59 protein-coding genes and 2 tRNA genes (2 of these 61 only partly in view) are annotated in these 56270 nt (G+C 62.9%); 19 read left to right on the forward strand and 42 right to left on the reverse strand.

Annotated elements, in window-relative coordinates:
- From nuoL to LOZ77_RS06240, 18 genes are all read right to left on the reverse strand, one after another.
- Window positions 1-1872: the 5' portion of an NADH-quinone oxidoreductase subunit L gene (nuoL, locus tag LOZ77_RS06160; protein WP_230281302.1), read on the reverse strand. Its footprint begins 129 nt before the window's first position; 1872 of the gene's 2001 nt are visible here — the first part of the coding sequence; the start codon lies at window positions 1870-1872; the stop codon falls past the left edge of the window.
- 10 nt (window positions 1873-1882) lie between these two features.
- On the reverse strand, window positions 1883-2188 hold the full coding sequence (gene nuoK / locus LOZ77_RS06165) for an NADH-quinone oxidoreductase subunit NuoK (RefSeq protein ID WP_230281303.1): 306 nt from the start codon (window positions 2186-2188) through the stop codon (window positions 1883-1885).
- A gap of 11 nt (window positions 2189-2199) precedes the next feature.
- Entirely contained in the window at window positions 2200-2817 is a 618-nt protein-coding gene (locus LOZ77_RS06170; RefSeq protein WP_230281304.1) for an NADH-quinone oxidoreductase subunit J, read from the reverse strand.
- 27 nt (window positions 2818-2844) lie between these two features.
- The gene (gene nuoI / locus LOZ77_RS06175; RefSeq protein ID WP_230281305.1) at window positions 2845-3330 is read right to left on the reverse strand and encodes an NADH-quinone oxidoreductase subunit NuoI; all 486 of its coding nucleotides are present in this window, start codon (window positions 3328-3330) and stop codon (window positions 2845-2847) included.
- Window positions 3327-4370, reverse strand: coding sequence for an NADH-quinone oxidoreductase subunit NuoH (gene nuoH / locus LOZ77_RS06180; protein ID WP_230281306.1), 1044 nt, complete (start codon window positions 4368-4370; stop codon window positions 3327-3329). The genes nuoI and nuoH overlap by 4 nt, the downstream gene beginning before the upstream one ends.
- Window positions 4367-6373 carry an NADH-quinone oxidoreductase subunit NuoG gene (nuoG, locus tag LOZ77_RS06185; protein ID WP_230281307.1) on the reverse strand — a complete coding sequence of 669 codons (2007 nt, stop codon included), beginning with the start codon at window positions 6371-6373 and terminating at the stop codon, window positions 4367-4369. The genes nuoH and nuoG overlap by 4 nt, the downstream gene beginning before the upstream one ends.
- Window positions 6373-7662 carry an NADH-quinone oxidoreductase subunit NuoF gene (nuoF, locus tag LOZ77_RS06190; RefSeq protein ID WP_230281308.1) on the reverse strand — a complete coding sequence of 430 codons (1290 nt, stop codon included), beginning with the start codon at window positions 7660-7662 and terminating at the stop codon, window positions 6373-6375. The genes nuoG and nuoF overlap by 1 nt, the downstream gene beginning before the upstream one ends.
- Window positions 7663-7665: 3 nt before the next feature.
- On the reverse strand, window positions 7666-7800 hold the full coding sequence (locus tag LOZ77_RS17825) for a hypothetical protein (RefSeq protein ID WP_255671210.1): 135 nt from the start codon (window positions 7798-7800) through the stop codon (window positions 7666-7668).
- Entirely contained in the window at window positions 7800-7967 is a 168-nt protein-coding gene (locus tag LOZ77_RS06195; RefSeq protein ID WP_230281309.1) for a hypothetical protein, read from the reverse strand. The genes LOZ77_RS17825 and LOZ77_RS06195 overlap by 1 nt, the downstream gene beginning before the upstream one ends.
- The gene (locus LOZ77_RS06200; protein ID WP_230281310.1) at window positions 7967-8635 is read right to left on the reverse strand and encodes an NAD(P)H-dependent oxidoreductase subunit E; all 669 of its coding nucleotides are present in this window, start codon (window positions 8633-8635) and stop codon (window positions 7967-7969) included. The genes LOZ77_RS06195 and LOZ77_RS06200 overlap by 1 nt, the downstream gene beginning before the upstream one ends.
- Window positions 8635-8970, reverse strand: coding sequence for a nuclear transport factor 2 family protein (locus tag LOZ77_RS06205; RefSeq protein ID WP_230281786.1), 336 nt, complete (start codon window positions 8968-8970; stop codon window positions 8635-8637). Before LOZ77_RS06205 ends, LOZ77_RS06200 begins: the two co-directional genes overlap by 1 nt.
- A gap of 10 nt (window positions 8971-8980) precedes the next feature.
- Entirely contained in the window at window positions 8981-9193 is a 213-nt protein-coding gene (locus LOZ77_RS06210; RefSeq protein WP_230281311.1) for a hypothetical protein, read from the reverse strand.
- Window positions 9190-10401 (reverse strand): NADH-quinone oxidoreductase subunit D, encoded by a 1212-nt coding sequence (locus tag LOZ77_RS06215; RefSeq protein ID WP_230281312.1) that lies wholly within the window; start codon window positions 10399-10401, stop codon window positions 9190-9192. The genes LOZ77_RS06210 and LOZ77_RS06215 overlap by 4 nt, the downstream gene beginning before the upstream one ends.
- Window positions 10398-11279 (reverse strand): NADH-quinone oxidoreductase subunit C, encoded by an 882-nt coding sequence (locus LOZ77_RS06220; protein ID WP_230281313.1) that lies wholly within the window; start codon window positions 11277-11279, stop codon window positions 10398-10400. Before LOZ77_RS06220 ends, LOZ77_RS06215 begins: the two co-directional genes overlap by 4 nt.
- Complete coding sequence (locus LOZ77_RS06225; RefSeq protein WP_230281314.1) at window positions 11279-11830, reverse strand: NADH-quinone oxidoreductase subunit B family protein; 552 nt, start codon at window positions 11828-11830, stop codon at window positions 11279-11281. Before LOZ77_RS06225 ends, LOZ77_RS06220 begins: the two co-directional genes overlap by 1 nt.
- Window positions 11821-12195, reverse strand: a complete 375-nt coding sequence (locus LOZ77_RS06230; RefSeq protein ID WP_230281315.1) for an NADH-quinone oxidoreductase subunit A — start codon at window positions 12193-12195, stop codon at window positions 11821-11823. Before LOZ77_RS06230 ends, LOZ77_RS06225 begins: the two co-directional genes overlap by 10 nt.
- Before the next feature lie 128 nt (window positions 12196-12323).
- Complete coding sequence (locus LOZ77_RS06235; protein ID WP_230281316.1) at window positions 12324-13211, reverse strand: A24 family peptidase; 888 nt, start codon at window positions 13209-13211, stop codon at window positions 12324-12326.
- Window positions 13190-13771 carry an SH3 domain-containing protein gene (locus LOZ77_RS06240; protein WP_370638050.1) on the reverse strand — a complete coding sequence of 194 codons (582 nt, stop codon included), beginning with the start codon at window positions 13769-13771 and terminating at the stop codon, window positions 13190-13192. The genes LOZ77_RS06235 and LOZ77_RS06240 overlap by 22 nt, the downstream gene beginning before the upstream one ends.
- Before the next feature lie 29 nt (window positions 13772-13800).
- Between LOZ77_RS06240 and LOZ77_RS06245 the strand changes: the two genes are divergently transcribed.
- Window positions 13801-14850 carry a 2-hydroxyacid dehydrogenase gene (locus tag LOZ77_RS06245; RefSeq protein WP_370638051.1) on the forward strand — a complete coding sequence of 350 codons (1050 nt, stop codon included), beginning with the start codon at window positions 13801-13803 and terminating at the stop codon, window positions 14848-14850.
- Between the two features lie 4 nt (window positions 14851-14854).
- Here LOZ77_RS06245 and LOZ77_RS06250 read toward each other — a convergent pair whose 3' ends face one another.
- The 7 genes from LOZ77_RS06250 to LOZ77_RS06280 form a co-directional block, all read right to left on the reverse strand.
- Complete coding sequence (locus LOZ77_RS06250; RefSeq protein WP_230281317.1) at window positions 14855-15259, reverse strand: GFA family protein; 405 nt, start codon at window positions 15257-15259, stop codon at window positions 14855-14857.
- Window positions 15260-15294: 35 nt separating this feature from the next.
- Window positions 15295-16701 (reverse strand): nitronate monooxygenase family protein, encoded by a 1407-nt coding sequence (locus LOZ77_RS06255; RefSeq protein WP_230281318.1) that lies wholly within the window; start codon window positions 16699-16701, stop codon window positions 15295-15297.
- Window positions 16698-17459 (reverse strand): class I SAM-dependent methyltransferase, encoded by a 762-nt coding sequence (locus LOZ77_RS06260; RefSeq protein ID WP_230281319.1) that lies wholly within the window; start codon window positions 17457-17459, stop codon window positions 16698-16700. The genes LOZ77_RS06255 and LOZ77_RS06260 overlap by 4 nt, the downstream gene beginning before the upstream one ends.
- A gap of 26 nt (window positions 17460-17485) precedes the next feature.
- Window positions 17486-18613 carry a peptide chain release factor 2 gene (gene prfB, locus LOZ77_RS06265; RefSeq protein WP_230281320.1) on the reverse strand — a complete coding sequence of 376 codons (1128 nt, stop codon included), beginning with the start codon at window positions 18611-18613 and terminating at the stop codon, window positions 17486-17488.
- 155 nt (window positions 18614-18768) lie between these two features.
- Entirely contained in the window at window positions 18769-19320 is a 552-nt protein-coding gene (locus LOZ77_RS06270) for a peroxiredoxin (protein WP_230281321.1), read from the reverse strand.
- 28 nt (window positions 19321-19348) lie between these two features.
- A complete protein-coding gene (locus tag LOZ77_RS06275; protein WP_230281322.1) occupies window positions 19349-21865 on the reverse strand; it encodes a penicillin-binding protein 1A in 2517 nt (838 codons plus the stop codon).
- Window positions 21866-21954: 89 nt separating this feature from the next.
- A complete protein-coding gene (locus LOZ77_RS06280) occupies window positions 21955-22857 on the reverse strand; it encodes an N-acetylmuramoyl-L-alanine amidase (protein WP_230281323.1) in 903 nt (300 codons plus the stop codon).
- Window positions 22858-23535: 678 nt separating this feature from the next.
- On the opposite strand from LOZ77_RS06280, the gene LOZ77_RS06285 reads away from it, so the two are divergent.
- Window positions 23536-26322 carry a ribonuclease E/G gene (locus LOZ77_RS06285; protein WP_230281324.1) on the forward strand — a complete coding sequence of 929 codons (2787 nt, stop codon included), beginning with the start codon at window positions 23536-23538 and terminating at the stop codon, window positions 26320-26322.
- 63 nt (window positions 26323-26385) lie between these two features.
- Here the strand turns inward: LOZ77_RS06285 and LOZ77_RS06290 are convergent, their stop codons facing one another.
- Window positions 26386-27114: an SDR family NAD(P)-dependent oxidoreductase gene (locus tag LOZ77_RS06290; RefSeq protein ID WP_230281325.1), complete on the reverse strand. Its 729-nt coding sequence runs from the start codon at window positions 27112-27114 to the stop codon at window positions 26386-26388.
- Window positions 27111-27893: a nucleotidyltransferase family protein gene (locus tag LOZ77_RS06295; protein ID WP_230281326.1), complete on the reverse strand. Its 783-nt coding sequence runs from the start codon at window positions 27891-27893 to the stop codon at window positions 27111-27113. The genes LOZ77_RS06290 and LOZ77_RS06295 overlap by 4 nt, the downstream gene beginning before the upstream one ends.
- A 79-nt stretch (window positions 27894-27972) precedes the next feature.
- On the opposite strand from LOZ77_RS06295, the gene LOZ77_RS06300 reads away from it, so the two are divergent.
- Together LOZ77_RS06300 and LOZ77_RS06305 are read left to right on the forward strand one after the other, a co-directional pair.
- Window positions 27973-29145 carry a CDP-alcohol phosphatidyltransferase family protein gene (locus tag LOZ77_RS06300; RefSeq protein WP_230281327.1) on the forward strand — a complete coding sequence of 391 codons (1173 nt, stop codon included), beginning with the start codon at window positions 27973-27975 and terminating at the stop codon, window positions 29143-29145.
- Between the two features lie 13 nt (window positions 29146-29158).
- A complete protein-coding gene (locus LOZ77_RS06305) occupies window positions 29159-29587 on the forward strand; it encodes an HIT family protein (RefSeq protein WP_230281328.1) in 429 nt (142 codons plus the stop codon).
- Window positions 29588-29641: 54 nt separating this feature from the next.
- Here the strand turns inward: LOZ77_RS06305 and LOZ77_RS06310 are convergent, their stop codons facing one another.
- Entirely contained in the window at window positions 29642-30391 is a 750-nt protein-coding gene (locus tag LOZ77_RS06310) for a sugar phosphate nucleotidyltransferase (RefSeq protein WP_230281329.1), read from the reverse strand.
- Between the two features lie 112 nt (window positions 30392-30503).
- Between LOZ77_RS06310 and LOZ77_RS06315 the strand changes: the two genes are divergently transcribed.
- From LOZ77_RS06315 to LOZ77_RS06335, 5 genes are all read left to right on the forward strand, one after another.
- Entirely contained in the window at window positions 30504-31871 is a 1368-nt protein-coding gene (locus LOZ77_RS06315) for a lipopolysaccharide biosynthesis protein (protein ID WP_230281330.1), read from the forward strand.
- Window positions 31872-32017: 146 nt separating this feature from the next.
- The gene (locus LOZ77_RS06320) at window positions 32018-32803 is read left to right on the forward strand and encodes a succinate dehydrogenase iron-sulfur subunit (protein WP_230281331.1); all 786 of its coding nucleotides are present in this window, start codon (window positions 32018-32020) and stop codon (window positions 32801-32803) included.
- Between the two features lie 5 nt (window positions 32804-32808).
- The gene (locus tag LOZ77_RS06325; protein WP_230281332.1) at window positions 32809-33252 is read left to right on the forward strand and encodes a PaaI family thioesterase; all 444 of its coding nucleotides are present in this window, start codon (window positions 32809-32811) and stop codon (window positions 33250-33252) included.
- Between the two features lie 4 nt (window positions 33253-33256).
- The gene (zapE, locus tag LOZ77_RS06330; protein WP_230281333.1) at window positions 33257-34372 is read left to right on the forward strand and encodes a cell division protein ZapE; all 1116 of its coding nucleotides are present in this window, start codon (window positions 33257-33259) and stop codon (window positions 34370-34372) included.
- A gap of 137 nt (window positions 34373-34509) precedes the next feature.
- A complete protein-coding gene (locus LOZ77_RS06335) occupies window positions 34510-35208 on the forward strand; it encodes a pirin family protein (RefSeq protein WP_230281334.1) in 699 nt (232 codons plus the stop codon).
- Here LOZ77_RS06335 and LOZ77_RS06340 read toward each other — a convergent pair.
- Window positions 35205-36428 (reverse strand): pyridoxal-dependent decarboxylase, exosortase A system-associated, encoded by a 1224-nt coding sequence (locus LOZ77_RS06340; RefSeq protein ID WP_230281335.1) that lies wholly within the window; start codon window positions 36426-36428, stop codon window positions 35205-35207. The two genes, LOZ77_RS06335 and LOZ77_RS06340, sit on opposite strands and share 4 nt — an antisense overlap.
- A complete protein-coding gene (locus tag LOZ77_RS06345) occupies window positions 36425-37963 on the reverse strand; it encodes an acyl-CoA ligase (AMP-forming), exosortase A system-associated (RefSeq protein ID WP_230281336.1) in 1539 nt (512 codons plus the stop codon). The genes LOZ77_RS06340 and LOZ77_RS06345 overlap by 4 nt, the downstream gene beginning before the upstream one ends.
- A 77-nt stretch (window positions 37964-38040) precedes the next feature.
- Between LOZ77_RS06345 and LOZ77_RS06350 the strand changes: the two genes are divergently transcribed.
- Window positions 38041-38322 carry an acyl carrier protein gene (locus LOZ77_RS06350; RefSeq protein ID WP_230281337.1) on the forward strand — a complete coding sequence of 94 codons (282 nt, stop codon included), beginning with the start codon at window positions 38041-38043 and terminating at the stop codon, window positions 38320-38322.
- Between the two features lie 6 nt (window positions 38323-38328).
- On the opposite strand, the gene trxB is transcribed toward LOZ77_RS06350, so the two are convergent.
- From trxB to thiE, 5 genes are all read right to left on the reverse strand, one after another.
- On the reverse strand, window positions 38329-39294 hold the full coding sequence (trxB, locus tag LOZ77_RS06355; protein ID WP_230281338.1) for a thioredoxin-disulfide reductase: 966 nt from the start codon (window positions 39292-39294) through the stop codon (window positions 38329-38331).
- Between the two features lie 93 nt (window positions 39295-39387).
- Entirely contained in the window at window positions 39388-39840 is a 453-nt protein-coding gene (locus LOZ77_RS06360) for a cupin domain-containing protein (protein ID WP_230281339.1), read from the reverse strand.
- A 1-nt stretch (window position 39841) separates the two neighbouring features.
- Window positions 39842-40561, reverse strand: a complete 720-nt coding sequence (locus LOZ77_RS06365) for a M23 family metallopeptidase (RefSeq protein WP_230281340.1) — start codon at window positions 40559-40561, stop codon at window positions 39842-39844.
- Window positions 40558-41799: a L,D-transpeptidase family protein gene (locus LOZ77_RS06370; protein ID WP_230281341.1), complete on the reverse strand. Its 1242-nt coding sequence runs from the start codon at window positions 41797-41799 to the stop codon at window positions 40558-40560. The genes LOZ77_RS06365 and LOZ77_RS06370 overlap by 4 nt, the downstream gene beginning before the upstream one ends.
- Window positions 41800-41877: 78 nt before the next feature.
- Complete coding sequence (thiE, locus tag LOZ77_RS06375) at window positions 41878-42519, reverse strand: thiamine phosphate synthase (protein WP_230281342.1); 642 nt, start codon at window positions 42517-42519, stop codon at window positions 41878-41880.
- Between the two features lie 41 nt (window positions 42520-42560).
- Here thiE and LOZ77_RS06380 point away from each other — a divergent pair, with 41 nt between their 5' ends.
- Entirely contained in the window at window positions 42561-42959 is a 399-nt protein-coding gene (locus LOZ77_RS06380; protein WP_230281343.1) for a hypothetical protein, read from the forward strand.
- A 74-nt stretch (window positions 42960-43033) separates the two neighbouring features.
- On the opposite strand, the gene LOZ77_RS06385 is transcribed toward LOZ77_RS06380, so the two are convergent.
- The 5 genes from LOZ77_RS06385 to tkt are packed head-to-tail and all read right to left on the reverse strand — an operon-like array spanning window position 43034 to window position 48727.
- A complete protein-coding gene (locus LOZ77_RS06385; protein ID WP_230281344.1) occupies window positions 43034-43906 on the reverse strand; it encodes a fructose bisphosphate aldolase in 873 nt (290 codons plus the stop codon).
- A gap of 57 nt (window positions 43907-43963) precedes the next feature.
- Window positions 43964-45163, reverse strand: coding sequence for a phosphoglycerate kinase (gene pgk / locus LOZ77_RS06390; RefSeq protein ID WP_230281345.1), 1200 nt, complete (start codon window positions 45161-45163; stop codon window positions 43964-43966).
- The gene (locus LOZ77_RS06395) at window positions 45160-45630 is read right to left on the reverse strand and encodes an MOSC domain-containing protein (protein ID WP_230281346.1); all 471 of its coding nucleotides are present in this window, start codon (window positions 45628-45630) and stop codon (window positions 45160-45162) included. The genes pgk and LOZ77_RS06395 overlap by 4 nt, the downstream gene beginning before the upstream one ends.
- A gap of 21 nt (window positions 45631-45651) precedes the next feature.
- Window positions 45652-46659: a type I glyceraldehyde-3-phosphate dehydrogenase gene (gene gap / locus LOZ77_RS06400; RefSeq protein WP_230281347.1), complete on the reverse strand. Its 1008-nt coding sequence runs from the start codon at window positions 46657-46659 to the stop codon at window positions 45652-45654.
- A 43-nt stretch (window positions 46660-46702) separates the two neighbouring features.
- Window positions 46703-48727 (reverse strand): transketolase, encoded by a 2025-nt coding sequence (gene tkt, locus LOZ77_RS06405; protein WP_230281348.1) that lies wholly within the window; start codon window positions 48725-48727, stop codon window positions 46703-46705.
- 303 nt (window positions 48728-49030) lie between these two features.
- Between tkt and LOZ77_RS06410 the strand changes: the two genes are divergently transcribed.
- The 4 genes from LOZ77_RS06410 (at window position 49031) to LOZ77_RS06425 (ending at window position 50671) form a co-directional block, all read left to right on the forward strand.
- Entirely contained in the window at window positions 49031-49318 is a 288-nt protein-coding gene (locus tag LOZ77_RS06410) for a hypothetical protein (RefSeq protein WP_230281349.1), read from the forward strand.
- Between the two features lie 12 nt (window positions 49319-49330).
- A complete protein-coding gene (locus tag LOZ77_RS06415; protein WP_230281350.1) occupies window positions 49331-49663 on the forward strand; it encodes a cell division protein ZapA in 333 nt (110 codons plus the stop codon).
- Window positions 49664-49856: 193 nt separating this feature from the next.
- Window positions 49857-50453: a 5-formyltetrahydrofolate cyclo-ligase gene (locus LOZ77_RS06420; RefSeq protein WP_230281351.1), complete on the forward strand. Its 597-nt coding sequence runs from the start codon at window positions 49857-49859 to the stop codon at window positions 50451-50453.
- Window positions 50450-50671 (forward strand): DUF2842 domain-containing protein, encoded by a 222-nt coding sequence (locus tag LOZ77_RS06425; RefSeq protein ID WP_230281352.1) that lies wholly within the window; start codon window positions 50450-50452, stop codon window positions 50669-50671. The genes LOZ77_RS06420 and LOZ77_RS06425 overlap by 4 nt, the downstream gene beginning before the upstream one ends.
- Window positions 50672-50765: 94 nt before the next feature.
- On the opposite strand, the gene LOZ77_RS06430 is transcribed toward LOZ77_RS06425, so the two are convergent.
- Window positions 50766-50842 (reverse strand) — tRNA-Asp (locus LOZ77_RS06430).
- A 136-nt stretch (window positions 50843-50978) separates the two neighbouring features.
- Complete coding sequence (gene thyA / locus LOZ77_RS06435; RefSeq protein ID WP_255671216.1) at window positions 50979-51971, reverse strand: thymidylate synthase; 993 nt, start codon at window positions 51969-51971, stop codon at window positions 50979-50981.
- A gap of 177 nt (window positions 51972-52148) precedes the next feature.
- On the opposite strand from thyA, the gene LOZ77_RS06440 reads away from it, so the two are divergent.
- The 4 genes from LOZ77_RS06440 to LOZ77_RS06455 all read left to right on the forward strand — a co-directional run.
- Window positions 52149-52225 (forward strand) — tRNA-Pro (locus LOZ77_RS06440).
- Between the two features lie 410 nt (window positions 52226-52635).
- A complete protein-coding gene (locus LOZ77_RS17925; protein ID WP_370638069.1) occupies window positions 52636-53193 on the forward strand; it encodes a DUF6875 domain-containing protein in 558 nt (185 codons plus the stop codon).
- Window positions 53194-53197: 4 nt separating this feature from the next.
- Window positions 53198-55834: an amino acid adenylation domain-containing protein gene (locus LOZ77_RS06450; RefSeq protein ID WP_230281354.1), complete on the forward strand. Its 2637-nt coding sequence runs from the start codon at window positions 53198-53200 to the stop codon at window positions 55832-55834.
- A 164-nt stretch (window positions 55835-55998) separates the two neighbouring features.
- On the forward strand, window positions 55999-56270 hold the 5' end (the start) of the coding sequence (locus LOZ77_RS06455; protein ID WP_230281355.1) for a M3 family metallopeptidase. Its footprint extends 1900 nt past the window's final position; the window shows 272 of its 2172 coding nt (coding positions 1-272); it begins with the start codon at window positions 55999-56001; the stop codon falls past the right edge of the window.

Genomic DNA, 56270 nt, shown 5'->3' on the forward strand with positions numbered 1-56270 from the left:
CAGCGCCGCGCCGTTGGGCCCGAAGCGGTCGATGATGCCGACATCGCCGATCTTCCAGAACTTGCGCCCCAGCCAGAAAGCCGGCTTCACGAAGATCGCATTATACAGCTCGTCGAAATACCATTTGTTCTTGAGGAACTGGTACAGGAAGCCGAACTGCGCCACGAAGCGCGCCGGTGCCGAGGTGTCGCGGATGTAATTGTTCCACGCGATCGCAAGGCCGATCAGCATCACGATGCCCGGTGCGACCTTAACCCAGGTCGGCACATTGTGCATCGCATGGACCAGATGCTCGTTATAGAACAGCGACCCGCCCCAGAATGCCTCGCTGTCGAGGAAGCTGTGGGTGAAGACAAAGCCTGCGAACACGGCACCGACCGACAGCACGATCAGCGGTATCAACATGACGAGCGGGCTCTCATGCGGGTGATAGCCGCCGGTGGTGTCCGCACCTGCCTGTTCGGGCGTCTTGTGAACGCTGTGCTGGATATGCTCGCTCTCGATCCAGCGGGGCTTGCCCCAGAAGGTGAGGAACATGAGGCGCCAGCTGTAGAAGCTGGTCAGCAGCGCGGCGAAAATGCCAAGGAAGAAGGCCACCTGCGACAGTTCGGTCCCCTTGGCAAAGGCCGATTCAAGGATCGCATCCTTGGAATGGAAGCCCGCGAAACCGGCATGCGCGAACCACAGGCCCACGCCCGTAATCGCAAGCGTACCCGCCATCATCGCCCAGAAGGTGATCGGGATCTGCTTACGCAGGCCGCCGTAATAACGCATATCTTGTTCGTGGTGCATCGCATGGATGACCGAGCCCGCGCCAAGGAACAGCAACGCCTTGAAGAAAGCGTGGGTGAACAGGTGGAACATCGCCGCATTGTAAGCACCAACGCCCGCCGCGAAGAACATATAGCCCAGCTGCGAACAGGTCGAATAGGCGATCACCCGCTTGATGTCAGTCTGTGTCGTGCCGACGGTCGCCGCGAAGAAGCAGGTGAGCGCGCCAATGGCGATCACGAAACCGGCCGCAACCGGGGCAACCTCGAACATCGGGGACAAGCGGCAGACCATGAACACGCCCGCCGTCACCATCGTCGCCGCATGGATCAGCGCCGACACGGGGGTCGGGCCTTCCATCGCGTCAGGCAGCCAGGTGTGCAGGCCGAGTTGTGCCGACTTGCCCATCGCACCGACGAACAGCAGCAGGCACAATATGTCCATCGTATAGAGACGCATCCCAAGGAAGGTAATCGTCGATCCCTGCATGCCCGGTGCCGCTGCCAGAATTTCGGAGATCGACGTCGTGTTGAACACGAGGAAGGTGCCGAAAATACCCAGCATAAAGCCAAGGTCGCCGACGCGGTTCACCACGAAAGCCTTGATCGCGGCGGCATTGGCGCTGGGCTTTTTGAACCAGAACCCGATCAGCAGATAGGACGCAAGGCCCACCCCTTCCCAACCGAAGAACATCTGGACGAGGTTATCGGCCGTCACCAGCATCAGCATGGCGAAAGTGAACAGCGACAGATAGGCGAAGAAGCGCGGCTGGTCCGGATCTTCCTCCATGTACCCCCACGAATAGAGGTGCACGAGGGCCGAGACGCTGGTGATCACCACCAGCATCACCGCCGTCAGCGTATCGACGCGCAGCGCCCAGTCGAAACTCATTGAACCGGACTGAACCCATTTCAGCACCGGCGCGACATAGGCTTCGGCACTGCCGGTGATGAACGGGATAAAGATCGACCATGCGAGCGCACAGGATAGAAACAGCGCGCCGGTGGTGATCACCTTGGCCGGAAACGCCCCGATGGAGCGGTTGCCGAAACCGGCGATGATCGCCGCCAGCAGCGGCGCAAAGACGAGAATCTGGATCATCGCGGGCGGCCTATCCCTTCATCCGGTGGATATCGTCCACCGCGATCGTTCCGCGGCCACGGAAATAGATCACGAGGATTGCAAGACCAATCGCCGCCTCACCCGCCGCAACAGTCAGAACGAACATGGCGAATATCTGGCCGGTCAGATCGCCCAGAAAGGCGCTGAAGGCGACAAGGTTCAAATTCACCGCCAGCAGGATCAGTTCGATCGCCATCAGGATGACAATCACGTTCTTGCGGTTGAGGAAGATGCCCAGCACGCCCAGCACGAACAAAATCGAGCTGACGACGACGTAATGTTCGATTCCGATCACGGCGCCCTCCGTTAAAGTTTCACGCCCGCGCCCACGTCGGGACGGGTCTTGACGATGGCCTCTTCCGGACGGCGCTTCACCTGCCTGGAGATATTCTGGCCGCGCACGTCGGGGCGATGGCGCAGCGTCAGCACGATTGCGCCGACCATGGCGACCAGCAGGATCACGCCCGCAGCCTCGAACAGGAAGAGATATTTGGAATAGAGCAGCGCCCCGATCGAGGCGATATTGCTGTGGTCCATCAACGGGGCATTGGCCCCATCGGGCGTGCCCAGCACGATGCCGCCCGCGCGGTAAGCGCCAAGGCCCAGCACCAGTTCGGCCAGCAGCACGACAGTCAGCACCATGCCCAGCGGAAAATTCTTCACGAAGCCAGCGCGCAATTCGGCGAAATCGATGTCGAGCATCATTACGACGAACAGGAACAGCACGGCGACCGCGCCGACATAGACGATGACAAGCAGCATCGCGATGAACTCTGCCCCCACCAGCACCATCAACGCCGCCGCGTTAAAGAAGGCAAGGATCAGCCAAAGCACGGAATGCACGGGGTTCCTCGCCATGATGACGAAGCAGGCCGATGCAATCACGAGGGCCGCGAAGAGGTAGAAGGTGATGGTCTGGATCATGGGTTTTGATGTCCCGCGAGCGCGCCCCTAGCGATACGGCGCGTCGGCTTCAAGGTTCGCGGCAATCGCACGCTCCCACTTGTCCCCGTTCGCCAGCAGTTTTGCCTTGTCGTAAAGCAGTTCTTCACGCGTTTCGGTGGCATATTCGAAATTCGGCCCTTCGACGATCGCGTCGACCGGACATGCTTCCTGACAGAAACCGCAATAGATGCATTTCGTCATGTCGATGTCGTAACGCGTGGTCCGGCGGCTGCCGTCGTCACGCGGTTCGGCCTCAATCGTGATCGCCTGGGCAGGGCAGATCGCCTCGCACAATTTGCACGCGATGCAGCGCTCCTCGCCGTTCGGATAGCGGCGCAGCGCGTGTTCTCCGCGGAAACGGGGCGACAGCGGGTTCTTTTCGAACGGATAGTTGATCGTCGCCTTGGGCTTGAAGAAATACTTCAGCGTGAGGGCGTGCGCCTTCACGAACTCCCACAGGGTGAACGATTTTATGAGATGAGCGACGCTCATGAATACCTCGTGATCATAAGCCAGCCCGAAACGAGCACGACGAACAGCAGGCTCATCGGCAGGAAAATTTTCCAGCCAAGACGCATCAGCTGGTCATAGCGGAAGCGGGGCACGGTGGCCTTTACCCAGCTGAAGATGAAGAAAAAGAACAGGATCTTCAGCAGGAACCAGACGATGCCGGGCACATAATACAGCGGCGCCCAGTCGATCGGCGGCAGCCAGCCACCGAAGAACAGGATCGCGTTCAACGCACACATCAGCAGCACGTTCGCATATTCGCCCAGCCAGAACAGCGCGAAGCTCATCGACGAATATTCGGTCTGGTAACCGGCGACGAGTTCGGATTCCGCCTCTGTCAGGTCGAACGGCGCGCGCGCGGTTTCGGCCATGCCCGAGATCAGGAACAGCACCCACATCGGGAACAGCAGAATGTGGAAGAAGAACCCGTTGACGATCCCAAAGCCAAAGCCGCGCTGCGCCTCGATCATCTCCGACAGATTATTCGTGTTTGCGAACAGGATCACGCAGATAAGGATGAAGCCGATCGAGACTTCGTAAGAGATCATCTGCGCAGCGGCACGCATCGCACTGAAAAACGGATATTTCGAGTTCGACGCCCAGCCCGCGATCACCACGCCGTAAACCCCCAGCGAGCTGATCGCGAGGATATAGAGCAGGCCGATATTGATATCCGCCAGCACCACGCCGGGGCCGAACGGCACGACCGCCCAAGCCATCAGCGCAACGGTGAAAGTGATGATCGGCGCGATCAGGAACAGACCCTTGTTCGCGGCCGAGGGGATAATGGTTTCCTGCAGGAACACCTTCAGACCGTCTGCGAAACTCTGCAACAGGCCGAAAGGGCCAACCACATTGGGGCCTCGGCGCAGCGCCATGGCGGCCCAGATCTTGCGGTCGGCATAGATGATCATCGCCACGCCGAGCATAAGCGGCAGGGCGATCAGCAACACGCCGATGACCGTGGCAATAAACCACGCCCATTCGTACTGCATGCCGAGGGATACGAAAAAGTCGGTCATTCCGCGGCCTCCGCAATGTCCTCGCCATGGAACAGTTCTGCCGAGCAGCGCTGCATCGTCGGGCTGGCGCGCAGGATCGGATTGGTGAGATAGGGATCGGTAATCGGATAGGCCGCGATCACGCCCGAAGCGTCACCACCCCCCGCCGGAAGCGTACCGCCGGTTACTGCCAGTCCTTCATTCGCGAGCGCCGGCGTATCCGCGTACATCGCCTCGCGCAGCTGGTCGAAATTGTTGAATCCGACTTCGACACCCAGCGCATCCGCCATGGCGCGCAAGATCGTCCAGTCCTCGCGCGCGTCACCCGGAGCGAACACGGCCTTCTCCGACCGCTGGACGCGGCCTTCGATATTGACGTAGGTGCCCGCCCTCTCGGTAAATGCGGCGGCGGGCAGGATGATGTCCGCCGCATGCGCGCCCTTGTCACCATGGTGGCCGATATAGACCTTCAGGGCATCGCCGAACGGCGCGTAATCCATCTCGTCCGCACCCAGCGACAGCAGCAGCTTGGGCTTGGCCGCGACGATATCAGCCATCCCGCCCTTCTGCGCGAGGCCGAGCAGCAACCCGCCCATGCGCGAGGGCGAGAAATGGAGCGCGTTGAACCCGTTCCAGCCGTCTTTCACGACATTGAATTCCGCCGCCAGCGCCAGCGCCTTGCCCAGCGCACCGCGACCCAGCGCCGCACCGCCGACGATGATCGCAGGCCGCTCGGCCCCCTTCATCGCCTCGACCACTTCGGCAGGCAGCGCGTTCAGCACCGCCAGATCATTGCCAAGGAAGCGCGTCTTGTACGTGGTGTCATATTCGGGGCCGACGTGGAAAATCGCCGCGCCCTTCTTCACCGCCTTGCGCAGCCGGACGTTCAGCAGCGGCGCCTCGTGTCGGATCTGGCTGCCGATGATCAGCACCGCATCGGCATTCTCGATACCGGCGAGCGTGGTGTTGAAATTCACCGCAGTCAGGCTCGACGTGTCATAGACCAGGCCGGTCTGGCGCCCTTCGATCAGGGTCGAACCGCAAGCCTTCAGCAGTGCCTTGGCCGCGAACATGGTCTCGCAATCAACCAGATCGCCATAAACGGCGGCAATGTCCTTGCCGGCCTTGGCGACCTTGATCTTTTTAAACGCCTCGTCCCAGCTCGCTTCTTCAAGCTTGCCCCGCTTGCGGATCCAGACCTTGTCGAGGCGGCGACGCGTCAGCCCGTCGACCGCATAGCGCGATTTGTCGGCGATCCACTCCTCGTTCACATCGTCGTTGATGCGCGGCAGGATGCGCAGCACTTCGCGGCCGCGGCTGTCGATGCGGATATTCGCGCCGACCGCGTCCATCACGTCGATGCCCAGCGTTTTCTTCAGCTCCCACGGACGCGCTTCGAACGCATAGGGGCGGCTGGTGAGTGCGCCGACGGGGCACAAATCGATCACATTGGCCGAAAGCTCGTGCTTGGCGGCCTGCTCCAGATAGGTGGTAATCTGCATGTTCTCACCACGGAACAGTGCGCCGATCTCATCCACGCCCGCGATTTCCTCGCTAAAGCGGACGCAGCGCGTGCAGTGGATGCAGCGGGTCATCACCGTCTTGATCAGCGGACCCATATATTTCTCGGTCACCGCGCGCTTGTTCTCGTCATAACGCGTCGCGCCGCGGCCATAGGCGACCGACTGGTCCTGCAGATCGCATTCGCCGCCCTGATCGCAGATCGGGCAATCGAGCGGGTGGTTGATGAGGAGAAACTCCATCACACCTTCGCGCGCCTTTTTGACCATCTCGCTGTCGGTGCGGATTTCCTGCCCGTCGGCAGCCGGAAGCGCGCACGAAGCCTGCGGCTTGGGCGGTCCGGGCTTCACCTCGACAAGGCACATTCGGCAATTGCCCGCAATCGACAGCCGCTCGTGATAGCAGAAGCGCGGAATTTCCTTGCCCGCAAGCTCTGCCGCCTGCAGCACGGTTGCGCCTGCCGGGACCTCGATTTCCTGTCCGTCTACGGTTACCTTGGGCATTATTCAGCGGCCTCTGCCATGTTACCTGCCGCCACGATCCGGCGTTCAAGCTCGGGACGGAAATGCTTGATCAGGCCCTGGATCGGCCATGCCGCCGCATCGCCAAGGGCGCAGATCGTGTGGCCTTCGACCTGTTTGGTGACCTGGAACAGCATGTCGATTTCCTCGACCGCCGCCTCGCCGGTGCGCAGGCGTTCCATCACGCGCCACATCCAGCCGGTGCCTTCGCGGCAAGGCGTGCACTGGCCGCAGCTTTCATGCTTGTAGAAATAGCTGAGACGGCTGATCGCCCTTACGATGTCGGTCGACTTGTCCATCACGATGACCGCGGCAGTGCCAAGGCCCGAGCCCTGTTCCTTGCAGCCATCGAAATCCATCGGCATGTCGAAACACTGGTTCGCAGGCACCAGCGGCACCGACGAACCGCCGGGGATCACCGCGAGCAGATTGTCCCAACCGCAGCGAATGCCGCCGCAATGCTTTTCGATCAGTTCGCGGAAGGGGATGCCCATTTCTTCTTCCACAACGCAGGGGCGTTCGACATGCCCGCTGATCTGGAAGAGCTTGGTGCCCTTGTTATTCTCACGCCCGAAGCTGGAGAACCATGCCGCGCCGCGTCGCATGATCGTGGGCGCGACCGCGATGGATTCGACATTATTGACCGTGGTCGGGCAGCCATAAAGTCCCGCGCCTGCCGGAAACGGCGGCTTCAGGCGGGGCTGGCCCTTCTTGCCTTCAAGGCTTTCGATCATCGCGGTTTCTTCGCCGCAGATATAGGCGCCCGCGCCGCGATGGACGAAGACGTCGAAATCATAACCCGAACCGCTTGCGTTCTTGCCGATCAGGCCCGCGTCATAGGCCTCCTGCACGGCAGCGAACAGCACTTCGGCCTCGCGGATATATTCGCCGCGGATATAGATATAGGCAGCGCGCGCGCGCATCGCGAAACCGGCGACCAGCGCCCCTTCGATCAGCTTGTGCGGATCGTGACGGATAATCTCGCGGTCCTTGCACGAACCGGGTTCGGATTCGTCGGCATTGATGACCAGAAAGCTGGGACGACCGTCGGGGCTTTCCTTGGGCATGAACGACCATTTCAGACCGGTCGGGAAACCCGCGCCGCCGCGACCGCGCAGGCCCGATGCCTTGATCTCGTCGATGATCGCATCCTGCCCTTTGGCAAGGATGTCCTTGGTATTGTCCCAGTCGCCGCGCTTTTGCGCAGCGGACAGGTTCCACGGCTGATAGCCGTAGACGTTCGTGAAGATGCGGTCTTTATCAGCCAGCATCGGTCAAACTCCGAATACGAAAATAGCGGCGGCGATCAAGATCGCGACCAGCGCGACCGTCTTGACGACGCCCTTGAGGACTTTCCACGCGATAATCACACCAAGCAGGGCGACCGCGATCGGGATCAAGCTTTCCATCACTGGCCATCCTGCTTGCCGTTCTTGTACGAAAGTGCGAGGAATACAGCGCCCAGCGCGACAAAGCTGGCGCCCATGGCGGTGTTCTGCGTAGCGAAGAAAATCGCCGCCGCGAACATAAAGCCAGCGCTTGCGAAACGGTAATTGCGTTGCTGAAGCGAGGCCATCACCATTCACCCCGGTAATCGTGGTTTTCGTCCACCATCGCGGTCAGCGTGGTCGGGCCGCCGACGGGTTCGACGGTGTGACGGGCCGGATCCTGCGTGCCTTCCTTGGGCGTTTCGCCCTTGGCCAGCGCGTCGAGCACGGCGTCGAAACGCTCGGCCGTCAGATCCTCGTAATTGCCGTCATTGATCTGGACCATGGGGGCGCTGGCGCAATTGCCCATGCACTCCACCTCGGTCAGCGTCCACATGCCGTCGTCGGTCGTGTGCCCCTTTTTCATGCCGCGCGCCTTGCAGCGGTCCATGATGTCGTCGCTGCCGCGCAGCCAGCACGGGGTGGTGCCGCACACCTGCACGTGGAATTTGCCCACGGGAACAAGGTTGTACATGGTGTAAAAGCTGGCCACCTCGACCACGCGGATCACCGGCATGTCGAGATAGGTCGCCACATATTCCATCACCGGAATCGGCAGCCAACCCTGCGTGCCGGTTTCCTCGCCCACTTGCCGCTGCGCGTAATCGAGCAGCGCCATGACGGCCGATTTCTGACGACCCTCGGGATAGCGGGCAATCGCCGCCCTGGCTTTCGCGTCCCATTCGGGATTGAACGCAAAACCGCCCCAGCGGGCGCGCAATTCAGGCGTATCGGGTTCGAGGTAACGGTCGGCCATTAGCGGATGAACTCCACCCGAGAGCATTTGTCGCCCTCGAAACTATAGACGGCAAGCACGTCGAAGGGCTGCGCATCGGCGCTGCGCCACACGCGTTCGTGCAGGGTGACGAAAGTGCCGAACTGCTTTGCATCGATCACTTCGGCGCGGTTTTCGGGAAATTCGGCGAACATCGCTTTCAGACCGGCGCGCGTTCCTTCACGCCCATCGCGCACGACAGCGCCGCGATAACCCGCTTCGCAGGCATCCTCGGTCATCAGGGCGACATAGGCGTCGGCATCCTGCGCATTGTAATGCGCGATCATCTGCCGTGCGGTTTCCAGATTGTCGGTCATAGTCTCGGTCTCAGCCACGCGGACCTCCGCGGCGGCGTTTCCAGTTTCGGTATTGCGACTGCCCGAAGGCAAAGAATTCATAGCCCGCGACGCAGGCGATCAGTTCGGGCAGCCAGTAATTGGTATTGAACCCCAGCAGCAATGCACCGAAGAACACCGCGATCAGGGCAAGCCCCGTTCCCGATGCCAGCACGCTCATCTGCTCGGAATGCGACAGGTTCAACGGTCGCACTCCCCGAACACCACGTCGATCGCCCCCAGAATGGCGGTCGCGTCGGGCAGCATGTGACCCTTGCACATCATGTCCATCGCCTGAAGATGGCTGAACGCGGTCGGGCGGATCTTGCAGCGATAGGGCTTGTTGCTGCCGTCGCTGACCAGATAGACGCCGAATTCGCCCTTGGGGCTTTCGGTCGCCACGTAAACCTCGCCCGCAGGGACATGGAACCCCTCGGTATACAGCTTGAAGTGGTGGATCAGCGCTTCCATCGACTGCTTCATCTCGCCGCGTTTGGGGGGCGAAACCTTGCGGTCGTCGGATGCGATCGGCCCTTCGGGCATTTCGGCGAGACATTGCTTGATGATCCGCGCCGACTGATAGACCTCTTCGACGCGGACCATGAAGCGATCGTAGCAATCGCCATTGGTGCCGACGGGAATTTCGAAATCCATCCTGTCGTAAACATCATAGGGCTGCGACTTGCGCAGGTCCCAGGCAATGCCGCTGCCGCGGATCAGCGGGCCGGAAAAGCCCCACTTCACCGCATCGTCCTTGCTGACGATGGCGATGTCGACATTGCGCTGCTTGAAGATGCGATTGTCCATCACCAGGCTCATCGCGTCGCCGAACAGTTCGGGCAGACGCTTGTCCACCCAGTCGCCGATATCGGTGAGCAGCTTCAGCGGCACGTCCTGATGCACGCCGCCGGGACGGAACCATGCGCTGTGCATGCGCGCACCCGAAGCCCGCTCGAAGAAATTGAGGCAATCCTCGCGCAGTTCGAACACCCACAGGTTCGGCGTCATCGCGCCCACGTCCATAACGTGCGACCCGATGTTGAGCATGTGGTTGCAGATGCGCGTCAGTTCCGCGAACAACACGCGCAGATATTGCGCGCGCTGCGGAACCTCGACATTCAGCAGCTTTTCGATGGCGAGCACATAGCTGTATTCCTGCGCCAGCGGCGAGCAGTAATCCAGCCGGTCGAAATAGGGCAACGCCTGCAGATAGGTCTTGTATTCGATCAGCTTTTCGGTGCCGCGGTGCAGCAGGCCGACATGCGGATCGATACGCTCGATAATCTCGCCGTCAAGCTCCATCACCATGCGCAGCACGCCATGCGCTGCCGGGTGCTGGGGCCCGAAGTTGATCGTGTAATTGGTGATGACCTCGTCGCCGGTTGTGGGCGACTGTTCGAGTTGCAGGCTCATGCGTCCTTACCCTTCTCGCCGCCCTCATCCGCGTCCGGATCGTTCTTGTCGACTTCGGTCGCGCCTTCGGTGTCGGCGGTCTTGCCCTCGCGCCGTGGCTGGCCTTCGCGGCTTTCGGTCGGCTCCGGAGCGTCGGAAGCCTTGCCTGCGTCGCCTTCGGGCGCCTTTTCTGCCGCCTTGGCGTCGGTTTTGGCGCCCGCACCGGTATCCTTGGGACTGTCGGTAGTCTTGGGCTTGTCCACCGGCGGCGGTGCGGGTGTTTCGGCGGCCTTTTCATCGCCGGGCAGCACGTAGTCAGCGCCTTCCCACGGACTCATGAAATCGAAGCTGCGGAAATCCTGCGTCAGTTCCACGGGCTGATAGACGACGCGCTTTTCATCTTCGGAGTAGCGCAGTTCGACATGGCCCGTCAGCGGGAAATCCTTGCGGAACGGATGCCCTTCGAAGCCATAATCGGTCAGGATGCGGCGCAGGTCGGTATTGCCGGCGAACAGCACGCCGAACATGTCGAAAACCTCGCGCTCCAACCATCCGGCGACAGGCCAGATATCGGTCACGGTCGGCACCGGCTTTGCCTCGTCGGTACAGGTCTTGACGATGATGCGATGGTTCCTGGTAAGCGACAGGAGGCAATAGCACACCTCGAACCGCTCGGCCCGCGAGGGATAGTCGACGCCCGCGATTTCCATCAGTTGCTGGTAATCATGCGCATCGCGCAACAGGCGCAGCGCGGCATTCAGCTGCGCACGCTCGACCGTCAGCAGAATTTCGCCATGCTCTTCATGCGCCTCGACCAGCATCGGGCCGAGAGCCGATGCCAGCGCATCCTTCACGCCGTCATTGGGCGCAAATCGGGGAGCGGAATGAATGACAGCCATCAGCGTTTCACCGTGCCTTCGCGGCGGATCTTTCGCTGCAATTGCATCACGCCATACAGCAGCGCCTCTGCCGTGGGAGGGCAACCGGGGACATAGATATCAACCGGCACGATCCGGTCGCAACCGCGCACCACCGAATAGCTGTAATGGTAATAGCCGCCGCCATTCGCGCACGAACCCATGCTGATGACATATTTGGGATCGGACATCTGGTCGTACACCTTGCGCAGTGCCGGTGCCATCTTATTGCACAGCGTGCCCGCGACGATCATCACGTCGGACTGGCGCGGCGATGCACGCGGGGCGGCGCCGAAACGCTCCATGTCATAGCGCGGCATGTTCACGTGGATCATTTCCACGGCGCAGCAGGCCAGACCGAACGTCATCCACCACAGCGAACCGGTACGCGCCCACTGGAACAGTTCTTCCGTGCTGGTCAGCAGGAAGCCCTTGTCGTTCACTTCGGTCGACAGGGCGTTGAAATAGTCGGCGTCGGGCTGGCGCACTTCGCCAGCTTGCGCGGCGGCGGGAAGAGTTTGATCTACTCCCATTCCAGCGCTCCCTTCTTCCATGCATAGGCAAAGCCGATGATCAGTTCGAACAGGAATACCATCATGGTGATCCAGCCCGGCCATCCGGTCAGATCGAGGCTGACGGCCCATGGGAACAGGAACGCGGCCTCAAGATCGAAAATGATGAACAGGATCGCCACCAGATAGAACCGCACGTCGAACTGGCTGCGCGGATCCTCGAACGCGGGAAAGCCGCATTCATACTCCGACAGCTTTTCCGCGTCGGGGTTGTGCGAACCCGTCAGGCGCGACACGCCCATCGGCAGGAATACGAAGAGGGCGGAGAGCCCCAGCGCGATCACCAGGAATATGAAGATCGGCAGATATTGTGACAGGTCGACCAAAAGGCCCTCTCTGGCTGTATGCCGCGATAACGGACTTCAAGTTTGCGGATAACATCGCACCCGCGAAATGCGCCCTAGGCAACGGCGCGCCGCTGCGCAAGGGGGCTGAACGCCCCTAAATGCAGGGCTTAGGGGGTAAGCAGCGAAAAACCTGCGAAACTGACCGCGATGGTTGCCAGTGAAAGCAGTGTGCCCAGCGGCAGGGCAAGGCCAGAGTCGCTCTCGTTCCCGGCGGAATCGCCAGGATCGGACGACTTGCCGTGCATCAAGTTCGCCGCGGCAATTGCGATCCCCAATCCGGCCGCCAGCAACACAATAAAACAAACGCCCAGCGGCCCTGCCCACAGGCCGATCGCGCCCATCAGGGGTGGATCGGCGCTGCCCATCCCGTCCCTGCCGCGTATGGCCCGAAACAGCAGCGCGGGTGCAGCCAGCAGCACAAAGCCAAGCCCGCCGCCCGCAAGCTGACGCAACAGCAGGGGAAGCCATTGCTGCCCGTCCAATGCCGCCACAGCCGGTATCATCAGCGCACTGAACGCCAGTATCGCGATCCCCACCGGCGGCAAATGGAACGAGCACCAGTCCGACAAGCCCAGCACCAGCAATTGCCACCCCAGAATGGCGGCCAAAATGGCAGTCAGCGGATCGGGCATGAACAGCCACGCGGCAATGCCGATGGTCGCCCCCGCCACTTCGGCCAATGGCTGCAAGGGATCGATCGGCGCGCGGCAAGTGCGGCAACGCCCCGCCAGCATCAGGAATGACAGCATCGGTACAAGATCGGCGATTCCCAACACGCGCCCGCACGAATCGCAACGGGAACGCCCCGTCACCACGCTGTCGCCGCGCGCGATGCGCAGTGCAGCGGCACCGGCAAAGCTGCCGATCACGGCACCGGTCACGCCCAGCAGAGTCGGAAGAAAAAATGCCATCATCGTATCGGCCGAACCGAACAGCGCCGCCGCCCTTGCCTCGATCAGCGGATAATGATCGATCAGGGTTCCCCGTCGCCCCACAGCCGGTCCTGCCGGACCCAGCCTTCCTGCATCGGACCTTCGCGTTCACCGACGGCGAATCGGCACCACCCTTGGTCGCATTCGCCCAGCCAGCCGGTGACGCCGGGTTCCAGTTGCCACAACAGCTTGGCATCGTCGGCAGGTAAGGCACGCATCATGACATTGTCGTCGCCGGTCACGATGGCGCTGCGTTCGCGGCTGAGGAAGCGCGAAACCACCCAGCCCCGCGTGCCATCGGGGTCTTCCACCAGTCGCCAGCCCGAAAGGCGGCGCACCACTTTAACTGGCAGACCCTTGCGCTGGTAAACCCACAGGATCTTGTAACTGCCCCCCGGCCCCACGCGCATATTCGCCTTGTCGGTAGTGAGCGAGGCCCAATAGGGCACCTCGTCCGTATCCTGCGCGGCAGCGGGCAAAGCCGGCGCGATACTGGCGCATAACAGGCTGGCAAGAAGGATCCGGCGAAGCGTCATTCCCTTCGCATAGCCCCGCCCGCCGGTCGCGCCAAGATGGCGGATGCAGCCACCCACACCGGCGATCGTGCGAAGCCTGTTGACCACGCCGCCCGTCGCAGCGTAGCGCCGCAACCATGGCCCAATCCGATCCCGAGGCAGCCCGACCGATGTCCGAACCCGCACATGCGACCGCCCGCCGGATCGACGGCAAGCCCCGCGTCGTCGTTACCCGCAGGCTGATGCCCGCGATCGAGGCGCGGATGGCCGAATTGTTCGATACCGCGCTCAATCCCGACGATCACGCCTTCACGCGGGAGGAACTGGCGACGGCGATGGCCGGTTGCGACGTGCTGGTCCCGACCGTGACCGACGATATCGATGCCGCGCTGATCGAAGGGGCAGGCGACAGGCTGCGCATGATCGCCAATTTCGGCGCGGGAACGGACCATATCGCACTGGGCGCGGCACGCGCGCGGCGGATCGTGGTGACCAATACGCCCGGCGTGTTCACCGACGACACCGCCGATCTGACCATGGCGCTGCTGATCGGCGTCATCCGTCGCATGCGCGAAGGTACGCGGATTGTGCGGCACGGCGAATGGACGGGGTGGAGCCCCACCGGCATGCTCGGCCGGTCTCTGGGCGGCAAAACACTGGGCATTATCGGCATGGGTCGCATCGGCCAGGCCGTCGCCCATCGCGCCCGCGCGTTCGGTCTGCGCATCGCCTATCACAACCGCCGCCGCCTGCCCGAATCGGTCGAACGTATGCTGGGCGCGGAATATGCAGGCGATGTCGACAGCCTGCTTGGCAAAAGCGATATCGTCACCCTGCATTGCCCGACCAGCGCCGCCACGCATCATCTGATCGACGCGCGCCGGATCGCGCTGATGAAGGATGGCGCGGTGATCGTGAACACCGGACGCGGCGATCTGATCGATCAGGAAGCCATGATCGCCGCGCTGGAAAACGGCCATCTGTGGGGTGCCGGCCTCGATGTCTATCCGGACGAGCCGATGGTCGATCCGCGGCTGATCGCGCACCCCTATGTGATCACCCAGCCCCATATCGGCAGCGCCACCGAAGAGGGACGGACCGCGGCGGGCATGAAGATCCTCGCCAATATTCAAAGCTGGGTTGATGGCCACAGCCCGCCCGACCGCGTGATCGAGGGTTACGCCTGAGCGATCAGTCCGCGGTGTAGCGCAAGATGCCCGAACGACGGGTCGCGCCCGTATCCTTGGGGTGGGCCTGCCCGTTCAGCACTTCGACTTCGGGAAAATCGAACGGGCTCATCCCTTCGAGGCAGGCGACATTCACGCCATATTGCGTGGGGTTCGAACGGCGCTGGTGATGCGTGTAAATGCCGCAATTCCCGCAGAAATAATGATTCGCCGCGCCGGTGTTGAATTGATAAAGGCGCAGCGCATCCTCTCCGGCCAGCAGGGTGAAGCGGTCCAGCGGCGCGCTGACCGCGACGGCCCCGCGCATCCGGCAGAGCGAACAGTCGCACCGGCGGGCAGAGGCCAGATCGACCTCCGCCTCGAAGCGGACGCTACCGCAGTGACAGGCCCCCTTTTTCAGTTCTCCCATCGTCTGCGGCTTCCTTTTTCCGGTGGTCGGGCCGGTCAGTCGCCCGTCAGAATGCGCTCGACCAGTTCCTTCACGCTCGGCGTATAGCCGTTGGAATAGAACGGGTCCTGCTTGAAACGGTACGCGGCGTGCCCTGCGAAAGCGAGATTCTCGTCCGTCGGTCCGCCATGGGCGATGTCCTGCAACGTCTTTTGAATGCAGAAGCTGCGCGGATCGGCAAGCCGGCCCGTGGTGTAATCGTCATGGTCCTTCCACGACGAAAATCCGCAATGCGACAGGCAGCCCATGCAGTCGGCCTGATCCTTGCGGATAATCTCCCGCTCTTCGGGCGAGACGAAAACGACCGTGTCGTCCGGCGTCTTCAATGCGGTCGTGTGGCCGGCACCGGCCCATGTGCGGGCGCGTTCGCGGTCATGCGGCGTGACCCAGAAATTCTTGCCCTTCACGCCTACGTCCAGCTGGACGGTATGATCGCCCGCCTCGACCCGCGAATAGGGGATCTGACGTTCGCTACGCTCTTCCAGATTGCGCAAGAACGGATTGCGCACCGCACTGGAATAGAAACCGGTGGGCGAAAACTTGTGCAGCAGCACATCGCCGGGCTCCAGCGTGCGGAGCATGTCCTTCCAGCCCTGCGGGATCGGGCTTTCCTGCGTCAGCAGGGGGCGCGTTCCGAACTGAAAGGCGATCTTGCCCAGTTCGGGATTGTCGATCCAGTCGTTCCATTCGCGCAGGAACCAGACCCCGCCCGCCATCACGATCGCGGTATCTTCCGACACGCCTTCCTTGCGCATGGTTTCACGCAGAGCCTTGACGCGGGGATAGGGATCTTCGGGCTTTTTCGGGTCTTCGGCATTCGACAGCCCGTTATGCCCGCCCGCCAGCCACGGATCTTCATAGACCACCGCCGCCATCAGTTCGGGCACCTTCGAATAGCTGCGCTTCCACAAGGCGCGGAACGCACGGGCCGACGAAACGATAGGCAGGTAATGCACCCCGAAACGCTGCGCGATTTCGGCCAGCTTGTACGGCATGCCCGCGCCGCAGGTGACGCCGGTGACAAGGCCCCTGGTCCGCTCCAGCGTCCCTTCCAGCACTGCCTGCGCGCCGCCCATTTCCCACAGCACGTTGATATTGATCGCGCCCTTGCCGCCCGAAATCTCGTGCGCGCGCCGGACCTGCTCTACCGCGCCGTCGATCGCGTAATCGATCAGCTGCTGGTGACGTTCCTTGCGGGTCATCTGTTCATAGACCTGCGGGACAATCTTGCCCTCGGCGTCATAGCTGTCGGCGTTGACCGCACTGACCGTGCCGATGCCGCCCGCGGCTGCCCACGCACCCGAACTGGCGTGATTGGTCGCCGAAACGCCCTTGCCCCCTTCGATCAACGGCCAGACCTCGCGTCCGCCATAGTTGATCGGCTTCAGTCCCTTAAAGCTCATGTCTCAACAATCCTGTCAGGGCGGCTTGCGGTGCCATCGGCGCCGCCGTCCGCCGTTCCTGCGGCAACAACTTCCTGCTCGCAGGGTTCAATATCGGCCGGATCCGGCCTTGGGCCTGCCGCCTCGAAACGGGCATAATAGCCTGCCAGTTCGGGGCGGCGAATAAAAGCGGCCAGCTTGAAGCCGACCGACTCGAATTCGCAGAAAAGCAGCTTGGGGGGAATACCGTGATTGTCGGTCGCGCGGTCGACATCCACGACAATCACCTGCCCGCCCTGCCGCAAGGCGGGACGCAGCCGCCATAGAAACGCATAGGGTTCGCTGACCTGGTTATAGACATGCACCAGGAACACACGGTCGAAACTGCCTTCGGGCAAACCCGGATCGTCGGGCGTTCCCAGCTTGATCGACACATTGTCGAGCCGCTCGCGCTCAACCCGTGAGCCGAGGCGCTGCAACACTTCTGCGTCGATGTCCTGTGCCAGAACGCGCCCGTCCTTGCCGACACGCTCGGCAAGGCGGGTTGTGTAATAGCCCTCGCCCGCGCCGATATCAGCCACGGTCATGCCTTCGCCGATATTGGCAAGATCCATGACGGTAACCGCTTCCTTGCGATCGTCGCGGGTCCGTTCGGGCATCTGGCTGGCCGAAACGGTGGACACCGGGCGGTCCGCCTCGGGAAAATCGCGCGCGCTTTCGGGGCGACCGTCATCCTTCTCGGTGATATTGCATCCCGACAGGACAAGCGCAGCCGCCATTGCCGCAAGCAGGGACGCGCGATGGATCAATCGTCGTCCTCCACATCCACCTTCTCGCCCGTCACGCGCTGCGACAGGGCAGCGGTGATGAACGGATCGAGCGCGCCGTCGAGCACGTCGGAAGGATTGGTCGAAACATGACCTGTGCGCAAATCCTTTACCTGCTGGTACGGTTGCAGCACATAGGAACGGATCTGGTGGCCCCAGCCGATTTCGGTCTTGGCCTGATATTCGCCGCTGGCCGCAGCCTCGCGCTCGGCCAGTTCCTTTTCGTACAGCCGCGCCTTGAGCATGTTCATCGCGGTGGCGCGGTTCTTGTGCTGCGAACGGTCGTTCTGGCTGGCCACCACGATGCCGGTCGGCTGGTGGGTAATGCGAACGGCGGAATCGGTCGTATTGACGTGCTGCCCGCCCGCACCCGATGCGCGATAGGTGTCGATCTTCAGGTCGGCGGGATTGATTTCGATCTCGATATCGTCGTCGATGAAGGGATAAACCCATACCGAACTGAACGAAGTGTGCCGCCGCGCGCTGGAATCGTAAGGGCTGATGCGGACCAGCCGATGCACGCCGCTTTCGGTCTTGGCATAGCCATAGGCATTTTCGCCGCGGATCAGCAGGGTCGCGCTTTTGATGCCCGCCTGTTCGCCCGCGTGGTAATCGACCACCTCGACCTTAAAGCCGCGCCGTTCGGCCCAGCGCACATACATGCGCTGCAACATTTCGGCCCAGTCCTGGCTTTCGGTGCCGCCTGCGCCTGCGTGAACTTCCAGATAGGTGTCATAGCCATCGGCCTCGCCCGACAGCAGCGCGCCCACCTTGTCGCGGTCGGCGCGTTCGGCCAGCGCGTTCAGGCTGTTCAGCCCGTCCTTGACCACGCTGTCGTCACCCTCGGCCTCACCCATTTCGATGAACTCGACCGCGTCCGACATTTCGGCGCCAATCTCGTTCACCGCCTTGACCGCATCGCCCAGCTGCTTTTGCTCACGCGTGATCGCCTGCGCCTGCTTGGGGTCGTTCCACAGGTTCGGGTCTTCCACCCGCGCACTCAGCTCGTCCAGACGGCGCAGCGCCTGTTCCCAGTCCAGCGACTGGCGGATCAGCGCGAGCGATGCCTCGATACGGTCGACAAGGGCCTGCCCTTCGGCACGCATGAAATTTCTCCTTAAAGGGCCACCTGCCCTGCGGACTCGGGTCCGCTTAGCGAAGGGTCCGGATTTGTGAAAGTGCGCAATGCGTTTGTGCGCAGCGATGGCGCACCATGGCCCGCCGCAAGGGCGATGGGCCGGTCAGTCTGAAACCGGCCTCGTCAGCGGTCCAGCGCGCGGACCGCCTCCAGCGTGCGCGAGACATGTTCGCGCCAATCGGAATCGGAATGCACCATGGCGATCCGCCCGTCGGGCGCGATGACATAGGATGTCCGGTCGCTCATCAACCCGCTGACGTTCTTCATATCGAGCGCGACATCATAGGCGCGGATCGTGGCGGGCGTTGCCTGCGCAACAGGAAATGCGTTGCGGCATTCCTCGGTCGAAAATTTCTTCAGCGTTTCGATATCGTCGGCCGACATGCCCACGACCTGCGCGCCTGCCGCCTTGAAATCGGGCATCGCCTCGGCAAAGGCGCGGGCCTCCAGCGTGCAGCCGTGGGTGAACGCCTTGGGAAAGAAATAAAGCACGACCGGCCCGCTTTTCAGCGCCCTGGCCAGATCGAAAGAGAATGCTTTTCCTGCCATCGCACCCGTCGTCATCACCGGCGGCGCTTCGGCGCCCTTGGGCAGAGACGCGGCAACGGGCCCCGCGGCAAGGGCAGTTACGGCAAGGGCGCCTGCCAGAAGGCTCGATCGGATGCGCATGTTCATGACTTCCCCCTTAATCCAGCCGAACAGATCAGTAAATGCCGCCCTGATCTTCGAGGAAAGTATCGTCGATGCCGACCGTGTCATTGCTGATCGCGGCGCGGCTTTCGGCACGTGCCGCGCGGATCGCCGCCAGTGCCGCCATGCGCTTTTCTTCCAGCGTCTGCCGGTCGAGCGAACGACGCGGTTCGGTATCGGGCTTGAACGCTTCCCAAATGGTCGCGGGCGTATATTCGGTCAGCGATGGCCAGCCTTCGAACACGCGCTTGCCGCTGCGGCGGTCGATGCGGACCATGCGAATGCCGTCGGGCGCCTGAACCGGCGTGGTCGGCCAGCGCGCCTTGGTATCCTGAATGAGCTGCTTGACGATGGGCGCGGCGGTATTGCCGCCCTGCACCCAGCCGCCCAGATTGCGCGGCGTATCGAATCCAAGATAAACGCCTGCGACCAGATCGGCCGATCCGCCCATGAACCATGCGTTGGTCGGGCCCGATGTCGTGCCCGTCTTGCCGAACAGCGGCAGGCCCAGATCGCGCAGCCGCGTCGCCGTGCCGCGCTGGACCACGCCTTCCAGCATATGGACCACCTGATAGGCGGTGCCCGCATCCATCACCTGCTTGCCCCCTTCGGCAAGGCGCGGCATGGATTTGCCGTCCCATTCGTCCTGATTGCAGCGGGCGCAGCGGCGCTTGTCGGCGCGCCAGATCACCTTGCCATTCTTGTCCTGCACGTAATCGATGACCGAAGCCTGATACTGCCGCCCGTGATTGGCGAGCGCGCTATAGGCGTTCACCATTTGCAGCACCGTCGTATCGCCCGCGCCCAGCGCAAAAGCGAGATAGGGGTCATAACTTCCGATGCCGACACGCTCGAACGTGCCGATCACATTGTTCATGCCCGAATCATTGGCGATATGGACGGTCATCAGATTGCGCGACTGCTCCAGCCCCCAGCGCATCGTCTGTTCGCCCGCGCCGCGGGTGCCGCCGAAATTGCGGAAACATTTCTCGCCCAGCCGCGCACCCTGATAGACGCAGAACGGCCCGTCGGTGACCAGCGTCGCGGGCGTCATCCCCTGATCGAGGCCGGTCGCATAGACGAAGGGCTTGATCGTCGAACCCGGCTGCCGTTCCGCCTGCGTGGCGCGGTTGAAGCTGCCAAGCCGCGAATCGAATCCGCCCTGCATGGCGAGCACGCGGCCCGTCTGCGGGTTCTGCACGACCAGACCGCCCGACACCTCGGGAATGGTGCGCACGCGCCAGCCGCTGCCGTCGGGCGACGCGACAATCACATCGCCCGCCTTCAACGCATCGGGCAGATTGCCCAGCGGGAAGGTTTCGCCGTCGCTGAAACCGATCCGCGCGTCAGAGCCGCTGCGTTCGGTGACCACGCCCACGCGCCAGTCCTGATAATCGACCGCAAGGTTCGATACGATCAGCTGCGTCTGCCAGTTCTGGTCCATGTCGATCTTTGCGATCGGGCCGGTCCAGCCACGCGTTCCGTGATAGCGCATCAGTCCCGCGCGCAGCGCCTTGCGCGCGGCATGCTGCATTTCCATGTCGAGCGAGGTGCGCACCCATAGCCCGCCGGCGTACACCGAATTCGGCCCGTCTTCGGCCTTTTCGCCATAGGCGTCGAGCAGGCGGCGGCGCACTTCCTCGATGAAATAGCCGCCCGCCGGATCATAGCCCTCGCGGCGACGCTCCACGAGGCCGAGCGGCATCGCCTTGGCCGCATCCGCCTCTGCCCGCGATGCCCAGCCATTGTCGACCATCTGGTCCAGCACGTAATTGCGCCGTTCGATCGCCATGTCGCGGTAACGCGCACGGCCATAGCGTTCGGGCGCCTTGGGCAGGATCGCCAGAAACGCCGTCTCGTGCAGGTCCAGCTCGTTCACATCCTTGTCGAAATAGGCACGCGCGGCTGCCTGTACGCCAAAGCTTTGCCGGCCAAGCGGAATTTCGTTGAGATACAGCTCGAGGATCTGCTCCTTGGTCAGCACGCCTTCGATGCGCTGGGCCAGGATCATTTCCTTCAGCTTGCGGGTGACCGAATATTCGTCGCCCACAAGGATATTCTTGGCCACCTGCTGCGTGATCGTCGACCCGCCCTTGGCGCGTTCGCCCGACCCCAGCTTGGACACATAATCGACGACCGCACCGGCCAGACCGCCGACATCGACGCCGCCATGGCTCCAGAATGTCTTGTCCTCGGCCGACAGGAACGCATCCTGCAATTGCTTGGGAAAATCGACATAGCGCAATTGCACGCGCCGTTCGCGGGCATAGCTGTTCACGATCTCGCCATCCGCGCCGCGCACCATGGTCGGCAACGCGGGTTGATAGGTAAGCAGGCGATCGGCCGACGGCAGCCCCGTGCCCAGCCATGCATAGCCGCCCACGAACAGCAGCAAGCCTGCCGCAACCAGCACCGCCAGCACCTTGAACAGGCGGCTTTCGCGCCACCGGCGCGTAAAACCGGCCCAAAACGCGGCAAATGCGGCGCCAGTGCGTCCGGTTATGGTCTGGAATTGCTCGGTCAGGCTCATGATCGGGGCGGCACTAGCATGGGGTTCGCGCAAGAGAAAAGACGAAAGGGCATGACGATACGATGAATAGGGCGATGCATGGGGATAAGCTAACGCCCTGGCGCCAGTAATCCGGCAGTGATCGCGTCGGCCAGCGCCGTCACGATGGCGGCACGCCCTTCCTCGCTGCTGACCCGGGCGGCATCGTCGGGATTGCTGATATAGCCTGCCTCGAACAACAGCGATGGCATGCGCGCGGACCGCAGCACTACCAGATTGGCGCCGCGCCGGAACTTCCCGTGAACCGGCATCGCGGCCCTCACCCGCATTTCCAGCCGGTCCGCGATGCGGGCCGAGGCAAGGTTCGTCTCGCGCCGCGCCAGTTCGGCCAGCACCGCCTCGACATCGCCCAGCCCGGCATCGTCCGCGGTTCCGTCGCCGTCCGTCTCATTGAAATCGCGCGCCAATGCCAACGCCTCGGCATCGCTGGCACGGGCGGACAGCACATAGATATTGGCCCCCTGCGCTTCCTCGACCGGAGCGCTATCGGCGTGGATCGACAGGAACAGGTCAGGCTCCAGCGATTCCGCCAGTTCCACCCGCGCTTCCAGCGGCAGGAAACGGTCGTCCTCTCGCGTCAGGGCAACGCGCACCGCGCCAAGCTCCAGCAACCTTTCGCGCAGGGCGAGCGCGATGGGCAGGATCACGTCCTTTTCGCGAATGCCGCTGGGGCCGGTCGCGCCCGGGTCGAACCCGCCATGACCCGCATCGATCACGACCAGCGGCGCTTCATCGCCCGCGCGTCCCGCGCTGATGCGCGGCAAGGCCGCCGTGCGCGATTCGGGCAATGCCATCGACAGCACCGCCTCCCCCCGTCCGTCCGCCGGGAAAATCACCGCCAGAACCAGCCCCAGAACGCCGCCCGAAAGCAGCGACCCCGCCGCCAACAGCGCCGCGCGCGCCTTCCGGCCCGCCGTTGTGGCTTCCTCCAATTGCAGAACCGGCTGTTCCATGGATCAACCGCTTGCCCGTCCGGTCCGCGCCGGACAAGCCCGCCATATGGAATATCGCCCCTGTTTTGCCCGGTTTCCGACTGCGGATACGCCGGTGAACCGGCGCGCCAACCGGATCGCGTGCGCGAACGATCTAACTGTACGATGGCTTTTTATTGCCGAACCGCCGGACCGGTGCTAGCGTGCCTTTCGTCGGGTGGATCGGATATCCGGCGCATCGCAAGTCGGCCACCATGGCCGACGGTTCCTGATGGGAACCGACGAGCGCCAGTGTCCCGTCCTCTATCTTCCGACATTTGGCGCGATACCGCCGGAGCGAGCAGACTGCCGATCGATCGGCCTGCCCCATCGCATCCCGCGTAGCGCGCATCCCGGATCAAACCGGGACCGGATTGGAATTGGTGGATATGGCCAGGAAGACAATGAATGCGGCGACCACCCTGCCTTGCAGGGCCGCTCGCACCGTCGTCTTTGCTTCACACGCGCCTGACCGTTTCGCTTCAATATTTTCGCCGCCGGTATCGCGCAGCCATGCGCGCCCTGCCGGCTATTCGCTTTTCGCGCCGGACAACGGAATCAAAACCGCACGATCCGCGCGCGCCTTACTGAAATGTCGCGCCCGATTGCCCCACCGTCCCTTGCGGCCGGCGGGCGGTTCGCGCGTCTGGAGAATCATAAATGACCACGCGCATGCTCATCGATGCGCGCCACCCGGAAGAAACGCGGGTGGCGGTGCTAAAAGGCAACCGGATTGAAGAATTCGACTTTGAGTCGGCAGAACACAAGCAGATCAAGGGTAATATCTATCTGGCAAAGGTGACGAGGGTCGAACCCTCGTTGCAGGCTGCGTTCGTCGATTTCGGCGGCAACCGGCACGGCTTCCTTGCCTTTAACGAAATTCACCCCGACTATTACCAGATCCCCAAGGAAGACCGCGACGCCCTGCTCGCGGCCGAGGCCGAGCACGCCGAGGAAGAGGCCCGCCTGCGCGCCGAGGACGAGGACGCCGACGACAGCTCCGAGGACGGTGACGAGGGCAGCGACGCGCTGGCCGAGGAACTGGCCGGCGACGATGGCGTCGAAGACGTAAGCGACGAAGAATCGGACGAAGTCGCCACGATCGAGGATGGCGCGGTTTCGGGCGACGACGATTCGGATGACGACGACAACGGCGAAGAAAGCGCCGAAGACGGGAGTGGCGGCGAAGAAGGCAACAGCCGCTCGCGCGGTCGTGGCCGCGGTCGCGGACGCCGGCAGGGCAAGGGTGGCGGCACCCGCTCCAAGGCTGCCGACGAAGCGCGCGCCAAGCGTCTTGCGCTGCGCCGCAAGTACAAGATCCAGGACGTCATCCAGCGCCGTCAGGTATTGCTGGTGCAGGTCGTCAAGGAAGAGCGCGGGAACAAGGGCGCAGCCCTTACCACCTATCTTTCGCTGGCGGGCCGCTATTGCGTGCTGATGCCCAATTCCAGTCATGGCGGCGGCATCTCGCGCAAGATCAGCAGCGCGGCCGACCGCAAGCGTCTGAAGCAGATCGTGGCCGAGATGAGCCTGCCCAAATCGATGGGCTGCATCGTGCGAACCGCAGGGCTTCAGCGCACCAAGACCGAGATCAAGCGCGACTTCGACTATCTGGCACGCCTGTGGGACGAGATCCGCGAAAACACGATGAAGTCCAGCGCTCCGGCGCTGATCCATTCGGACAGCGATCTGATCAAGCGCGCGATCCGCGACATTTATAACCGCGAGATCGAGGAAGTCGTGGTCGAGGGGCCGGAAGGCTATAAATCGGCCAAGGAATTCATGAAATTGCTGATGCCCAGCCATGCACGGCGGGTAAAGCAATATGCCGACCCCGTGCCGCTGTTCCAGCGCTATGGAGCCGAGGATCAGCTTTCGGCCATGTACGACCCTGTCGTCCAGCTGAAATCGGGCGGCTATCTGGTGATCAACCCGACAGAGGCGCTGGTGTCGATCGACATCAACTCTGGCCGTTCCACCAAGGAACACGGGATCGAGGCGACCGCGCTTCACACCAATATGGAAGCGGCCAGGGAAATCGCCCGCCAGTTGCGCCTGCGCGACATGGCAGGTCTGGTCGTGATCGACTTTATCGACATGGAGCACAACAGCTCTATCCGTAAGGTCGAGAAGTGCATGAAAGAGGCGCTGAAGAACGACCGCGCCCGTATTCAGGTCGGCCGCATCTCGGGCTTTGGCCTGATGGAGATGAGCCGCCAGCGCCTGCGCACCGGCGTTCTGGAAGCGACCACGCGCACCTGTCCGCATTGCGACGGTTCGGGGCTTGTCCGCACGGCATCGAGCGCAGGCCTGTCGGCGCTGCGTCTGATCGAGGACGAGGCTGCCAAGGGCAAGGGGTCGATCATCACCCTGCACGCCAGCACCGAAGCGGCGGTCTATTTGCTGAACGCCAAGCGCGCCGATCTGCAAGAGATCGAGGATCGCTATGCCGTCAGCGTCGAAGTCCTGCCCGAGGGTGAGGACGAAGGCGCGAAGATGCGCGTCGGATCGTCGGGCCCGCGCCCGACCGGCGTGCCCAAGTTCGAAGTCATCGTCGACGAGGAAGACGATTACCTGCCCGAAGACGACGACGATCAGGACGAGACCGAGAACCGCGACAACCGTTCGGGCGAGGACGAGGACGGTCAGACCCGCCGCAAGCGTCGCCGCCGTCGTGGCGGTCGCCGCAAGCGTGGCCGCGGCCGCGAGGATGGCGAGCAGAACGGCGAACAGCAGTCCGACGGCGACGACGATGCATCCGACGATGCCGAAGGCGAAGAGCAGGACGCGAATGAAGATCAGGGCAGCGACCATGGCGCGACGGGCGAGGACGAAGCCGCGCCCAAGAAACGCCGCCGCCGCCGCCGTAAATCGAGCCGCGACACCGAAAACGGTGAAAGCGAAAGCGACGCTACGATCGAAAGCGTGGAGCCTGAGGCTGCACCCGACGCGGTAGAGGCACCGGCAGAGATCGAAGCGCCGGCAGATGTCGAAGCACCGGCAGAAGCGGAAGCAGCCGTGGAAGAGCCGGTGGCCGAAGAAAAGCCCAAGCGCCGCCGCGCACCACGCCGCAAGAAGGCGGATGCAGAAGCTGAAGCCAGTGCCGCGCCCGCAGAATCGGCTCCGGCAGAAGCCGAAACGGAAGCCCCGGAAGAAGCCAAGACCGAAGAAAAGCCGAAGAAGCCCCGCGCCCGCCGGAAGAAGAAGGTTGAGGAAGAAGCCCCCGCAGCAGCGGGCGCCGAATCCGCCCAAGGTGAGCCTTCTGAGCCTGCACCCTCGGCGGCACCCGAACCGGCGGCCGAGGAAGCACCTGTTGCGGCCAATGATGCGGCACAGCAGGCCGAACCGGCCGGTGAAGCGCCCGCCAACGACGGCGGCGACGATGCCGACGAAGGCTCGGGCGGTGCGCCGCGCAGGGGTTGGTGGCAACGGACCTTTGGCAACTGATCAAGCGAAAGGCCGCCCCCCGCCGGGGCGGCCTTTTTCGGGGCAGCTAGCTATAGCGGATGGCTAGTACGGAACCGGCTGACCGTCCCATGCGAAAAAGCCGCCGCTGTCTTTTGCGTCCAGACCGTCGATCACATCGATCAGGCATTGTGCCGAATGATCGGCGCTGAACAGCTTTCCATCGGGCACATTGCCGCTGAAAGGCGCGGAGAGCGCGGTTTCGACCGTGCCGGGATGCAATGACACCGCCAGCGCTCCCTTGTTGCGCCGCCACAACTCTATCGCGAAATTGCGCATGATCTGGTTCAACGCTGCCTTTGATGCACGATAGGAATGCCAGCCGCCCAGCCGGTTGTCGGAAATCGACCCCACCCGGGCCGAGATCGCCGCGAATACGGGCCGCCCTTCTGCCCTTAGCAATTCGATGAAATGCTTGCCGATCAGCGCGGGACCGATGGCGTTGATCCGGAACACGTCCGCCATGGCCGCCGCGTCGATGGCGCGCCAGCTCTTTTCCGGAGCAATATCCGGCTCTCGGTGCAACAGCCCGGTGGCGACGATGACCAGATCGAGCGGCCCTTCGGCCCCGATCGACGCAGCGGCAACGGCCATGCTGTCCTCGTCACCAAGGTCGATCGTCACGGCCACGCATTTAGTCCCCGCCGCAATCTTGCCCACATCGCGCGCGGCGGCGTAAACGGTCGCCACATCGCTGCGCGCCGCCAGAATGCGCACCAGCGCCGCGCCAATCCCACCCGAGGCGCCGACGACAAGGCAGCGCTTGCCGTTCATACACTTGCAACCCTGCGCGCCAGCAATTGCCGCGCCAGCACCAGATCGTCCGCCTTGTCGACATCGACCGCCGCCTCGCCATCGCGCGCGGCGACGACCTCCGCCGCTATGCCGTTGCGCTTGCCAAGGCGGCGAACCCCGTCAGCCAGGGTCAGCCTGCCCAAGCCATAGCTGACCAATGTGCCCAGCCCCAACCGGCCGACGATACGCCATGGCCGCTTGCGGTCTGCCTCCACCGAACTCCACAGCTGCAGCGCCCTGGCCGCCCCCGCGCCGTTCAGCAGGAACAGATTGCAGCCAGACCAGTCGCCATCGGCAAATCGCAGCCATGTCCGCTTTGTATCGGGGACCGCCTTTTCCACCTCGCCCCGTTCGGCCAGCAGGATGGCCACATCACAATGCGCAGGCGCATCATGGGTGAAATCGCGCACCCATTCGGGCCGCAGCAGCGCATGATCGGACGTCGTGACCAGCAAGGGCGCGCCCGACAATTCGAAGACGCGCGCGACGCTGCCGCTGGGGCCTGTGGCGGGCGGCACGACGATCATGCCCAGCCCTTGGGCCAGTGCCACCACGCCGTCATCCGACGCGGAGACATATATCCGGTCATACCCCGCCTGCACCAACGCAGCGTGCACCCGTTCCAGCATGGTGTGCCCGTCAATACGGATCAGCGCCTTGTGGCTCACGCCTTGCGACAGGGCCAGCAGATCGGGTTCGGGTCGCGAACCGGCAAGGATCAGGGCGCTGGCCGCAGGAGCTTGGGTGCTTTCTTCCATGCCCCCGCCTTAGACGCTGGCGCCGCGCCGCTGCAATCTCCGTTGCGCAGCGGCGCTGCCGGAATTAGGGGAACGGAGGATGACAGAGAACACGACCGCCGTCGCCGCCGCGCCAATCGCGATTGAAAGCGTCGGAGAGAACCCGACCCCGATCTGGGGCCTGACCAATCGCGAACGCACGCGGCGCATTGCCGTCGCCAGCGGGCTTGCTCCCGATATGCAGAGCCCCGGTGCGCCGAACCCGGTCGCATCAAGCGGGACAAGGGTGATCGTGCATGATGCCTTTGCATGGGACCCTGCATGGCTGCGCCATATTGCCGCCAATCCGGGACTGGTGCTGACCATGGGTCACGTTCCGGCCATTGCCCATGCGCGCAATGACGAAGAAGCCGAGGCGATCCGCAAGTCGATCCGCGAGGACAAGCCGCTTGTGCCCGGCAATCTGACCGTGCTCGCCTATGAAAACGGCCCCACGATCGAGAACAAGCAATTGCGCAAGCGCGAGACTCCCTTCGTGATGGCGCTGTTCCCCGACACGGTGCGCAAGATCGAACGGGCCAGCTATTTCGGTGCCTATAAGGGCGTAACCGATATCCTCACCAAATATCTCTGGCCCGAATGGGCACTGGTGATCACGCGCATCTGCGCCAAATTCGGCATTACGCCCAATATGGTGACCGCGGTGGGCGCAATCCTGTGTGTCTATGCCACGTTCCTGTTTGCGTGGGGCCAATACTGGGCCGGCATGGCGGTCGGGCTGGGCTTCATGGTGCTCGACACCGTGGACGGCAAGCTGGCGCGCTGCACCATTACCTCAAGCTGGTGGGGCAATATTTTCGACCACGGCATCGATCTGGTCCACCCGCCTTTCTGGTGGTGGTTCTGGGCCACGGGACTGGTGCATTGGGGCCTCGAACTGTCGCCGCAGGCTTTCAACTCCGTGATGATCGCGATCATCGGCGGCTATGTGCTGCAGCGCGTGATCGAGGGTATATTCATGCGCCGCAACGGGCAGATGCATATCCATGTCTGGCGTCGTTTCGATTCGCGGTTCCGCCTGATCACGGCGCGGCGCAATCCCAATATGGTGATCCTGCTGGTATCGATGATCTTTGGCCGTCCAGATTTCGGCATTGTCGCCGTGGCGTGGTGGACAGTGATTTCCTGCGCGATCCACGCCGTGCGCCTGTTGCAGGCAGAAGTCGTACGCACGCGCGACGGCGGGCTGACAAGCTGGCTGTCCGAGGGCTGAGGAGGACATCGCTGTGAACGAGACAATGCGCAAGTTCGGCTATCCCGCGACTCTGGTAGCGGAATTCGACCATTGGGCAGTGCTGCTCCGCCCTGCCCAGCCGACTCTGGGCAGTCTGGTGCTTGCCGTGAAATCCGATGCCACCGCCCTGTCGGACCTGCCTGCGGAGGCCCATGCCGAAATGCACCAGGCCAGCCGCGCGATCGAACGGGCGCTGGCCGCTTTTACCGGCTATGCCAAAATCAACTATCTGATGCTGATGATGGTTGACCCGCATGTCCATTCGCACGTCATCCCCCGATACAAGGGTACGCGCACCTTCGGCGGGCTGGAATTCACGGATGCCGGCTGGCCAAGGCTGCCCGATCTGGGCAGCGCGGTGGCGCTGGACGATGCGCAGATTGCGGCCATCGTCTCAGCGCTGAAACCGCATTTCACCTAAAGCCGGACCAAATCAGGCGGGCTGTTCGACCCCCGCTGGATCGACCCGCCGGTTTTACCAGCGGCGGGTCAGCTCGGTCGCGTTTTCGATATCGGTCAGGAAATCGACTTCGGCCCATTCCGAACCCGTAATGGTGCAAGTGCCGACCTGACCGGTTCCGGCGATCATGTCGATCACCTTCAGATACCAGTGTTCCACCCCGTCCCGCTCGCGCATTTTCTGGCGCACGGATTCGCGGAACAATTCGACGCCATCGCCGCGAAAGGCAAGGAAGCCGATCGATTCGCAATTGGTCTCTTCCGCAGTCAGCGTCTTGCCGATGTGGACCAGCCTGCCGTTCGGCTCGCGCAGCACTTTCATGTCGTCGCTGTCATAGGCGGGCTTTTCATCGACGGTGACGGCAATCGGCCAATCCCCGTCGGGCCCTTGCGCGCCCTGCTGCACCTTTTTCACGATCTCTTCGGATACCAGCGTATCGCCGTTCAGGATCATGAAGTCGTCCTTCATCAAATGGCGGACGATCCAGCACGAACCCAGATTGTCGGCTACCTTGAAAAACGGGTTGAAATGGCATTTGATCTCGACCCGCAGATCGTTGATCTGCGACAGCGCATATTCCACCTCGTCCGTTTTGAAGCCGGTGACAACATCGATTTTCTTGACGCCGCCGCGGGCCAGCATCTCGATCTGCCATTCAATCAGGGTGCGCCCCGAAAAATCGATAAGGCATTTGGGGCGTTCGGCGGTCAGCGGCAGCAGGCGCGAACCCTGTCCGGCGCTGAGCAATATGGCATGTTCGATCATGGCCAGCCATGTAGTGCCAACACCGGCCATCCGCAATCCGGCTTGCGAAAGCCCGTGAGTTCCCGCCCGCACCCGCTTGCCTAGCGGTCCGTGATCGGCCAAGCACCTCGATATGAAGCGTAAACGCCCTGCCGCTGCTGAGGATCGTTCGCTGCTCGGGCGCATGCTGGCCAATCTGGGCTGGCTGATCGGCGGCAAGGGATTCGGTGCGATCTGCTCGCTGATCTATCTGGCGATCCTGACGCGGACGCTGGGGCTGAAGGATTTCGGCCATTTCTCGCTGATATTCGGCACATCGCAGGCGCTGATCGCGGTCGCGGGGTTCCAGACATGGCGCGTCGTGGTGCGTTTTGGCGCCGAACATGTGCATCACAAGAACTGGGAAGCCTTCGGACGGCTTGGAATGCTGGCAGGCGTGCTGGATATTTGCGGCGCGCTGGTCGGCTGCGGCATCGCCTATCTGGCGTTTTTCCAGTTCGCCGGCGCGCTGGGACTGAACCCCGAACTGATCGATCTGGCATTCTGGTTCAATGTCGCCTCGCTCTGGGCGCTGGTATCAGCCCCCACCGGTATCGTCCGCGCGCTCGACCGGTTCGATGTCGCCGTTTATGTCGAGGCCATCGTTCCACTGGGCCGGCTGCTGGCTGCATTGGCGATATGGCTGACGGGCCCCAGCCTGACCCGTTTTCTGATCGCATGGGCCGCCATCGATATTCTGGAGGCACTGCTTTACTGGATCATGGCTCGCAGGCTGTGCCCGCAGGCGATCCGCCTGTCGCATCTCAAGGATTTCACGGGCGCGCTGCGCGATAATCCGGGCGTGATCCGCTTTTTCTTCATCACCTTCTGCTCCGCAACTCTGGAAGCGGCATATCGCAACGGGCCGTTGCTGGCGGTCGGCTATCTGGTCGGCACGCGCGCGGCCGGACTTTATCGCCTCGCGCAGCAACTGGCACAGGGGCTGGCCAAGCTGTCGACCCTGCTGGCGCGCGCCGCCTATGCCGAAATCGCACGGGCGCGGGTCGCGTCCAAGCTGGATGAATTCCGCAAGCTGATCCGCCAGACCAGCGTACTCGCCGGTGCGGGCAGCGCCATCGTGGTGCTGATCGTGCTGGTCGCAGGCGGCCTGCTGCTGGAGATTCTGGGAGGCGAACAATTCGCGGCGGGCAAACCGATCCTGATCGCGCTGGTCGTGGGCGCCAGTTTCGAACTGGCAAGCGTGGCCTTTGAACCCATGCTCGATTCGACCGGCAGGGCGAAACTCTCGCTTACCGCGCGGGCACTGGCCGTGGCGGCGACCGCTGCGGGCGTGTTCGCCTTTGCCACCTCGGGCGGGGCCGAAGGCGTGGCATGGGGAGTCGCGCTGGGCGGTGCGGTGCATTATCTGGCCATGGGCGGCATGGCGTGGCTGGTGCTGCGCAGCCTTGTCCGCGCGGACCGGCGCGAGAGCGAAATGGTGCAGCGCGGGGGCAACGCTTGAACCGCAGGGCGGGTATTGGCACAAAAGAACTGCAATCCACCGCTTGTGCAGCGCGGCAAGCTTGGCTAACCCGCAGCGCAGACAGGGGCCTTTGCGCATATCCGGCGTAAGAGAGGGCGGCCCCGCAGAACGGAAAAGCGACGATTATGGCGACCTTTACCCTTCCCAAGAACAGCAAGATCACCGGCAAAAGCCAGACGCATGGTTCGGCTACTGGCGGGAAGGTGAAGAAGTTCAAGGTCTATCGCTATGATCCGGACAGCGGGGAGAACCCGCGCTACGACATCTTCGACATCGATCTGGATGAATGCGGCCCCATGGTGCTGGACGCGATCATCAAGATGAAGAACGAGATGGACCCGACGCTCACCTTCCGCCGGTCCTGCCGCGAAGGGATTTGCGGGTCCTGCGCCATGAATATCAACGGGCGCAACGGCCTTGCCTGCACCACCGCGATCGAGGATTGCGGTTCGGGCGAGATCCGCATCACCCCGCTGCCGCATATGGATGTGATCAAGGACCTCGTCCCCGATTTCACCCATTTCTATGCGCAATATGCCTCGATCCGTCCGTGGCTGCAGACCGTGACCCCTGCTCCGTCGGGCAAGGAACGCCTGCAGTCGCCCGAAGACCGCAACAAGCTGGACGGTCTGTACGAATGCATTCTGTGCGCATGCTGTTCGACCGCATGCCCCAGCTATTGGTGGAATTCGGACAAGTTCCTCGGCCCTGCCATCCTGCTTCAGGCCTATCGCTGGCTGGCCGACAGCCGCGACGAGATGACCGGCGAGCGTCTCGATGAGCTGGAAGACCCTTTCCGCCTCTATCGCTGCCACACGATCATGAATTGCGCCAATGTCTGCCCCAAGGGGCTGTCGCCCGCAAAGGCCATCGCCGAAATCAAGAAGATGGAAGCCGAACGACTGGTCTGACCGAGGTGACAAAGGGCGTATCGTTCGCTCCGTCCGACGAGTATCCGGGCTGGACCGACTGGATCATCGGAGAGCGTGGCGAATTCAATCGCCACGTCTTTGGCCATATGCTGTCGCGGCTGGACGATCCGGCTACCGCGCGCATCCGTATCTTTCCCGATCAGACCCATGCCAATAACAATGGCGTTGTCCACGGCGGGGCGATACTGGCGCTGATCGATATGGCGATCTATCCCGCCACCATACTGATAACCGGCAATACCGACCTGAATGTCGTAACGGTCGATCTGCATACGCAGTTTATCACGCCGGGGGGCTTTTCCGCCCCAATCGACGCGGTGATTACATTGACTCAGGAAACGGGCCGCATGTGTTTTACCCGCGGCACTTTGCTACAGGACGACAAGGTGATCGCCACCTTCAACGCCCTGCAGCGCAAGATCGGGTAACGATTTGACCGGCCTGATTGCCCGATACGAAGAATTGCTGGCCCACGGCGAACTCCGCCCTGACGGGGAGCAGCGCGCCGCGATCCATCGCCTTGCCGCTTTGCAGGGCGAGCTGGAAGCCGAACCAGCCAGACAGGGCTTTTTCGCTCGGCTAAAGGGCGCCAAACCCCCTCGCCCGCGCGGCATTTACATGTGGGGCGATGTCGGGCGCGGAAAATCCGTGATGATGGACCTGTTTCACGACACGCTGGCGATCGGCGCCAAGCGGCGCGTGCATTTCCACGAATTCATGCTGGAAGTCGACCAGCGCCTGCGCGAAGAGCGCAAGAAAGAGGCGGGCGATCCCGTCGCCCCCGTCGCGCGCCAGATGGCAGAGGGCATCCGCTGCCTGTGCTTCGACGAGATGGTGGTCAAGAACACGGCCGATGCCATGATCATGAGCCGGCTCTTCACCGCGCTGATCCGCGACGAAGGCGTTACTGTCGTCACCACGTCGAATCGCCCGCCCCGCGATCTGTACAAGGATGGGATCAATCGCGGACTGTTCATGCCCTTCATCGATCTGATCGAGGGAGAGCTGGATACGCTGACGCTTAATGGCCCCACCGATTACCGGCTGGAACGACTGGGCGGCATGGACGTGTGGTATTCACCCACCGGTCCCGAAGCCACCGCCAAAGCGCGCGAGGCGTTTTTTCGTCTGACCGATTACCCGCCCGAAGATGCCGAGCATGTAACCGGATGCGATCTGAAAGTGGGGGAACAGCGCACCATATGGGTGCCCAAAAGCCTGAAGGGTGTTGCCGTATTCTCGTTCAAACGCCTGTGCGCCCAGCCCCGCGGGTCAAGCGATTTTCTGGCCATTGCCCGCCATTACCATTCGGTCATTGTCGTCGGCATCCCAGTCATGGGGCCCGACATGCGGAACGAAGCGGCGCGCTTCGTCACGCTGATCGACGCGCTTTATGAAAACGGAGTTAAGTTGATCGCCACAGCCGATGCCGAACCGATGCAACTTTACCCTTCGGGCGACGGAGCATTCGAATTCGGCCGCACGGTCAGCAGGCTGATGGAAATGCAATCCGCCGATTACCTCGCACGCGGCCACGGCGAGCAATAGAGGCACGCACCACTCAGGACCAACGTCAGGGCAGGCACAAATCTGTGCCTTCTTGAAGCTGCTCGCGAAGCTGCCATCTCACCACCATACCGGCGGCCCCGCAGCCTGCGGGCAACCCCGCCGATGTGAGAATGACCATGATCGAAATTCGCCCTTTCGACCGGCTTGGCAAGTCCAATCACGGCTGGCTCGACACGAGTTTTCATTTCAGCTTTTCCGGCTATCACGATCCCGACCGCATGGGCTGGGGCCAGTTGCGCGTGTGGAACGACGACTGGATCAAGGCGCAAAGCGGCTTTCCGCCCCATCCGCACCGCGACATGGAAATCGTGACTTTTGTCCGAAGCGGCGCGATCAGCCATCGCGACAGCCTTGGCAATCAGGGCCGCACCGCGGCAGGCGACGTTCAGGTGATGAGCGCGGGCACCGGCATTACCCATGCCGAGTATAATCTGGAGAGCGAGGACACCACGCTTTTCCAGATCTGGATCATGCCCGACAAGACCGGCGAAGCGCCCGGCTGGGGCCAGCGCGAATTCCCGCGCGGCGACCGTGCCGGTTCGTGGGTCACCGTCGCCAGCGGCGAGCCGGAAAAGGACAATGCATTGCCCTTGCGCGCCGATGCGCGGGTGCTGGCCGCGACTTTGAAGGCAGGCGACACGCTGGACCTGCCGCTAGAGGCTTCGCGCTATTACTACACCGTGCCGGTGGGCGGCGCGGTGGTGGCCAACGGGCACGAGGCGCAGGAACGCGACGGCATTGCGGTGACGGGAGAGGAGCTGCTGACCATCACCGCGAAGGACGATGTGGAACTGCTGCTGGTCGATACACGCTAAACCAGCAATTCGCGCGCGGGGCCGTGGCCCAGAAAGGCCGACGGGCTGGCACTGGCGCCATAGGCTCCCGCGCAGAAAATCGCGACAAGGTCGCCCGCACGGATTTCCGGCAGGGCGACCTTGTTCGCCAACAGGTCGAGCGGCGTGCACAGCCGTCCGACGATTGTCTGTTCGCTTTCCATCGCGGCTTCGCCGAACCGGTTGGCCACGGCCACCGGATAGTTGCGCCGCACCACCGTTCCGAAATTGCCCGAAGCCGCCAGCTGGTGATGCAGCCCGCCATCGGTGACGGCAAAAATCTCGCCATGACTGCGCTTCACATCAATAACGCGGGTCAGGTAAACCCCCGCCTCCCCCACCAGATAACGACCGAGTTCGATGGCGAACTGCGTCTCCGCCAAACGGTCGGGCAGCGCGCGAAACGCATCGTCCAGCGCCGCGCCGACTTGCGCGAGATCCAGCGGCGTGTCGCCGGGGAAATAGGGGATGCCGAAACCGCCCCCCAGATTGCAATGCGGCACATCGACGCCCGCCTGTTCCGCCAGATCGCCCGCCAGCGCAAGGGTCGCTGCCTGCGTTGCGATCACGGCGTCGGCATCCAGCGCCTGACTGCCCGCATAGATGTGAAATCCGCGCCACTGCGCGCCGCTGTGCGCAATTTCGCGCGCCAGAGGCGGCACAAGTTCGGCATCCACGCCGAACGGCTTGGCTCCGCCGCCCATTTTCATGCCCGAACCCTTGATGTCGAAAACGGGGTTCACACGGATCGCCAGACGCGGCGCGACCCCCAGCCGCTCGCCAATCGCCAAGGCGCGGCGGATTTCGGCAGCGGATTCGGTATTCAGCGTGACGCCCGCCGCAATCGCGGCTTCCAGTTCGCCGTCGTCCTTTCCCGGCCCCGCAAAGCTGATCCGGCCCGCCGCCATGCCCGCCTCCAGTGCCAGCCGCAGCTCTCCGCCCGAGGCAATGTCGAAGCCGTCGACAAGCCCCGCCATATGCGCCAGCAGCGGGGGAAAAGGATTGGCCTTCATCGCGTAATGCACGGCCAGCCGTTCGGGCATGGCGGCGCGCAGATCAGCGACGCGAGCGTCCAGCATGGCGCGATCATAGACGAACAGCGGCGTGCCTTTTGCCGCCAGATCGCCGGTCTTTTGGCCGCCAATCGCCAGTTCGCCATCGATGCTGGCGAAACCCGCCGGCACTGGGCCCATCGGCTTCATTGCGATCCCTCCAGTTCGCGTTTCAATCCTGCGCGGTCCAGCTTGCCCGTCGCACCGCGCGGCAATTCGTCACGCCAATGCACCTGCTGCGGCAGCATATAGGCCGGCAATTCGCGCCGCATGGCCGCGATCAGCGGATCGGTCGGCGCTTTATCGTCGCCCAACGCACCGCACGCAACCAGATGCAGCACTTGCCCCATTTTCGCATCGGGCAGGCCCAGCGCGACACATTCCGCGACCAGACCCGTCGCCATGGCCGCATCCTCCACTTCCTGCGGGCTGATGCGCTGGCCCAGCACCTTGATCATCGCATCGCGCCGCCCCACAAAATAGAGCAGACCCTGCTCGTCACGCACCACGCGGTCGCCCGACCAGACAGCGGTTCCGCCATAGTCGGACCATGCGGGCGCCGGGCGAAAGCGTTCACGCGTGCGTTCGGGGTCTTGCCAATACCCTTGCGCCACGAATGGGCCGGCATGAACCAGTTCGCCTTCCTCGCCGGCCCTGGCAGGCAGGCCTTCGTCGCTGACCACCATGATCTCGACATGCGGCACCGCCTTGCCGAACGATGTGGGATGACTGTCGATCAGATCGGGGTTCAGATAGGCCGACCGGAACGCCTCGGTCAGGCCATACATCGCAAACAGGCGCGCATCGGGGAATTGCGCGCGCAGGCGGCGGACCAGCACTTCACCCAGCGCGCCGCCTGTGTTGGTAAGCCGTTTCAAGGGCGCGACCGCCGCGGCGGGCCACTCCTGCTCCAGCAATTGCCCCCATAGCGGCGGCACGGCCGCCAATGTCGTGATCCGCTGCGCCTCGACCGCTTTGACCACTTCGCGCGGCAGCAGATAGTCGATCGGCACGACCGCGCCGCCCGCATACCATGTCGATAGCAGCTGGTTCTGCCCGTAATCGAAGGCGAGCGGCAGGACCGCCAGAACGCGGTCTTCGGGGGTGACGGCCAGATATTCGGCCACGCTTTCCGCGCCCAGCCACATATTCGCATGGCTCAGCATCACGCCCTTGGGCTTGCCGGTCGAACCGCTGGTATAAAGGATCGCCGCCAGCGCATCGGGATCGGCTGCCGAGGGCGGCAGCGGCGTGCACGCCTCCGCTTCCTCCATCACTGCCTTTTCGTCCAGCGCCGCACAGTCCGCCGCCAGATCGTCGCCATGCAGCGCGCCCAGACGACCGCTATTGGCGATCAGCAGACGCGCGCCGCTGTCGGCAATGATGTGACGCACCTGCGCGCGTTTCAGCACCGGATTCACCGGCACATGCACCAGCCCCGCCCTGGGAGCGGCAAGAGGCATCAGGCAGGCCAGCAGGCCCTTGCCCGCCCAGCTTGCCACTCGCGCGCCGCTCTGCCAGCCCTGCGACGCGGCGCGTGCGGCCAGCCATGCGGCCAGCCTGCCGGTCCATAGCTCCAGTGCGGCATAGTCCAGCACACGGTCTTTCAGGACCAGTGCGGGCGCAACGCCAGCACCGCGCAACGGCAGGTGATCGAGCGGTTTGGGAAAGGCGGGACGGGTCATCGAAGGCACGATAGCATCCACCGTCGATGTCGCCACGCTTGCTTCGCGTTTTATCAAAAGCTAACCCCCGCCCCGTCATGACCGATGCCATCCCGCCCGCGACCGAATCGAGCGACGCAAAGCTGCGCACCATTCTGGTCGATGTTCTCGCTCTGGAAGAAGAGCGCGTTTCCGCCTTTGACGATGACACCGAGCTGTTCGGCGCTATCCCCGAACTCGATTCGCAAGCCGTGATGGGCCTGCTGACCGAGATCGAGGATCGCTTCGGCTTTATCATCGACGATGACGACGTCGACGGCGAGATGCTGGAAACCTATGGCGCGCTATTGCGCTTTGTCATGGCGCGCCGTCCGGAATAACGCTGGTCAGGCGTCCGCCGTCTCGGCCTTGGCGAAATCCAGCGTGCCGAGGAAGCGTTCGGCATCCAGCGCCGCCATGCATCCGGTGCCCGCCGCGGTCACCGCCTGACGATAGGTGTGGTCCATAACGTCGCCGCAAGCGAACACGCCGGGCACGGCGGTCTTGGGCGTGCCCGCTTCGACCACCAGATAGCCGCTGTCGTCCATGTCCAGCTGGCCCTTGAACAATTCGGTCGCAGGCGCATGGCCGATGGCGACAAAGGCGCCCTGCGTTTCGAAACGCGATTCCTCACCCGTAACCGTATCTTTCAGGCGCAGGGCATTCAGCCCGCCCTCGTCACCCAGAAATTCCTCGACCGTCTTATTCCACAGCACGCTGATCTTGGGATTGGCGAGCAGTCGATCTTCGAGAATCTTTTCCGAACGCAGCTCGTCGCGGCGATGGATCAGGGTAACGTCATCGGAATGGTTGGTAAGGTAAAGCGCTTCTTCGACAGCGGTATTGCCGCCGCCGATGACCACGACCTTCTTGCCGCGATAGAAGAACCCGTCGCAGGTGGCGCAGGCCGACACGCCCTTGCCCGAATACTTCTGCTCACCCTCTACGCCCAGCCATTTCGCCTGCGCGCCGGTGGCGATCACCAGAACGTCGCCGATATATTCGTCGCCGCTGTCGCCCACCGCCCTGAACGGCGAACCGCCCGCGATATCGACCGACAGGATCGTGTCCCACATCATGCGCGTTCCGACATGTTCGGCCTGCGCCTGCATCTCCTGCATCAGCCACGGCCCCTGAATCACATCGCGGAAACCGGGATAATTCTCCACATCGGTGGTGATGGTCAGCTGGCCGCCGGGTTGCAGCCCCTGCACCACGATCGGTTCCATCCCAGCGCGCGCGCCATAGATCGCGGCGGACAGGCCCGCCGGGCCAGAGCCGATGATGAGCATGCGAGTTTTATGGGTGGTCATGGTCGGGTTCCCGTCAAAAGATGCGCCAAGGCTGTATCGGGCCACGATCTAGGCAAACGGACCAGCAATGCAATGGCCAGACGGGGATAGGATTTATTGCGTCCCCAGATAGCTGCCCTTAGGCTGCCATCCGGGCGCGGCAAGGTCGAAGCCGGCAAATTCAAACCCCGGCGCAACGATACAGCTGACCAGCACCCAACCGTGCGCCGCTTGGGCGGCCTGCCATTCACGCGGGCGATAGAGATGCTGCACCTGCTGCCCCGCCGCCACATCGCTGCCCAGAATCACATCAGGCAGCCGCTCCTCCCCCTCATCGCCGCGCGCGATTGACAGGGTCAGCGGCGCGCCTGCGTTGAAGATCCACATTTCCGATGCATCGATCCGGTGCCAGTGCGATTTCTGCCCCTGCTCCAACAGGAACAGGATCGCGCTGGCATGGCCGCGCTCCAGTGCGGCAGAGGGCTGCCGCCATGTTTCGCGATACCAGCCGCCTTCGGGATGGGGCTGCAATTGCAGGCTGGCGATCAGATCGGCCGCGTCCGCCATCTCAACGCTGCCCCGCCAGCAGCGGATAGGGATTGACGGCTGCACCCTCGTGCCATTGCTCGCCGGGGGCCATGGCCATGACCGCAAAATGCAGATGCGGCGCTGCGGGATCGGCGTTACCGGTGGCCCCCACGCTGGCAATGCGCTGCCCCGCCCTTACCGCCTGCCCCTCGGCCAGACCGGGTGCATAGGATTGCAAATGGGCGTAGTAATATATCCAGTTCCCGTCGCCCGACCGGATATAGACCGTCTTCCCGCCCTCGTCAGAGGTGAAGAGTTTTTCCACTGATCCCGATGCCGCCGCCATGACCGGCGTGCCCACCGGCGCCATGATGTCGATCGCATCGTGATGCCGCGCGCCTGCTGCGCGCGAATCGGTAAATGTATCGGTCAGCCGGTCGGCAGTTACGCCCGCGACCGGCACGATCAGATTGGCACCCGGGGCAAGCGGTTGCGGAACCGGCTCCCCGCCGCCGTCAGACATTTGCGGGTTCCCGTCCGATTGCGCCTCTGCCGCAGCCATGACGGGTGTCGCCCCGTCAGGCCGGTCCCACAACCAGCCGACGAAAAATCCGCCGATGACCAGCCACGCCAGCGATGTAAAACCCATGGTCGTCAACACGATCCGCACATCGCGTCCGAATCTGCCACGCGGTTTGGCGGTCGGTGCGGATGGGGGCGCTGGCGCGGCTGCTGGCGGGGCGGTCACCGGTTCGGTCATGACTGGAAATGCACCTCCGTCGATTGCGACACCATTTGCGCCAGCCGCGCAGCATCCCAATTGGTCAGCCGCACACAGCCATGGCTTTGCGCCCTGCCTATCGTCTGCGGCTCGGGCGTTCCGTGGATACCATAATGCTCTTTCGAAAGGTCGATCCAGACCACGCCGACGGGACCGTTGGGTCCGGGGGGCAATTGCTGCTTCTCCTCGCTGTCGGGCACATCCCAGAACAGCGCGGGATCATAGGCAAAGGGCGGGTTATAGGCCGTGCCGAGTATCTTCCATTCGCCGATCGGCAGCGGATCATGCTCCGATCCGCTGCTGACGGTGAACGCACCGATGATCCTGCCACCCTCGTCAAAGGCGATCAGCGTATCGTCGGACTTGTCGACAACGATGCGCGCCGCCTTTGGCTGGTCGCTGCCGACACCCAGATCGCGCAATGTATCGCGCCATGTGGCGTCCAGATCGACGCTGGCGTCGATAAAATCCGCACCGATATTGGGCACGCGGATCTTCTGGCCTGCAGTGAAATGGCTGGCGGGCCCGGACGTGGTATTGCCGCCGGGGGCTGAACCGGCCGCAGCACTGCTCGCCTGCGCCCCATCGCCGGAGGAATTCAGCATTTTCAGCACATCGACGGTGGTGTGGAAGCGTTCGGCCAGCTTTTCGTCCAGCGATTCATATCCCATCCGGCTCAATTCCGCCTGCTCTGTCGGATCGTCGGGCAGCTTTTCGAACCGGCCAACGGCGAATTCGGCCGGAATGGTCACGAACCGCGTGGCGGGCACGGCTTTGGCACCCGAAGGCGTCGATGTGGGTATCTCGGCTTGTTGACCGCTTTCGACCGCAGTGCTGCCCAGCAAGGCGGCGCGCGTCGCATCGTCCAGACTTCCGCTTTCCGGCAGCCCGTTGGCCTGCTGGAACGCCCGCAGCGCGTTTTCGGTGCTCAGTCCCATCTCTCCGTCGATCACGCCGGGAGAGAAGCCCATGCGGTCGAGGATGACTTGCGCCTGCATGACGGGCCGCTCTTGGGTATCGGCCAGCGCGTCGGGGACCGCAGCCTCGTTATCGCGGCTGCGCATGGCATCGGCGTAATTGCTGTCGGCTTCGGGTGCCTCGGAAGCCTGCTGCTGCGCGGGTTCATCCGCCGAACCGCAAGCGGCGAGAGCCAGCGCGAGCGCAAACGGCGCCGCGATTGTGGCGACCTTCGTATATATGGGCGATCGTTTGGGCATTATCTTCCCTTCTTATGTCGTTTCATCGCCTTAACGGCTGGAAACGGCGAAGGGTCCGCGCCCTGAACGAGCGCGCGATCAGTCTTCCGGCGGCGGGGGCGCGTCGGCAATGGCCTTGGCAAAGGCGCGCACGGCGGCTTCCTCGTCGCCGTTCCAGACCGCACCCGATACGGCCAGGAAATCCGCGCCCGCCGTCACCAGCGGAGCGCAGTTATCGGGCGTGATCCCACCAATCGCCACGCTGGGAATTTCGAAGATACGATACCACCATTCCAGCGTCTCCAGGTCGGCGCGATGCTCGGTGTCCTTGGTCGTACTGGGGAAGAACGCGCCGAATGCGACATAATCGGCACCCGCCTCACCCGCTTCCATCGCAAGATGGCGGCTGTCGTGGCAGGTGACGCCGATCTGCGCGTCGCGCCCCAGTTCCTCGCGCGCTTCCTTTACCGAACCGTCCTTCTGGCCCAGATGCACGCCATCGGCCTTCAGCCTTTTGGCAAGCGGCACCGAATCGTTGACGATAAAGCCCACCTCCCGCTCCGCGCAGATCGCCTGCAGGGGCGCGGCCAATGCGGCCGCCTCGTGCTGGTCCACATTCTTCACACGGAACTGGAAGGCCGTTACCAGGCCCGGCGCGGCATCGATGGCGCGGGCCAGCCGCTGCGGAAAATCGCCCGAGACGTCGAGCGGCGAAATAAGATAGAGTTGCGTCGCGTTCATCCGCGACCGTCTAATGCGGCCGGAACGGAGAGTGAAGCCTTATGCGTTATGGAATTGCGCTTATCTTGCCGATGGCCGCGCTGGCAGGCTGCGCCGGCTATGCGGGCGATGCCCCGATCGTCGATGGCGGGCCGGTCGCAGCCGAAGGGAGCGCGGTCGCTTTGGGCCAGCCGGTAGCGGCAGGCAATGTCGTGCTGACCCCGATGGCAGTGATCGAGGACAGCCGGTGCGCCATGGGCACGCAATGCGTCTGGGCGGGCCGTGCAGTGGTGACGACGCGCATCGATGGCGCCGGATGGCGCGAGACCGTCGATATGGTCGCAGGAGAGAGCACCGCCGTGCGCGATTACGGCATCATCCTTGCGCATGTCGCGCCCGAACGAACGGCGGGTGGCGACATCGCCGCGGGCGATTACCGCTTTCTCTTCATGGTGGAATGAGAGTTCACGCAAAACGGGAAAGGCCGCCCTTCCCCATGGAAAGGCGGCCCCTTTGAACCGGTATCGTGCCCCGATCAGGCGACGCTGGCCGCGTGGATCTTGTCGATGGCCGCCGACAGCGTGCCGTCGAATTCCTCGGCAGTCTGACCGGCACGCAGATCCTGCAGCAGGCCGCGGCTGAAGCTGGCGATCATGCCCTTGTTCTTGGCAAGATGTTCACAAGCTTCCTCGGTGCTATAGCCTCCGGACAGGGCGACGACGGCCAGAACCTTGGGATGCGCGATCAGCTCGGCATAAAGGTTCGCCTCGACCGGGATCGAGAGTTTCAGCATGATCTGCTCGCCCTCGGGCACGGTGGGAAGCAGCTTCAGGATTTCTTCCTTCAGCATCTTCTCACCCTCGGCGCGACCCTCGGACTTGATCGAGTACTCGGGCTCCAGCATCGGCACCAGCCCGTGCGACAGGACCCGCATGCCCACTTCGAACTGCTGCTTGACGATGGCGGCAATGCCTTCTGCATTCGCCGCGCTGATGACCGAACGCTCCTTGGTGCCGAAAACGCCCAGACCCTTGGCGCGGGTCAGCAGCGCATCAAGCTCGGGCATGGGCTTCATCAGCTGAACGCCATTCGCCTCGTCCTCCAGCCCCTTGTCGATCTTGATAAAGGGCACGATGCCCCGATCGATCAGTGCCTGCGGCGTTGGCTTGCCCTCGACCATGCCGTCCATGGTCTTTTCGAACAGGATCGCGCCGATGACCTTGCCCTTCGAAAAACAGGGCGAGGTGATGATGCGGCTGCGCATCTCGTGGATCTTGCCGAACATTTCATCGTCGCCCGACCATTCATGGTCCTCGACGCCATAGCCCCGCAGCGCCTTGGGAGTGGAACCGCCCGACTGGTCGAGCGCGGCAATAAAGCCCTGCCCCTCGGCGATCTGCTTCTTCATATCCATCGTCAATGCTCTCCAATTGATCGACAACGGCCCCCGATCGGGCCAACTGATTTAAACCGTAAGGGCCGCAACGCCCGGCAATTCCTTACCTTCCATCCATTCGAGGAAGGCGCCGCCAGCCGTTGAAATATAGGAAAACTGGTCGGCCACACCCGCATGATTGAGCGCCGCGACCGTGTCGCCGCCGCCCGCAACCGACACCAGCGATCCCTCGGTCGTCAGGGCCGCCGCAATCTTGGCCAGCTTGACCGTCGCCTCGTCGAAAGGCGCGGTCTCGAACGCTCCCATCGGGCCGTTCCACACCAGCGTCTTGCAGGTCTTTAGCACATCACCCAGCGCCTCCACCGCCTGCGGCCCGACGTCTAGGATCATCTCGTCCGCAGCCACCTCGTGCACATTGCAGATGCGCAGCGATGGAGGGTTGGCAGCGAATTCCTTGGACACCACCACGTCATAGGGCAGATGCACGGTGCAGCCCGACGCATCGGCGGCCTCCATGATCTTGTCGGCCGTGGCAGTCAGATCGTGTTCGCACAGCGACTTGCCCACATCCACGCCGCGCGCGGCAAGAAAGGTGTTGGCCATGCCCCCGCCGATGATCAGGTGATCGACCTGCCCCACCAGATGTTCCAGTACGGCGAGCTTTGACGAAACCTTGGCCCCGCCGACCACTGCCGCAACCGGCTTTTCGGGTGAGCCCAGCGCCTTGTCGAGCGCCTCCAGCTCCTTTTGCATCGCGCGACCGGCATAGGACGGCAGCAGTTTCGTCAGCCCTTCCGTGCTGGCATGGGCGCGGTGCGCGGCGGAAAAGGCATCGTTCACATAGAAATCGCCGTTCGCCGCAATGGCCGCCGCGAAATCGGGATCGTTCTTTTCCTCACCCGGCCAGAAGCGCGTGTTTTCAAGGATCGCGATGTCGCCGTCGCGCATGATGCCGATCGACTGGTCGACCACTGCGCCCGCCACTTCGGGGACGAACATGATTTCGCGGCCCAGCACGTCCTGAACGGCGTCGACGACCATCGACAGGCTCATCACCGAATTGCGCGCGCCCTTGGGGCGGCCAAAATGGGCAAGCAACAGCACCTTGGCACCGGCATCGGCCAGTTCCAGAATGGTCGGCGCGCTGGCATTGATGCGGGTCTTGTCGGTTACCTGACCGCCATTCATCGGCAGGTTCAGATCGACACGCACCAGCGCGACCTTGCCTTTTACAGCGCCGATATCGTCCAGCGTCTTGAAAGCGCTCATTCCTCAATCCTTATCTGATCGCCAACGCGGATGGCGCCGTCCACCAGCACGCGGCCCAGCACGCCGCCGCGCCAGTCGGGTGTCAGCGCGGCTTTTAATCCGGGGCGGATTTCTTCCATGCGGCTGCAGGGATCGCATTCCTGCACTGCCTCTATCACCAATGTTTCGCCGATATGGATCCGCGCGCCTTCACGCCGTGGCAAGGCGACCCCCTGCACCAGCAGATTGGCGCGGCGCTGCCACCATTCGATGGCATCTTCATCCAGTTCAAGGTCGGATAAAGCGGCGGCCCAGTCTTCCGCCGCGATCAGCGAAACCTGCCGTTTGCGCGGTCCGTCGGGCTTCATCGCACCGCGATAATCGCCGTGAATACCCTCGCGGATCGTCACGGCGACTTCGTCGACGGTTTCAATAGGGCCACGCGGACGATCGTGTCTGGCGATGCCTGCCAATCGTCCGCTGCTCATGCCCGTGCTCCCCCGCTTTCCTTAAATGAAGCTCGCCATCACTCCGGCGGTGTCGATCATGCGGTTGGAGAAGCCCCATTCATTGTCGTACCAGCTGACGACGCGGGCCAACTTGCCTTCCATGACCGAGGTTTCGAGGCTGTCGATGGTCGAGCTGGCGGGATAATGGTTGAAGTCCGACGATACCAGCGGCTGGTCGGTAAAGGCCAGAACGCCCTTCATCGGACCTTCCGAAGCGGCCTTCAGCGCGGCATTGATCTCGTCCTTGGTCACGTCTTTCTTGGGGACGAAGACCAGATCGACCAGCGACACGTTCGGGGTCGGGACGCGGACCGACGAACCGTCGAGCTTGCCGTTCAGTTCTGGCAGGACGAGGCCGACCGCGCGGGCCGCGCCCGTAGTGGTCGGGATCATATTGGTCGCACCGGCGCGCGCGCGGCGCATGTCGCTGTGCATCTGGTCCAGCATGCGCTGGTCGTTGGTATAGCTGTGGATCGTGGTCATGAAGCCGCGCTCGATACCAAAAGCGTCGTTCAGAACCTTGGCGACCGGCGCAAGGCAGTTGGTGGTGCAGCTGGCATTGGACACGACGATATCGTCTGCGGTCAGCACGTTCTGGTTCACGCCGAACACAACGGTCTGGTCGACGCCCGAAGCAGGTGCCGAAATCAGCACGCGCTTGGCACCCGCCTTCAGATGCGGTTCCGATGCTTCCTTCGACTGGAAGAAGCCGGTGCATTCCAGCACGATGTCCACGCCCATAGCGGCATGGGGAAGATTGCCGGGATCACGCTCTGCCGTGACGGCGATCTTCTTGCCGTTTACGGTGATGCTGTCGTCGCCCGCCTCAACCGTCCCGGGGAAGCGGCCGTGGGTCGAATCGTACTGGAACAGAAGCGCATTGGCCTTGACGCTGGCCAGATCGTTGATGGCAACGAGCTCCAGATCATGGTCGTCACGCTCAAGCAAAGCGCGCGCGACAAGCCGCCCGATACGTCCGAAACCGTTGATCGCAACCTTGGTCGCCATTGAATTATACTCCTGTTATACGGCCATTTTATCGAGCCGGAGTTCAGTTTCCGGCCAGTGCAGCCTTGATTTTGGCGGTGACCGCCTCGGCCGTAAAGCCAAAGCGCGTGAAAAGCTCTTCCGCTGGGCCAGATGCCCCGAAACGGTCGATGCCGATGTTCAGCCCGCGGGCCATCGTGTAGCGTTCCCAGCCCTGCGTGACACCCGCCTCGATGGATACAAGCAGTATCTCCGAGGGATTAACCTCCGGAAGAAGTTCCTCTTTATAGGCAGCGTCCTGCTGCTCGAACAGGTCGAGGCAAGGCATCGAAAGGACATCGGCACCGATGCCTTCGGCTTCCAGAGCCTTGGCCGCTTCGATCGCGACATGCACTTCGGAACCCGAAGCCATCAGGATCACCTTGCGCGCAGCCTCTGCCGATTTCAGGCGATAGCCGCCACGCGAAGACCGGTTCGACAGGCGGGTCCAGTTCTCGTCACCCTCTCCGCGAAGCTGCGGCAGATTCTGGCGGGTCAGCGCCAGCACCGAAGGCGTGTCGGGCGTTTCCAGCGCCAGCGCCCAGCATTCTGCCGTTTCGATAATGTCGGCGGGGCGGAACACGTTGAGGTTCGGGATCAGGCGCAGGCTCATCACCTGCTCGACCGGCTGGTGAGTCGGTCCGTCTTCGCCCAGACCGATCGAATCGTGGGTCAGCACGAAGATCGAGCGGGTCTGCTGAAGCGCCGCCATGCGGATCGCATTGCGGGCATAATCGCTGAAAATCAGGAATGTGCCGCCATAGGGCACCACGCCGCCATGCAGCGCCATGCCGTTCATCGCACAAGCCATGCCGAACTCGCGAATGCCGTAATAGACATAGCGACCCGCGTAATTATCGGCCGTCAGCGGATCGGTAAACTTGGTCTTGGTGTTGTTCGATCCGGTCAGGTCGGCGCTGCCGCCGATCAGGCTGGGCAGCTTTTCGGTCAGCGGGCCCAGCGCCATTTCGCTCGCCTTGCGGGTGGCGACCGTCTTGGGTTCGGCAGCAAGGCCGGTGATGAAGCTTTCCAGCGCCGCGCTCGCCAGATCGCCGACGGGCATCATATGCTGTTCCCACTCGCCGCGATTGGGCGCGCTTTCCAGACGCGCATTCCATTCGGCATGGGCGGACTTGCCCCGCTCTCCGGCCTTGCGCCAGTCGGCGAGGATATCGGCGGGGACGACGAAGGGTTCGGCCGTCCAGCCCAGTTCCGCGCGGGCAGCGGCCACTTCGTCCGCACCCAGCGCCGCGCCATGCACGCCGCTGGTCCCCTGCTTATTGGGCGCACCCTTGCCGATGATTGTCTTGCAGGCGATCAGCGAGGGGCGCGGATCGGCCAGTGCCTCATCGATGGCCTTGCGGATAGAGGCGGCGTCATGCCCGTCGCAGCGCACCGTGTGCCATTTGGCCGACTGGTAGCGCGCTTCGATATCCTCGCTCGACGACAGGCCGACGGCACCGTCGATGGTGATGTTGTTGTCGTCCCAGAACACGATCAGGCGGCCCAGTTCCAGATGGCCGGCCAGTCCGATGGCTTCGTGGTTCACACCTTCCATCAGGCAGCCGTCGCCCGCGATGACCCAGGTACGGTGATCGACAAGGCCGTCACCGAACTTGGCGTTCAGATGCCTCTCGGCCATCGCCATGCCCACCGCCATGGCAAGGCCCTGCCCCAGCGGGCCGGTCGTGCATTCGACACCCGGCAGCAGGAAATTCTCAGGATGGCCGGCGCAGGGGCTGCCCAGCTGGCGGAAGCGGCTGATCTCGTCCATCGTCGGATTGGCATAGCCCGACAGGTGCAGCAGCGAGTAGATCAGCATCGAGCCATGGCCCGCCGACAGCACGAAGCGGTCGCGGTCCATCCAGTCCGGTGCCGAAGGATCGAATTTCAGATATTCGCCCCACAGAACGGTCGCCACTTCGGCCATGCCCATCGGCATGCCGGGGTGTCCCGAATTGGCCGCCTGCACAGCGTCCATGCTCAGCGCGCGAATGGCATTTGCCATGGGGCCGATGCTGGCCTCGGCGATGGGGGTGTCGATGCTCATAGGGGTAATCCGGGCCTTCCCAATCATAGGTCCGAACGGCCAGCAGGCGGCGGCCGATTCGGCGTGCGCGCGTGCAATGGGACGCAGGCCCCGCCTCGTCAAGGCTGCCCCGCTCTGCCGCCGTGGGTGACCGGACCGGCGCAAAACTTTTGAAATCAACGCGCACCGGCGGCCTGAGGCTGAAGGTTCATGCAACTTTACCGCTGCGTTACGATGGATTAACTTTGTTTGTTATGACCCAGGATCAGGAATTGCCGCGCGCGCGACGCACAGGCAACGGCAGTCGAGCGACGGAGCATACGTATGGCGAAAGCTAATCCGCAGTCGCTCTTTACCGACGATCAAGGCGGAGCGACGATGGACGGCGCCTCGCCCCTATATCAGGATGGCGAGGATAAAGGACGCCTCGACCTCTCCTTCGCCCGGCTCGACGCAGCCCTTTCGCGACTGGAGCGTGCGGCGGTTCTGCGCCCCCGTGGCGATGACGAACAGGAAAAGCTGAGGCAGGAAAATGCCCGCCTGCGCGCCACGGTCGGAGAAGCATTGGGCGAGCTTGACAAGGTGCTGGCGGAACTGGACGCCGATGGCTGAGGCGCATCTGTAATGGCCGACAGCAATCTGATGCTGGAAATCGCCGGTCGCCGGTTCGCCGTATCCTGCCGCAAAGGCGAGGAAGCGCATATCACCGCGCTGGGCCGCATGATCGACGGCAAGGCGCGCGCGGCGGGCGCGGTCGAAATGTCCGAACCGCGCATGTTGCTGTTCGCCGCGCTGATGTTGGCTGACGAGCTCGACGCCTTGCGCAAATCGCCCGACTTGCCCCGCCCCGCCATCGACGATCATTTGCGCGATACGCTGGCCAATCGTGTCGATTCGCTGACACAGCGCATCGAAAATATCGCAAGACATCTTGAGGGTGAGGACCACCACGCCTAGATCGCATGGCGACGGGTTCTGCCCGGCACGAGCCGACAGAACATCCCTGAGGCTATAAACAATCCTAGGGGGCTGACCCTGAACCGGCTCGTGGGCCGGGGCAATCGGCCCCCACCTGATGCTTGAGGCGTCAGAGGATATCATACGGCAAACGACCCATGGTGGGCCCGTCACTATTTTACCGGAAACGGGGTTGAAGTTGGAAGCCAAGCGCAATCTTCGCAAGAACCTGCGCAAGGCGCGGCTGGATCATGTCGCTTCCTTGCCCGATTCGGTGCGCGGATTGCTGTTCAGGCGCCCGCCCGCCCCGATCGAGGCGCTGGTTCCCACAGGTTCGGTCATCGGCCTGTATCACCCCACTATCGGCGAAGCGCCCACCGGCGGCTATGCCCGTTTTTTCGCAGAGGCCGGCCATCCACTCGCCCTGCCCCGCTTTGCCGATCAGGACGCGGTGATGGAATTTGCGCAATGGTCCGACCCGTGGGGCGATGCCGATCTGGAAGTCGGCCCCTATGGCGCGCTGCAACCGTCGGGCGATGCCGTTGTTCTGGAACCCGATGTGCTGATCGTGCCGCTGCTGGGTTTTACCGCCAGCGGGGCACGACTGGGTCAGGGCGGCGGTCATTACGACCGCTGGCTGGCCGAACATCCCGACACGCTGGCCATCGGCCTTGCGTGGGATGTGCAGGAACTGCCCGCCCTTCCCGTCGAAGCGCATGACAGGCCGCTGGCCGCCGTGGTGACGCCGCAGCGCATGTTCGGCCCCTTCGGACTGGTCGGCGCGCGATGAGCAGGCCCGACTGGCAACCGACATGGCGCAAGCCCGTGGGCATCCTTGTGCTGCTGCTCGCGCTGATGATCTATGCCGGAATTTGCGTCACGCTGGTCGAACCGATCTCACGCTGGCATGTCTTGTTGCAGGTGCCGGTGTGGCTGGTGCTCGGCGTGGTCTGGCTGCTCCCGCTCAAGCGTTTCCTGATCTGGATGGAAACGGGCCGCTGGCGCTGATCGCGCCGCATTTCGCATAGCGCAAACGACTTCCGGGCCAGTCCGAAGACCGGCTCGAAGCGTTTATTCTCAACATGTTAGAGAATTCCCAAGGTGGCGCGAGTGACGGGGCTCGAACCCGCGACCTCCGGCGTGACAGGCCGGCGCTCTAACCAACTGAGCTACACCCGCGTATGCCTTGTTAGGGGCAGTCCGTGGAGGCGTGCACCCCTTGGGAGCCGCGCAACTAGGGCAGCCATTTCGCCCTGTCAACGGCTTTCAAATACAAAAAATGACGAATTTTTGAATCCCGCCGTTTCCCGCGGATTTATACCGCCACCGGCGCCGAGATATGCGCCTGCGGCGTATAGCCCTCGACCGCGAAATCCTCGATCCGGTAGTCGAAAATCGAATCCGGCTTGCGCAGGATCGACAATTTCGGATGGCCGTCCGGCGAACGCGTCAGCTGCTCTTCGACCAGATCGGCGTGATTGAGGTAAAGATGCACGTCGCCGCCCATCCATGTGAACTCCCCCGGCTCCAGACCGGCCTGCTGCGCCAGCATCACTTGCAGCAAGGCCGCCGACCACAGGTTGAAAGGCAGTCCCAGCGCAATGTCGCAACTGCGCTGGAACATCAGCCCGTTGAGCTTTCCGTCCGCCACATGGAACTGATAGGTCTTGTGACAAGGCGGCAGGGCCATCTGGTCCAGCTCGGCCACATTCCACCCTTCGAGGATGTGGCGACGGCTGCCGGGATTGTTACGCAGGCTGTCGACCAGTCCGGCAAGCTGATTGACCCCCTCGCCTTTTCTGTACAGCCCGTCGCCCGCAGGCAGATAGACCGGCCAGTCCACCCATTGCTTGCCGTAAACCGGCCCAAGCTCTCCCCATTGCGCCGCAAACTCGGCATCGTCGGCGATGCGGGCCGAGAATTCCTCCATGCCGATATCCTCGCCCGTCGCGGCGCGATATTTGGCCAGCGGCCAGTCGGTCCAGATCCCAACCCGCTGTTGCACCAGCGAGCGGATATTGGTGTCGCCCGTCAGGAACCACAGCAATTCGCGGGTTGCCGTTTTCCAGTACACGCGCTTTGTCGTGATCAACGGCATCGCGCCGCCCGACAGGTCGAATCGCATCGTCTCGCCAAACAGGGATCGCGTGCCGACACCGGTGCGGTCGCTCCGCTCGCTTCCTTGCTCCCAAACGCGGCGCATCAGGCCCAGATACTGGTCTTCGTAATGCGCGTTTCTTTCTTCGCTCGCACGCGCGCGCGAAGATTCCTGGGCGGATGGGGCGGTTTGTTCTGCGTGACTGGCCATGCTCGGCAGCATAGACCAAGCCTTGGCCAAGCGCGCTGCGCCCCTGCGCAAAACCTTGTGGATAGGCTGTGCGGGGGGATGTGGATGAAAACTTGCGAAATGCCCGCTTGCCAGCCCCGCTCCGCCCGCCTATAGGCGCGCCTCTGCCTCACCGCCCGCAAGCCGGGCGCGTCCGGTCGGGGAGTAGCTCAGCCTGGTAGAGCACTGTCTTCGGGAGGCAGGGGCCGGAGGTTCGAATCCTCTCTCCCCGACCATCTTACCCTTCGCATCGTTCTGATTAATGGCCCGGTGGCGAAGGGCTGCACATTTACCACGATACAGTCATTCTCCGATCCCTGCCCGTTTTTCAACGGTCGCCGTCTCCTATCTAATGCGGCGCCCGCATCTTTTTGGGTAGTTTTGGGACGCCTCCAATTCGCAAGCGCAATATTAATCTGGCTGCGATAACATGCGGAAAGGACAGGCAAAGGGCACACGACCTTCACTCGTGTCCGCCCACTCTCCTGCCCCGAACTTTGGCCAACGGCCGGCATGCAAGGGTTGAGTCAGAGTGACGATGCATACGCGGCTTTCGGTTGAACAAACGGCGATTTCGCCTTTCCGAACCATCAGCGACATTGCGGCAACGACGCCGAACACCGACGGTCAAAGTGTCATGGCCCAAATGGCCTGTTTCATATCGCAAAGGCTCACAAGGAAAGATTCCGATCTGGGCCGCTCCGGCCCGGTTTGCCCGTTCGCCCGACGTGGCTCTGCGATCGGCGGAATCCGAATTGCAAATTGCACTGCCGGTCGCGCTGAGCAGGCGCAGATTGAGGGAATAATAGCGCAAGTCCGCGACCAGTTTCTGACATGGGGCGAGAATTCGGATATCCCGCCCATGTTGCGCGCCTATGTGGTCACCTTTTCGGCGCTTGGCGGCGCCGCCGATGCCGCCTTGATCGAAAATGTGCAGAAGAGGCTGAAGCCCGATTATGTCGAACGGGGGCTGATGATCGGCCAGTTCTATCCGGGCTGTAAGGAAGGCGGCATCCACAATCCCGAATTCCGCCCGCTCGATGCGCCGGTGATCAGCCTTGCCGTGCGTTACATGGCGCTGGCCGATGCCCCGTTCATGCTGGACGATGCGCGTTACCGCGCCGCTTTTGTGGCTAGGCACGGGACTGCGGGTGAAATGGGACTGGCGCTGGCGGAACAAGCCCGCGCGGCTATGGCCGGTTGAGATTGTGAACGCGCGAAGCAATTTTCCCGAAATAGCGCGTAACGGATCGGCAGATTTCGAAACGGCATGCGCCCAGGGAGACCTTTCGGGGCTGATCCGCCTCGATGACATGTTCGCGCGGCAGGCGGGGTGCACGCCCGATGCAACCGCGATCCTGCGGCGGGGAGAGGCGACCAGCTATTCCGACCTTGACCGGCGGGCGAACGCCATTGCGAATACGCTGATTGCGCGCGGGATCGGCCCGCAGGACCGTATCGCTATCGCGCTCCCCCGTTCGGTCGATATGATCGCCGCGATGATCGGCGCGATGAAGGCGGGCTGCGTCTATGTACCGGTCGACACGGCCCAGCCGCCTGCACGCATCGCCTTTATGCTGGAGGATAGCGGCGCGCGCGCACTGATAACGCTCGACCCCGCACTCGCTCCGCAAGGCTTTACCGGCACGCTGATCGCAGCAGACCGCATCGACGCGCCCGATACGCCGCCCGCGATTGCCACATCACCTACCGATCCGGCCTATATCTTCTACACCTCAGGCTCGACCGGCCGGCCCAAGGGGGTGCTGCTGGGCCATAATGCCTGTTTCTATATCGCCGGTTCGATCCGCCATTTCCGCGATGGAGAGCTGTCGCGGGTGGCAGCGGTTACTTCCATATCGTTCGATCCGTCAGTCTTCGAGATTTTCGCCCCGCTGGCTTGCGGCGGCACTATCGTGCTCAAGGACGATGCGCTGGAACCGTTCACTGCGGACGAGCGCCCGACCCTTTTACAAGGCGTGCCGACCGCTTTGCGCCAGCTGGCGCGTGCAGGTGCCATCCCAGATACGGTGATCGCGATAAACAGCGGCGGCGAAACGCTGACCCGCCATATCGCCGACGAGATTTACGGCGCATGCGCGGCGCGGCGCATCTATAACCATTACGGCCCGACAGAGGCATCGATCTGCACCTCCATTTCCACCATTCGCCGCGAAGATCATGGCGTGCCGGATATCGGCAGCCCCGTCGCCGGCGCGCAGGTTTTGATCCGCGACATGATGAATGGCGATCCGGTCGCAGATGGCGAAACCGGCGAAATCTGCATCGGCGGACCGGTGCTGGCGCATGGCTATCTGGGTGACAGGGCGCTAACCGATGCGCGCTTTAAGCATGACCGGCATAGCGGCATGCGTGTCTATCGCACCGGCGACCTGGGGCGCATCGGGCCACAGGGCCGCTTGCAATTCCTTGGCCGCATCGACGACCAGTTCAAGCTGCGCGGCCATCGTGTCGAGCTGGCCGAGATCGACGATACCTTGGTCTCGATCACCGGCATCGTCGATGCGGGCACGATCGTCATCGAAGAGAGGGGGGAGTCGAGGTTGATCGGTTTCGTCGCATGCTGCCCGGATGCTCCAGACGACGAAATCGCACTTCTCACCGCTATACGCGAAAGTCTGCCCGCCAGCATGGTGCCGCATCGCATCATCCGGATCGGTAGCATCCCGCGCCTGCCCAGCGGCAAGGTGGACAGGACCGAATTGAAACGCATGGCCGGAGAATACGCCGGTGACCAGAGCATGGCTAAAAATGCGACTGCCACTGGCACTGCCGATGGCGGTGAGACGATCATCGAAACCATCGCCCGCCTGTTCGGCGAAGCACTGGATCGTCCGCCGCTTGGTCCGTCAGAGGATTTCTTCACCGCAGGCGGCGATTCATTGATGTGTGTAGAGATCGCATTGCGGCTTGAGGAAGTGCTGGACCGCCCCATTCCGGTCAATCTGCTGACCCATCATTCCACTCCAAACGATTTGTTCACCGCGCTCAACCATGCTCGCAATGCGGACCGGCTGATCACCTATGACGGTAATCCCGACGGAGACACGATTTTCATCGCCCCGGGCATACGCGGGTCCGACACCGACTACACTAGTCTGAAGCCGCTACTCGCGCACCGACGGCTGGTCATGCTCCACGCCCTCCCGCTCGCCGCGGACATGATCCGCGATCCGCAAATCGAGACGCTGGTCCGTGCGCTCATCCCTCTGATTGAAGCAGAGCAGCCCGAGGGGGTCGTGACGCTGCTGGGCTACTCATTCGGCGGGGTGGTGGCCTATGCTTTGGCACGCGAGCTGGATGCACGGGGGCGCAACACGCGACTGATCATCATTGACACGCAAATCTCGCACTGCAAGGCGCAGCCGATCGACTGGCTGCGCTGGACGAAAAACGAATTCTGGCCCGCCCTGCGCCAGCAGGGTTTCAAGAATGCCATGCGTCGACTGGCCCGTTCATTGCTTTTCTGGTTTCCCAACACAATCGGCCGGTTCCGGCACGAATATGTCCCGGATTTCATAACCAGCGCCGACCCCGCCTTTGTCGCCAGTCTGGTCAAAGCCGCCACCAGCCTGCGATACACGCCGCGACATGCGCCGACCTTGCTGATCGTGGCAGAGAAGATGCACCCGACCGATCTGCTGAATAGTCCCGATGGCGTTTCGGGATGGCATGGATTGCTGCATGGGCCCGATATCGAGATCCGCAGTATTCCGGTTACCCATTCGGAACTGGTGCGCCGTCCGGTGGTGAGCCGCATCAGCAGCCTGCTGGAAGGCTGGCTGACAAACGAATCCGCAGGCGACGGCATAGAAACCTCTTGATCCCCCCACCCGACAATCGTCGCATAAAGGTTTCATTTGAGACTGGAATTGGGCATGAAGCGACCAAGGTCGCGCGGTGCATGCCAAGATTTGCGCCAGATCGGCCCTGACGCCGCCCTTGGCCGGCGCCTGTCCCGAACGTCATATTTTCCGGAGAGTTTCCTTTGTATAAATCTGCCCTGCTGATCGGCACGGCGCTGTGCGCTGCAACGCTTGGCGCATGCACCACGACCGCGACGGATACCGACATGGCCACGACCGCCCCGACAGCCACCACGATCCCGGAAGGCACCGGCATCTTTGCCAGCGAATCCACCTTGCCATTCAAGGCACCGGATTTCAGCCGCATTCAGGAAAGCGATTTCCAGCCTGCCATCGAACAGGGCATGGCCATCGAAAAGGCCGAATGGCAGGCGATCGCCGATAATCCGGAAGC

The organism is Croceicoccus sp. Ery15, from assembly GCF_020985305.1.
Classification (GTDB): Bacteria; Pseudomonadota; Alphaproteobacteria; order Sphingomonadales; family Sphingomonadaceae; genus Croceicoccus.

Bases quoted from the DNA above. Each gene is read 5' to 3' on its own strand.
- LOZ77_RS06170 (WP_230281304.1), bottom strand. From the start codon at position 2,817: ATGATCCAGACCATCACCTTCTACCTCTTCGCGGCCCTCGTGATTGCA.
- nuoI (WP_230281305.1), bottom strand. From the start codon at position 3,330: ATGAGCGTCGCTCATCTCATAAAATCGTTCACCCTGTGGGAGTTCGTG.
- nuoH (WP_230281306.1), bottom strand. From the start codon at position 4,370: ATGACCGACTTTTTCGTATCCCTCGGCATGCAGTACGAATGGGCGTGG.
- nuoG (WP_230281307.1), bottom strand. From the start codon at position 6,373: ATGCCCAAGGTAACCGTAGACGGACAGGAAATCGAGGTCCCGGCAGGC.
- nuoF (WP_230281308.1), bottom strand. From the start codon at position 7,662: ATGCTGGCTGATAAAGACCGCATCTTCACGAACGTCTACGGCTATCAG.
- LOZ77_RS17825 (WP_255671210.1), bottom strand. From the start codon at position 7,800: ATGGAAAGCTTGATCCCGATCGCGGTCGCCCTGCTTGGTGTGATTATC.
- LOZ77_RS06195 (WP_230281309.1), bottom strand. From the start codon at position 7,967: ATGGCCTCGCTTCAGCAACGCAATTACCGTTTCGCAAGCGCTGGCTTT.
- LOZ77_RS06200 (WP_230281310.1), bottom strand. From the start codon at position 8,635: ATGGCCGACCGTTACCTCGAACCCGATACGCCTGAATTGCGCGCCCGC.
- LOZ77_RS06205 (WP_230281786.1), bottom strand. From the start codon at position 8,970: ATGACCGACAATCTGGAAACCGCACGGCAGATGATCGCGCATTACAAT.
- LOZ77_RS06215 (WP_230281312.1), bottom strand. From the start codon at position 10,401: ATGAGCCTGCAACTCGAACAGTCGCCCACAACCGGCGACGAGGTCATC.
- LOZ77_RS06220 (WP_230281313.1), bottom strand. From the start codon at position 11,279: ATGGCTGTCATTCATTCCGCTCCCCGATTTGCGCCCAATGACGGCGTG.
- LOZ77_RS06225 (WP_230281314.1), bottom strand. From the start codon at position 11,830: ATGGGAGTAGATCAAACTCTTCCCGCCGCCGCGCAAGCTGGCGAAGTG.
- LOZ77_RS06245 (WP_370638051.1), top strand. From the start codon at position 13,801: ATGGCCCAATCCGATCCCGAGGCAGCCCGACCGATGTCCGAACCCGCA.
- LOZ77_RS06250 (WP_230281317.1), bottom strand. From the start codon at position 15,259: ATGGGAGAACTGAAAAAGGGGGCCTGTCACTGCGGTAGCGTCCGCTTC.
- LOZ77_RS06255 (WP_230281318.1), bottom strand. From the start codon at position 16,701: ATGAGCTTTAAGGGACTGAAGCCGATCAACTATGGCGGACGCGAGGTC.
- LOZ77_RS06260 (WP_230281319.1), bottom strand. From the start codon at position 17,459: ATGGCGGCTGCGCTTGTCCTGTCGGGATGCAATATCACCGAGAAGGAT.
- prfB (WP_230281320.1), bottom strand. From the start codon at position 18,613: ATGCGTGCCGAAGGGCAGGCCCTTGTCGACCGTATCGAGGCATCGCTC.
- LOZ77_RS06270 (WP_230281321.1), bottom strand. From the start codon at position 19,320: ATGAACATGCGCATCCGATCGAGCCTTCTGGCAGGCGCCCTTGCCGTA.
- LOZ77_RS06275 (WP_230281322.1), bottom strand. From the start codon at position 21,865: ATGAGCCTGACCGAGCAATTCCAGACCATAACCGGACGCACTGGCGCC.
- LOZ77_RS06280 (WP_230281323.1), bottom strand. From the start codon at position 22,857: ATGGAACAGCCGGTTCTGCAATTGGAGGAAGCCACAACGGCGGGCCGG.
- LOZ77_RS06285 (WP_230281324.1), top strand. From the start codon at position 23,536: ATGACCACGCGCATGCTCATCGATGCGCGCCACCCGGAAGAAACGCGG.
- LOZ77_RS06290 (WP_230281325.1), bottom strand. From the start codon at position 27,114: ATGAACGGCAAGCGCTGCCTTGTCGTCGGCGCCTCGGGTGGGATTGGC.
- LOZ77_RS06295 (WP_230281326.1), bottom strand. From the start codon at position 27,893: ATGGAAGAAAGCACCCAAGCTCCTGCGGCCAGCGCCCTGATCCTTGCC.
- LOZ77_RS06300 (WP_230281327.1), top strand. From the start codon at position 27,973: ATGACAGAGAACACGACCGCCGTCGCCGCCGCGCCAATCGCGATTGAA.
- LOZ77_RS06310 (WP_230281329.1), bottom strand. From the start codon at position 30,391: ATGATCGAACATGCCATATTGCTCAGCGCCGGACAGGGTTCGCGCCTG.
- LOZ77_RS06315 (WP_230281330.1), top strand. From the start codon at position 30,504: ATGAAGCGTAAACGCCCTGCCGCTGCTGAGGATCGTTCGCTGCTCGGG.
- LOZ77_RS06320 (WP_230281331.1), top strand. From the start codon at position 32,018: ATGGCGACCTTTACCCTTCCCAAGAACAGCAAGATCACCGGCAAAAGC.
- LOZ77_RS06335 (WP_230281334.1), top strand. From the start codon at position 34,510: ATGATCGAAATTCGCCCTTTCGACCGGCTTGGCAAGTCCAATCACGGC.
- LOZ77_RS06340 (WP_230281335.1), bottom strand. From the start codon at position 36,428: ATGAAGCCGATGGGCCCAGTGCCGGCGGGTTTCGCCAGCATCGATGGC.
- LOZ77_RS06345 (WP_230281336.1), bottom strand. From the start codon at position 37,963: ATGACCCGTCCCGCCTTTCCCAAACCGCTCGATCACCTGCCGTTGCGC.
- LOZ77_RS06350 (WP_230281337.1), top strand. From the start codon at position 38,041: ATGACCGATGCCATCCCGCCCGCGACCGAATCGAGCGACGCAAAGCTG.
- trxB (WP_230281338.1), bottom strand. From the start codon at position 39,294: ATGACCACCCATAAAACTCGCATGCTCATCATCGGCTCTGGCCCGGCG.
- LOZ77_RS06360 (WP_230281339.1), bottom strand. From the start codon at position 39,840: ATGGCGGACGCGGCCGATCTGATCGCCAGCCTGCAATTGCAGCCCCAT.
- LOZ77_RS06365 (WP_230281340.1), bottom strand. From the start codon at position 40,561: ATGACCGAACCGGTGACCGCCCCGCCAGCAGCCGCGCCAGCGCCCCCA.
- LOZ77_RS06370 (WP_230281341.1), bottom strand. From the start codon at position 41,799: ATGCCCAAACGATCGCCCATATATACGAAGGTCGCCACAATCGCGGCG.
- thiE (WP_230281342.1), bottom strand. From the start codon at position 42,519: ATGAACGCGACGCAACTCTATCTTATTTCGCCGCTCGACGTCTCGGGC.
- LOZ77_RS06380 (WP_230281343.1), top strand. From the start codon at position 42,561: ATGCGTTATGGAATTGCGCTTATCTTGCCGATGGCCGCGCTGGCAGGC.
- LOZ77_RS06385 (WP_230281344.1), bottom strand. From the start codon at position 43,906: ATGAAGAAGCAGATCGCCGAGGGGCAGGGCTTTATTGCCGCGCTCGAC.
- pgk (WP_230281345.1), bottom strand. From the start codon at position 45,163: ATGAGCGCTTTCAAGACGCTGGACGATATCGGCGCTGTAAAAGGCAAG.
- LOZ77_RS06395 (WP_230281346.1), bottom strand. From the start codon at position 45,630: ATGAGCAGCGGACGATTGGCAGGCATCGCCAGACACGATCGTCCGCGT.
- gap (WP_230281347.1), bottom strand. From the start codon at position 46,659: ATGGCGACCAAGGTTGCGATCAACGGTTTCGGACGTATCGGGCGGCTT.
- tkt (WP_230281348.1), bottom strand. From the start codon at position 48,727: ATGAGCATCGACACCCCCATCGCCGAGGCCAGCATCGGCCCCATGGCA.
- LOZ77_RS06410 (WP_230281349.1), top strand. From the start codon at position 49,031: ATGGCGAAAGCTAATCCGCAGTCGCTCTTTACCGACGATCAAGGCGGA.
- LOZ77_RS06415 (WP_230281350.1), top strand. From the start codon at position 49,331: ATGGCCGACAGCAATCTGATGCTGGAAATCGCCGGTCGCCGGTTCGCC.
- LOZ77_RS06425 (WP_230281352.1), top strand. From the start codon at position 50,450: ATGAGCAGGCCCGACTGGCAACCGACATGGCGCAAGCCCGTGGGCATC.
- thyA (WP_255671216.1), bottom strand. From the start codon at position 51,971: ATGGCCAGTCACGCAGAACAAACCGCCCCATCCGCCCAGGAATCTTCG.
- LOZ77_RS17925 (WP_370638069.1), top strand. From the start codon at position 52,636: ATGGCCTGTTTCATATCGCAAAGGCTCACAAGGAAAGATTCCGATCTG.